The organism is Azospirillum isscasi (assembly GCF_030849505.1).
GTDB classification, from domain to species: domain Bacteria; phylum Pseudomonadota; class Alphaproteobacteria; order Azospirillales; family Azospirillaceae; genus Azospirillum; species Azospirillum isscasi.
In genome coordinates this window covers 1-55,767 of sequence record NZ_JAUJFI010000013.1, presented here as the reverse complement: position 1 = coordinate 55,767, position 55,767 = coordinate 1, and the positions used below count along the sequence as shown (strand labels likewise).

Here is a 55,767-nt window from a genome sequence, read left to right as displayed (position 1 = left end):
CCCGGTCTTGCGCACGCTGACGGTGGTCTGGCCGGCGGGATTCTTGAAGGCCACCCAGGCCGAGGAATCGAAATGGGTGGTGATCCCGTTGCTCAGCCGCACGCGGCCCTGGTTGTCCTTGAGCACCTGCACGCCCGTGTTGAAGGCCATGCCGCCGTTCGGCATCTCGGACGCCACGGCGAGGCCGTTCGTGCAGTTCACCCCATCCGGCTGCACCGCCACGCATTCATAAGGACGCGGCTGCGACGCGGTGAGCACCATGGCGTAGATCGCCACTTCCAGAACGTTCATGGGCATGCGGAATCTCCCGGCAATCCGCACAAGGGCGCAATCAAGCACCGTGTACAGAGTAATTCCGCCGTGGTTACGAAAAGTATAATGTCGCGGTCAAGGTTCTAGCCTTTCGCGGCCAGCGCTTTTTTCAGTTTCTCGCGCAGGCCGAGCGGGGTCAGCGGCTTCACCAAGTAGCCGGCGGCCCCGGACCGCAGGGCCGACAGAACCACGTCGGACCCGTCGTGCCTGGTCAGCATGATGACCGGCGCCCGCCCGTCCAGCGCCTCCAGAAAGGCGAGGCCGCCCATCGGCGTCATGTCCACGTCGCAGAGAATCGCGTCGAAATCGACCCGGTCGCAGCGGGCCAGCGCCTCCGCCCCGTCGGCGGCCTCGATCACCGTGCCGACGCCCAGTTGCCGCAGCAACCGCACCGAAACGCTGCGGGTCACCACCTCGTCCTCGACGACCAGCACCGTGCAGGAATCGAGCGACACGGACACCCCCGCGTTCCGCCAATTGAGTTACCTCAATATGGTATATCAGCGCGGAGGAAACTCAAATGCGTGCGATGAGAATTTTCACGTCGGCCAGAGCGCGGTCGAGGGCCGCGGTATCCCGGCGCGCCACCGCCATGTCGCCGTGCAGGGCCGCCTCCTCCACCGAGGCGAAGAGGCTGGCGACCCGTCCGGCCCCGGCGGTGCGGGCGGCCCCCGCCGCCGAATGGGCGGCCAGCCGGGCGCCGTCCAGGTCTCCGGCGGCGAGCCGGTCCTTCAGGCGGCGGGACAACTCGTCGGCGTTTTCCAGGAACAGGGCGTAGAGCATCGTGACGGTGGGGCCAAGGCCGCCGAAATTGCGCAGCATCGGCTCCACATCGAGGATGTCCCGATCGCCGGGGGCGGATTCGGGTGGACGCGGTTCGGCAAGGCTGGGCAACGGCTGGGGCACGGCACGGCTCCCGGCAGGACGCGGAATGACCGTAAGTTGCGTGTGGTCAAGCGGTGCGGTCAAGCGTGAGCGGGCGCGACGAATGGACGCTTCGGCGCCGCGTCGCCCGGCGAGGGAACCGGGCGGCGCGCCGTCCGTTCCCCCAGCGTCGTCAACGATGCCTGGAACGCCCGACCGATGACCGCCGCATCCGAAGCGCAGAACGGGGTGCCGCCGCGGCTGGACGCCCTGATCGTCGGCGGCGGCCCGGCGGGGCTGACCGCGGCGATCTATCTGGCGCGCTACCGCCGCCGCTTCCTGGTGGTGGATGCCGGGGCCAGCCGGGCCTCCTGGATTCCGCTGTCGCACAACCATGCGGGCTTTCCCGACGGGGTGACCGGCGACGAGCTGCTGGCCCGCATGCGCGCCCAGGCGGAACGCTACGGCGCCCGGATCGTGCCGGGAACGGTGTCGTCGGTGGAGCGGGCCGAAGGGGGATACCGCGTGCGGACCGGCGACGGGCGGGAATTCCACGCCCGCACCGTGCTGGCCGCGACCGGGGTGATCGACCAGGAACCGCAGCTTCCCAACCTCTATCAGGCGGTCCAGCGGGGGCTGATCCGCCATTGCCCGATCTGCGACGGGTTCGAAGTGACCGGCCACCGCATCGGCGTGATCGGCCACGGCACCGGAGCGCTGGGGGAGGCGCTGTTCCTGCGCACCTATTCGCGCGACATCACCCTGCTGACGCTGGGCGAGCCGATGACGCTGGAGGAGGCGGAGGAGCGCCGCATGGCCGAGGCCGGAATCCGCGCGGTGGAGGAACCGGTGGTGGAGGTCCACACCGAATCCGGGCGAATCGCCGCCCTGACCACGGCGTCCGGCGCGCGGCTGACCTTCGACACGCTCTACTCCGCCCTGGGTTGCCACCCGCGGACGGAGCCGGTGAAGGGCCTGGGCGTGCGCATGGGGCCAAGCGGGCGGCTGGTCGCCGACGGGCACCAGCAGACCGGGATCGAGGGGCTCTACGCCGCAGGCGACATCGTGGAGGGGCTGAACCAGATCTCGGTCGCCATGGGGCAGGCCGCGGTCGCCGCCACCGCCATTCACCGCCGGCTTCTGGCAGAGGATGGCGACCTGTAGCGCCTGCCACGCCGCCGCCGAACCGCCGCCGAACGGCTTGGCCACGGGCCAAAATGTCGCATTTGACATTTATTATTGGTATTACCAGACGGACGACTTAAGCTATGCCTTTGGATTGACGGGTTTTCTGAAAAAGCCATAAAGGACTATACCTTTCGGGCTCGGTCGGACGTTTACACCTGCTTAAGATTTTGCGCCGTAGGAGTCTCGCCATTGCGAAAGGCGGTCCGTGCGGCGGGGTGTGGCCCGGTGCACAGCGGGATGAGCGGAGGAGCGGCATCATGCCGCCATCGAGCAACCCGGCCAGCCAGCCAGAACGAACGGAACCTGCTTCAATGGCCCAATCCGTTACCCGCGCGCTCCAAGCCATCAAACGCCACAACGCCAAGCCGGAGCAGATCGACCACGCCATCCTCAGCGCCATCAACGTCACGCTGTGCATGCAGTCCGGCGGCGACGACCGTGTCGCGGAAGGTTTCAACCAGGACATCGCGCTGAGCGGACGGGCCTTCGCCGTCCGGACCTGATCTACTCCTCCTGTTCCTCCCGCTTCCGCAGTTCGTCCTGCAGGAGATAGCGGGCCTCCGGCGGCAGATCGCCGATGGCTTCGGCCAGGACGCGCAGGCGCCGCCGCAGCCCATAGACGGTGTCGAGCAGGGACAGAACCACCGGCATCGCCTCGTCGTCGAGCGCCAGATCCTCCCGAAGATCGCAGATCAGCTCCAGCCGGGCCACGTCGGCCTCGCTGAAGACGAAACCGTTCCCTTCGTGCCGCGGCCTCAGCCAGTGCCGTTCCACCCACACCGTCAGATCGGCGGAAGACACCCGCCGGCAGACGGACAGCACCTCTTCGGTTCTCCGCCCCGCGTTCCGCCGTCCTCCATCCATCTGGACCATGTCACGCAGCCTCCATGTCGCGCCTGGGGTTGTGGTCGGTCTTCCACTCCCGGACGAACGCCTCCAGCGCCGGGTCGGGCGCGTCGGGCAGGGCGATGCGCAGGGTCACATACTGGTCGCCGCGCGCCCCGTTCGCTCCGGGAAGGCCCTTGCCCTTCAACCGCAGGCGCGTGCCGTTGTTCGCCCCCTTCGGAACGGTCAGCATCACCGGCCCGTCGATGGTCGGGACGCGCACCTTGCCGCCCAGCACCGCTTCGGCCAGGGTCACCGGCAGGTCGAGCTGCACGTCGTCGCCGTCGCGCCGGAACCAGGGGTGGGGCGTGACCTTGACGGTGACCAGCGCGTCGCCGGGAGGACCGCCGTTCGTTCCCGGCAGGCCCTGGCCCTTCAGGCGGATGGTGCCCCCGTCCTCCAACCCCGCGGGCAGGTCGATGTCCAGCGTCCGCCCGTCCGGCATGGTGACCCGGCGCTTGCCGCCCTTGGCCGAGGCCAGGAAATCGACGGTCAGCGCCATGCTGAGGTTGCCGCCCTTCATCGGCATGGCGCCGCCGCGGGCGTGTCCGCGCCCGCCGAACAGGTCGGCGAAGATGTGTTCCAGGTCGTCCGACGCGAAGCCCTCGGCGTGGGCGTAGCGGGCGCCCGCGGGACCTTCGGCGAAGTCGCGGTAGTATTGGCGCTGCGGCCGTTCCTGGCCGGAGGAGTCGATCTCCCCGCGGTCGAAGCGGGCGCGCTTGTCGGGGTCGGACAGCAGGCTGTAGGCGGCGCTGATGTCCTTGAAGCGCTGCTCCGCCTCCGCCTTTCCGGGGTTGAGGTCGGGGTGGTGCTTCTTGGCCAGCTTCCGGTAGGCCTTGCGGATCTCGTCGTCGGAAGCGGAGGGGGAAACGCCCAGGATCTCGTAAGGATTGCTCATGGCGATGACCGTAATCGGAAATCGGGGGCCAGCGGCTGAATGGTGAGCGCCTTGGGCGTGTATGTGTTCAACGCCGCTCCGCAAATCAAGAGGGGTTCCCGTCCGTTCCGTGCACGGCGCCTGTGCTTGCGGTCGGGGTGACGCGGGAGGGGCGCGCACCAATATGTCGCGGTGCCGGACTTGGTTCCGGTTGAGTGTTCCCGGACGGAGACGGTCAAAGGAGGGAGCGCCCGTCATGCCGCACACGCCGATGTCCTTCGTGCCCACCGGCCCCGCGGCCGCCGAGCTGCGGCGGCGGCACAAGACCGCGAACGTCCTGCATTCCCTGCTCCTGCTCGGCGGCATGGTGCTACTGCTGGCGCTGTGCGGCTTCATCCTGGCCGGGGCGGAGGGGGTGCTGTGGGCCCTGCTCGGCGGCGGCATCAGCTTGCTGTTCAGCCCGCGCCTGTCGCCGCGGATGGTCCTGCGCATGTTCGGCGCCCGCCGCCTGTCCTACGCGGAGGCCCCGGCGCTGCTCGACGCGCTGGCCGCCATCGCCCGCCGGGCGGACCTGCCCGCGGTGCCGGAGCTGTGGTACGTCGCCAGCCCGGCGCTGAACGCCTTCGCCGTGGGCAGCCGCCGCCAGTCGGGCATCGCGGTGACCGACGGGCTGCTCCGCGCGCTCAGCCTGCGGGAGCTGGCCGGCGTGCTGGCCCACGAGGTCAGCCATGTGCGCAACAACGACCTGACGGTGATGGGGCTGGCCGACACGGTGACCAGCCTGACCCGGCTGATGTCCGTCTTCGGCATGGCCCTGCTGATTCTCAACCTGCCCCTGCTGATGATCCGGCAGGAGGGGGTTCCCTGGCTTCTGGTGCTGCTGCTTATCGCCGCACCCTGGATCGGCGTTCTTCTGCAACTCGCCCTGTCCCGCACGCGGGAGTTCGACGCCGACCTGGACGCCGCCCACCTGACCGGCGATCCGGAGGGGGTGGCCTCGGCGCTCGCCCGGATCGAGCGGTTGCAGCACGGCCCGTGGGAGGGCCTGCGCTTTCCGGGCCGCCGGCGGGCGCAGAGCGTGCCGTCCCTGCTGCGCACCCACCCGGAAACGGAGGAGCGCGTGCGCCGCCTGATGGCGCTCCGCACCCCGCCGCCGGTCCTGCCGGGGCTGGATGCCGGTGTCCTGCACGCCCCGCCACACCTCGCCATCCCGGCGGCGCTGCGGCGTCCGCGTTACCGGATCGGCGGCTACTGGTACTGAAGGTTACAGGCCGGGCGTCCTCCTCTCCTGGACTAAAGCGGCGCGGCTGGGTAGAACCGGCGGGCGCGGTCGGGCGATTTTCCCCGGGATCCCAGGCTCGTCCCGGGAGGGGAGGAAGCCCCGCGGCGGTCGGTTGGCTACAGAAGGCGGGTCCCCTCCATGACCTTTCAAGGGCGTTTGATCCTCCTGATCTCCGGTCTGGTGACGCTGGCGGTGGCGGCGGTCACGGTGCTGCTGGCCTGGACGACCCATTCGGCGATCCAGGCGCGGGTGGAGGCGGACGGCCGCATGGCGGCGACCCTGCTGGCCCGCAACGCCACCCTTGCGCGCGAGGTGCCGCGCGACGTGGAGGTGCTGCTCGGCGACCGGCTGCTGTCGGAGGCCACCCTCGCCGCCCACCTCGTCGCGGTGATGGAGGCAAGCAAGGCGCCGATCAAGGCGGTGACCGACCGGTTGAAATCCGTGGCGGACGGCGGCGGTCCGGACGAGATCTGGGTGACCGACAACCGGGGCCGCGCCTATCTGCACAACATTCCCGGCCCCGACATCACCTTCGGTCCCGACTCCAAGGCGCAGCCGCGCCAGGCTCCTTATTACGGCCTGCTGAACCGCGCGCCGGAGAGGGTGGTGACCGATGCCGCCACCGAAGGCGGCAAGCTGATGAAGTTCGCCGGCGTGGCCGGCGTGGACAAGCCGCGCATCGTCCAGGTCGGCGCCGACGTGCGCCGGCTGGGCGACATCGCCCGCAAGGCGGGGGTGGACGGGCTGATGGCCGCCCTGCTGGCCGGCGGCACCGTGGAAGGCGCGTGGCTGCTGGAGCGCGACGGGCGGCTTGCCGTGCACGCCACCGGCCCCAGCGCCGGGCCGCTGTCGGAGCGTGCGGTGGAGGCGGCGAAGGCCGCCGCCGCCGCGGGCGAGACCGGTTTTGTGCATGAGGGCGGCCGCCTGACCGCCTTCGCCCCGGTGCCGGCGGTGGCCGGGCAGGGAGCCGGAATCGCGGTGGTGCGCCTGCCGGCGGAGGATCTGTCGTCGGTGGTCGGGCGCCATGTGAAGATCGGCGTCCTGATGGGGGTGCTGGTCCTGGCGCTGGGAGTCTACGGCGCGGTCCGCTTCGCGCGCAGCCAGATGGCCCCGATCGAGCGGCTGGGCGAGGCCGTGGCGGCGGTGGAGGCCGGGCGCTTCAACCCCTTCACCCTGAACGAGGCGATGGAGCGCAACGACGAGATGGGCCGCCTCGCCCGCGTCTTCCGCAGCATGGCGCTGGAGGCGTCGTACCGCGAGGAGACGCTGGACGCCCAGCTTCTGATGCGCACGGCGGAGCTGGAGACCAGCACCGAAAAGCTGACCGCCGCCGAAAGCCTGATCGAGGAGGAGCAGCGCGCCGCCCGCGACGTGCAGGCGAACCTGCTGCCGCAGCAGCTTCCCGCCGGGCGCGACAGCCAGTTCTTCGGCCTTCTGGTTCCCGGCCCGGCGGTCAGCGGCGATTTCTACGACGTGATCGAGCTGGACGAGCGTCATTGCCTGCTGGTGGTGGCCGGGGTGTCCGGCTGCGGCGTGCCGGCGGCCTTCCTGATGCTGCTGGTGCGCGGCGCGATCCGCGAGGCCGCGGCCCGGCCCGGCACGACCCCCGCGGCCATCCTGACGGCGGCCAACGACCGGCTGTGCGGGCAGAGCCCGTTCGACGGCTTCGCCACCGCCTTCGTCGCCCTTTACGACCGGGAGACCGGGACGCTCAGCCACTCCAGCGCCGGCAACCGCGCGCCCTGCCGCATCCAGGCGGACGGCAGCGTCCTTACCCTGGCTGACGCGGGCGGCCCGGCCCTGGGCGTGCGCAAGGGCATTCCCTATGGCGAGGCGGTGACCCGGCTGGAGCAGGACGACACGCTGTTCCTGTGCACCGAAGGCGTCCTGCGGGCGGTGAGCGCGGCGCGCGAACCCTTCGGGGAGGAGCGTCTGGCCGCCGTCCTGCACCAGGGCCGCGGCCTGTCGGCGCGCGACCGCTCCGAACTGCTGCTGCGCGCGGTGGAGGCCCATGTCGGGCCGGGCGGGCAGACCGGCGACATCGTGTGCCTGACCGTCCGCCGCCTGCTGCCCGCCGCCGAATTGGCGCCGGAAACCGAAGCGGCGGTGTGACGAGCGATCGTGACGCGCCGTCCGGCGACGGCGGACAGGGGGAACGCTCCCGTCTGATCGGGGTGGCCCGACCGGTGTGCCGGGCCACCCTGGCGGTCACAACGCGGACCCGCCACGCGCGCCCCATCTCTGTCCCGGGGTCCGCCGTTCAGCTTCGGTTCAGTCGCCTCCGGGCAGGATCGGCAGGACTTGCACGTTTCTGCCGATGAGGGGGACTCCCGATGTCCAACGCCTTTTCCGGGGCCGCCGTCCAGCCGCCCGTGAAGACCCGCTACGACGGGGTGATGCTGTTCCTGCACTGGAGCGTCGCCCTGCTGATCCTGGTCGCCTTCGCCATCGCGCAGGGGCGCGGGCTGTTGCCCCGCGGGCCGGAGCGGACCGCGCTGATGGACCTTCACCGGTCGCTGGGTGTGCTCGTTCTGGCCCTGGTCGCGCTGCGCATGGTGTGGCGCGCCGTCAGCCCGCCGCCGCCCATGCCCGCCGGCACCGCGCCGCTGCTCCTGCTGGCCGCGAAGGGCGGGCATCTGGCGCTCTATGCCCTGATGATCGCCGTGCCGCTGGGCGGCGTGCTGATGACCCAGGCGAACGGCCATTCCGTCACCGTCTTCGGCCTGTTCACGCTGCCCACGCTGGTGGGTGAGGACAAGGCGTTCGGCCACACGCTGGAGGAGGCGCACGAGTTTCTCGGAACCCTCATCATCGTGGTCGCCGGCCTGCACGCCGTTGCCGCGCTGGTCCACCAATATGTGCTGAAGGACGGGACGCTTCGCCGCATGCTGCCCCAGGGCCGCCGTTAGGCGGAAAGGAGCGGGCGGCGTCCGCACCGGAAAGCCGGGGGACGCCGCCCGCCGAGTGGCGAGGTCCTGCCTCCTCCATGGGACGGACCCATGCATGGGTCCCCCATGGTCGGATGAACCCGTCCAGGCGGCTTCCCTTCCCGGCGCAAAGGCGGTACCGCCCCCCAATTCCACGCCATCCTCCTGTTTTCCCGGCATCCGGCGGCGAGGGGGAAGGGGCATGGTGGCGGGCAAGGCGATGGGTTTGGCGGCGGGGGCCGCGCTTCTGGTTTCCGCACCCGCCGGAGCGGTGCCGTTCGACCGGGTGTTCGTCTTCGGCGACAGCCTGTCCGACACGGGCCGCGTCTACGGGCTGACGCAAGGCGCCATTCCGCAGAGCCCGCCCTATTACGACGGGCGTTTCTCCAACGGCCCCGTGTGGGTGGAGCGGCTGGCCCCGCTGATCGGCAGCCAGCCCGACCAGAAGACCAACTTCGCCTATGGCGGGGCGGAGACCGGCACCCTGTCGCAGACCGGCGTTCCCGGCGTGCAGGGGCAGGTGGGCCAGTTCCTGCTCAGCCGGCCCGGCGGGACCGGCGGCGGGCTGTTCGCGGTCTGGGCGGGCGGCAACGACTACTTCAACCGCGTCTCCGCCGGGTCGGACCCCACGGGGCTCATCGGCCAGACGGTCGGCAACATCGTCTCGGCGGTGGAGCGGCTGGCGGCGCTCGGCGGGAAGACCTTCCTGGTGCCGAACCTGCCGGATCTCGGCACGATTCCCGACACCCGCAACTCCGACCGCGCCGCCCTGCTGAACACGGTCACCGCCTTCCACAACACGCTGCTGGCCCAGGCCATGGCCGACGTGGAGAAGCGGTTGGGAGTCACCGTGGTGGTGGCGGACGTGAACGCGCTGTACCACGCGGTGGCGGCCAACCCGGCGGCCTATGGCTTCGCCAACACCGTCACCCCCTGCCTGTCGGGCAACACGCCGACCGGCGCCTGCGCGACCGAGGCGCAGGCCGACCAGACCGTCTACTGGGACGAGATCCACCCGACCCGCGCCGCCCACCTGCTGATCGCCCAATACATGCAGGGTGCGCTGCTGGCGCTGAACGACGCGGCGGAGACGGTGGCGATGCAGCCGGAACTGGCCTTCGAGGCGGCGCGGAGCTGGCACCGCGCGCTGCTCGGCTCCATCGCCGGCCCCGCCGCAACGCGGGTGGAGGCGCCGCTCGGCTCCGGGGAGCTGACCGCATTCCTGATCGGCGACGCCTCGTGGGGCCGTCTGGGCGGCACGCCGGAGCGGCAGGGATTCCGGTTCAACGCCCAGTCGGGCGGCGTCGGCGCGGAACTGCCGGTCGGGCCGGCCTCCCGCGTCGGGCTGTCGGTCGGCGGGTCGCGCGGCCACGCCAAGCTGGACGAGGGGGCGGGGACGCTGGACATGACCAGCACCACCATCGGCCTGCACGCGGTGACGGAGGCGCGGGGCTTCCTCCTGGCCGTCGCGGGCAGCGTCTCCTTCGACCGTTACGGCGACATCGACCGGGCGACCGGCTTCGCCCCGTTTCCCAACGCTTCGGCGGAGACGGACGGGCGGACCTACGCCCTGTCGGTCGCCGGAGGCTACACGGCGCAGCTCGGCCCGGTGGCGCTGGGACCGCGGCTGGGCTTGCGCTACATCCACACGCGCATCGACGGCTATCAGGAGAACGGCGCCGGCCTGCTGTCGCTGGGCGTCGAGCGGCAGAGCGCCGAATCGCTGGAGAGCAGCGTCGGCGCCGAAGCCTCCACCATTGTGGAACTCGGGCGGACGGTGCTTCAGCCCAGCCTGGGAATCGCCTGGGAGCACCAGTTCGCCGAGGACGCGCGCACCGTCACCGTCCGCCTGCCCGGCGGGGCCGCCAACAGCGTCAGCCCCGGCGGCGATGCCCGCAATTCCCTGGTGATCGGCGCCGGGCTGTCCGCCCGGCTCTGGCAGGCGGTCAGCGCCGCCGTCGGCTACCGCGGCGAACTGTCGGGGGCGGATGGCCACAACCACGCCTTCACCGCCCGCCTGCGGATGCGGTTCTGACGGAGCGTCCGCACCGCTCATCCCGCTGGAAGTCCGGCTGAATTTTCCTGCTGGCGTTGCGGCGCGGCAAGAGGAACAATCGGAACCGGTGCGGAGCCAGACCGGCTCGCCCGTCCGAACAAAAACAACGGGAGGAACTTCGTGACCTACAAGCACATCCTCGTGCACCTCGATTCCGGTCCGCAGGTGGAAACGCGGCTCGACGCGGCCATCGCGCTGGCGAAGAACAACGGCGCGTTCCTGCGCGGCCTGTTCGCGCAGCCGGACCGCAGCGCCACCAGCATCATCGCCCGCCGCTCCAGCGACCATCTGGAGCAGGCCGCCGCCCGCAGCGAGGAGCTGTTCCGCGACAAGCTCCAGGCGTCGGGCCTGCAAGGCCAATGGCACGGGCTGACCCACGGCGAACACAACCACGTCATCCGCGAGACCATCATCTGGTCGCGCTTCGCCGACCTGACCGTGCTGGGCCAGTTCGACCGCAGCGCCGGAGACGGCGTGGCGCCGGAGGAGCTGAACGAGCAGGTGGTGCTGAATTCGGGGCGTCCGGTGCTGGTGCTGCCCTTTGCCGGCAGCGTTCCGACGATCGGCAAGCGCGTCGCCGTCGCCTGGAACGCCGAGCGGGAGGCCGCCCGCGCCCTGGCCGACGCCATGCCCTTCCTCCAGGCGGCCAGCGAGGTGACGGTCATCACCGTGCTGACCCAGGCCGCCGCGTCCGGCGGCGCGGAGCCGCAGCGCATCGGGCTGCTGGATCATCTGGCGCTGCACGGCGTGAAGGCGGAGCAGACGCACTTCACCGTCTCGGACATCGGCGCCATGGACGCCCTCCTGGCCCGCAGCGCGGACTCCGGGGCCGACCTGCTGGTGATGGGCGCGCACGGCCATTATGGATTCCCCTTCCTGCACCGGGGCGGCGGAACGCGCCATGTCCTGCGCACCTGCCCGGTGCCGCTTCTGCTGTCCCACTGACGGCCGGATCAAGGAACCGGGCGGCGGGCTTTCCTCCGCGGCGCCGGGCGGCCATGTAGAGGCTGTCCCGGCACCGCCTGGAGAGCGCGCATGTCCTGGCTCCGCATGTTTCTGATCGCCTGTCCCGTCCTGGTCCTGGCGGCGCTTCTCGCCGCCTGGGCGGCGACGGGGTTCGACCTGTTCGGCCTCAGCCTGCCGGGCCTGCTCGCCCTGGTCGGCGGGGCCGTTCTGACCAGCGCCGTCGCGATCGGGCTGATGGCTCTGGTCTTCCTCAGCAACCGCAGCGGCCATGACGAGGAGGCCGGGCGCCCCGGCCCGCCGGACGGGCCGGACCGGCTCTGAAGCCCCCTTCCTCCGTCTGCCCCATTCTTCCGTCTGCCCCATTCTTCCGTCTGATGTCCGCAAGGTCAGCGGAACGCCTGCGATTCCCCGCCGTTGCTGAAACGACGAATGAGCCCCGGCTCGTGCGGCCGGACGGGCCGTGCCTGCGAAGGGGCGGGAAGGAGGGGAGCGCCGCGATGCCCGAACATGCGACGGACGAACACCGCATCCGCCATCGTGCCTACGAAATCTGGGAGCGGGAGGGGCGCCCCGAAGGCCGCCGCGCCGAGCATTGGGAGCGCGCCTGCCGCGAACTCCGGGAGGAGGACGAGCGGGCGAGGGACGAAGCCCCCGACGAGCGCCGCGGCCTTGCCCCCGCCTCGGCGGATTCCGGCGCCGGCATTTGATCCCGCCACGCCCCTTGCCTCCGAGGAGACGCCATGCCGCCCCGCCGCGATCCCGCTTCCTTCATGTGGTCGGAAGCCGTCGAACTGCTGGACCGCGCCGAGCGGCTGCACCGCCAGTTCTTCCGCCCGGCCCCGCCCGGCCCCCGCCGCGCCTGCTGGACGCCGCCCATCGACGTCTACGAGACGGAGGACGCCGTGACCATGGTGGTGGCCCTGCCCGGCGTCGCTGCCGAGCAGCTTCACGTCGCCGTCGAGGACGGCGTTCTGGTGGTCGCGGGGGAGCGGACCTTGCCGCTGGGCTGCGACGGGATCATCCACCGGCTTGAGATTCCCCATGGCCGCTTCGAACGGCGGATCGAGTTGCCCGCCGGGGCCTTCCGCATGGGACGGCGCGAGCTGTCGGCGGGATGCCTCGTGCTGACGCTCGACAAGATGGGATGAAGGACAGTCGAATGACGGACGAGCACGCCGCCGAAGCCACGCCGAATCCCCGGACGCCGCCCGCCTCCGGGCTGCCGGAGGATGTGATCCCGGTCATCCCCGTGCGGAACCTCGTGCAGTTCCCGGGGGTGGTGCTGCCGGTCACGGTGGGGCGGGCGCGCTCCGTCGCCGCCGCGCAGGAGGCGGCGCGTACCGAACGCCCGGTCGGCATCCTGCTCCAGCGCGACGAGGCGGTGGAGGAGCCGACCGGCGCCGACATGCACCGCGTCGGCACGACCGCCAGCATCCTGCGTTACGTCACGACTCCCGACGGCTCCCACCATCTGGTGTGCCAGGGCCAGCAGCGTTTCCGCATCCTCGAATGGGTGCCGGGCCATCCCTTCATGGCCGCCCGGGTCGAGATGGTGGAGGAAAGCGACGCCGCCACGCCGGAGGTCATGGCCCGCTTCCTGAACCTGCGCAACGAGGCGGCGGAGGCGCTGCAACTGCTGCCCCAGGCCCCGCCGGAGCTTCTCGCCGCCGTGCAGGCCATCGAAAGCCCGGGCGAACTGGCCGACCTGACCGCCAGCTACATGGACCTGAAGCCCGCCGAGAAGCAGGAGGTGCTGGAGACCGTCGAATTGCCGGAGCGGCTGGACAAGGTGGGCGGCCTGCTGGCCCGGCGCATCGAGGTGCTGCGCCTGTCCCGCGACCTCCGCGAGCGCACCCGCGAGGCGATGGACGAGCGGCAGCGGGAATATCTCCTGCGCGAACAGCTCCGCGCCATCCAGAAGGAGCTGGGGGAGGCCGACGAGGGCCGTCAGGCCGAGATCGGGGAGCTTCAGGACGCCGTCGCCAAGGCCGGCATGCCGCCCGACGTGCGGGAGCACGCCGAGAAGGAGCTGCGCCGGCTGGAGCGCATGCCGGAAGCGGCGGCGGAATATTCGATGGTCCGCAGCTATCTGGACTGGCTGATCGAGATGCCGTGGGACCGCCGCTCGGAATCCCGCATCGACATCGCCGAGGCGCGCCGCATCCTGGACGAGGACCATTACGGTCTGGAGAAGGTCAAGCGCCGCATCCTGGAATTCCTGGCGGTGCGCAAGCTGAACCCGGAGGGGCGCAGCCCGATCCTCTGCTTCGTCGGGCCGCCGGGGGTGGGCAAGACCTCGCTCGGCCAGAGCATCGCGCGGGCGACCGGGCGGGCCTTCGCCCGCGTCTCGCTGGGCGGCGTCCATGACGAGAGCGAGATCCGCGGCCACCGCCGCACCTATGTCGGGGCGCTGCCCGGCACCATCGTGCAGGCCATCCGCAAGGCCGGGACGCGCGACTGCGTGCTGATGCTGGACGAGATGGACAAGCTGGGGCAGGGCTTCCACGGCGATCCCTCCGCCGCCCTGCTGGAGGTGCTGGACCCGGAGCAGAACGCCACCTTCCGCGACCATTACCTGGGCGTGCCCTTCGACCTGTCGAAGGTGATGTTCATCGCCACGGCCAACGTGCTGGACACCATCCCCGGCCCGCTGCGCGACCGCATGGAGGTGATCGAGCTGTCCGGCTACACCGAGGACGAGAAGCTGGAAATCGCCAAACGCTACCTTTTGGCCCGCCAGCGTGCCGCCAACGGGCTGAAGCCGGACCAGCTCGACCTTCCCGACGACACGCTGCGGGCGATCATCCGCGATTACACGCGGGAGGCCGGGAACCGCAATCTGGAACGGCTGATCGGCGCGGTCGGGCGCCACGCCGCGGTGCGCATCGCCGAGGGCGAGGTGGAGCGGCTGCGGGTGGAGCCGGCGGATCTGACGGCGATCCTCGGCCCGCCGCGATTCGAGAACGACGTGGCGATGCGCACCAGCGTGCCCGGCGTGGCGACCGGCCTCGCCTGGACCCCGGCCGGCGGCGACATCCTGTTCATCGAGGCCAGCCGCTTCCCCGGCTCGGGCCGGCTGATCCTGACCGGCCAGTTGGGCGAGGTGATGAAGGAGAGCGCGCAGGCGGCGCTGAGCCTCGTCAAGTCGCGGGTGAAGGATCTCGGCCTCGACCCGGAGGGGCTGGACCGTTTCGACATCCACATCCACGTCCCGGCGGGCGCCATCCCGAAGGACGGGCCGTCCGCCGGGGTGGCGATCTTCACCGCGCTGGTCTCGCTTCTGTCCGGGCGCTGCATCCGCTCCGACACGGCGATGACCGGGGAAATCAGCCTGCGCGGGCTGGTCCTGCCGGTCGGCGGCATCCGGGAAAAGGTGGTCGCGGCCCAGCGCGCCGGCCTGAAGACGGTCATGCTGCCCGCCCGCAACCGCAAGGACTTCGACGACATCCCCGCCGCGGTGCGCGAACGGCTGAGCTTCGTCTGGCTGGAGCGGGTGGACGACGCCGTCCGCGCCGCGCTGGTGTCGGAAGCCGCCCCGGCGGAGGCGGAGCGCAAGGCCGGGTAGCGTCTCCGCCGGGGCCGGGACCCTTGCGCACCGGGGGTGCGGTGCGCCACATGAAAGGCGCGCCCGCTTGGAGCGCGCACAGGAGACGATCATGACGCCCGAGGAACGCACCCTCCTTTCCGACCTGTTCACGCATCTGCGCGAGGTGGAGACCCAGCCCCGCGACCCGGAGGCGGAACGCTTCATCCAGCAGACGATCCAGGGCCAGCCCGCCGCCCCCTACTACATGGCGCAGGCGGTCCTGGTGCAGCAGCAGGCGCTGACCGCCGCCCAGCAGCGCATCGAGGAGCTGGAACGGCAGGTGAAGGAGGCGCAGGCCCGCGCCCAGCAGACCCAGCCGCCGCCTTCCGGCGGGGGCGGCAGTTTCCTGTCCAACGCGCTGGGGCTGGGGCGCAGCCCGTGGGGCGGTGGTGGAGGCAGCCGTCCGGCGGAGCCGCGGCCCGCTCCGGCGCCTCAGGCTTCCCAGGGACCGGCCTACAACCCGATGCAGCCGCCCGCCGGTCCGTCCCGCAGCCCGTGGGGGGCCGCTCCGCAAGCCGGACTCGGCCAGCCGCCCGGCTATGGCCAGCCTGGCTATGGTCAGCCCGGCTATCCGCCGCAGCCCGGATTCGGACCGCAAGCCTACGCGCCGCGCGGCGGTGGGTTCCTGAGCGGGGCGGCCCAGACCGCGGCGGGCGTGGCCGGCGGCATGCTGGCCGCCAGCGCCATTTCGTCCATGCTCAGCCATTCGCCGGGGCCGTTCGGCGACGCCGCCTCCGCCGCGGGGCAGACGGCCAGCCACGGCGACACGACCATCAACAACTACTACGGCGACTCCGCGGACCAGGGCGGGACCCAGGGACTCCCGCCGGACGGCAACAACCTCCAGACCGTCGATTACCAGACCGACGATTCGTCCTTCGATGACGGCGGCGACGGCGGCGGGGACGACAGCTGGATCTGACCGCATCCCGTCCCCGCGGGAAATGGCGCGCCGGGCCGTCGGGCAGGCCCGGTGCGCCTTCACGTCGTCATCACAGTTAATATAAATTAAACAGTTGGGTCCCTACCGTGCGTTGGGTAAGGAAGGCCGCACCCCCCGCTCCCCCACGCAGAACCGAGGCCCATGACGACGCTCGTCCAGCCCCAGCCGACCGAAGACGCCGCGCCCAAGGACGGCGAGCGCAAGGACAGGGCGTCCGCCACCCAGATGTATCATGAGGTGGCGCGCATCATCGAACGGATGCACCGCCGGTTCCTCGACGTTCTGCGAATCGAGCTGGCCCGCATCGGCATCGACGACATCAGCCCGGTGCAGGTCATGATGCTGCTGAACATCTCCAACGGGGAAATCAGCGTGCGCGACCTGATCGAGCGCGGCTACTACCTCGGCTCCAACGCCTCCTACAACCTGAAGCAGCTGGTGGACAGCGGCTATGTGGACCGCTCCGCCTCGCCGCGGGACAAGCGGGCCGCCCGGCTGAAGCTGTCGCCCAGGGGGCTGGAGCTGTGCGAGCGGCTGCGCCACATGGCGTCGGTCCATTCCGAGGGGCTGATCCGCACCGACGGCGACAGCCAGGATTTCGAGGTGACCTACCGCACGCTGCGCCGGCTGGAGCGCAAGTGGACGGACGTCATCCGCTCCGACGAAACGGAAATCCTGTAACGCGCATTGACCTCCCTCAGTGTGCGCCGCGGTATGCCGTGCCACGGTGGCGCCGCTGAGCCGTGAGGGAGATGTGGGATGAAGTTCGCCGTCGGCACCCAGGATTACCGCAGCATCGCCACCCACGGCGGCCGCACCCGCCGCTTCCTGGTCTTCGAGGCCGAGGCGGGCGGCGACCCCGTCGAGGTGAAGCGGATCGAGCTGGCCGAGGACGAGGTGCTCCACCTCGCCGGCGATGGCCGCCCGCATCCCATCGACGAGGTGCGGGTCGTCATCACGGGCACCTCCGGCCAGGGCTTCGTCAATCACATGAAGCGCCGCGGCATCGAGCCGGTGACCACGCTGGAGACCGACCCGGTGCAGGCGATCCGCGATTACTTCGCAGGCACGGTCAAAACCGCGGCCCCGCCCGAATACCCGCACGAACACCACGACCACGGCCCGGACGAGGCCCCGCACGAGTGCCACGAAGCCCCGGCCTGATGGCTTGTTTCCGTCCGCCGTCAGACCGGAAACGACACGCTGGCCGTCGTGCCGGCGGCGTCGCTTTCGGTGTTCAGCGTGTCGCCCAGCTGGGAGGCCAGCGCCTCGGCCAGCATCAGCCCGTCCTCCGCCGTCGTGTCGAAGCCGGCGGGCAGGGCGCGCCCGTTGTCCTCCACGATCAGCCGGGCGCGCCCGTTGTTCTCCTGGGTCACCGACACGCGGATCCAGCCCTGCTCCGGATAGGCGTGGTGCAGGCTGTTGGTGATCAGCTCCGCGGTGATCAGGCCCAGCGGCATGGCCTCGTACAGGCCGATCTGGATGGGATCGCTCTTCACCTCGATGGGCACGTTGGCGAGCCCGCCGGGCGTGCCGTGCTTCACCGCGTCCGCCAGCGCCTCGATGTAGCGGCCCAGGTTCACATGGGTGCCGGTGCCCGATTCATGGAGCTGCCGGTAGAGGATCGCCAGCGCCTCGATGCGGACGAGCGTCTGCTCGTAGGCGGCGCGGGCGTCCGGATCGCGGATGCGCCCGGTTTGCAGCTTCAGCAGGCTGATGACGAGCTGCAGGCTGTTCTTGGCCCGGTGCTGAAGCTCGCGCAGTTCGGCCTCCAGCTCGCGGATGCGCGCCGCGATTGGGTCCTCCGGCGCCCCCGGACCGGTGGCGGGGCGATCAGCAGGCAGGCAGACCGGCTGGAACCGGAGGGGATTGAGCATCACGCGATTCTCGGTTGAGGCTGGGTAATGTTTTACTTAGGTACAGAACAATTTATGCGCTTGAACCCACTCCCGAATTGGTTCTGAGGAAGTACCCCGCTGCGCCTATCCACTTCGTTCGTTCACGTTCGGATGGATGGGCAGGGCTTATGAGCCCCCAGACCAGAAGGGCGGAGAAGGGGCGGGGCGCGGGCAGGAGGGGCAAGCCGGAAAAAGCGTTTCCCCGATCGTCCCGCCGTGGTTGAGTGGCGCCCATGCGTTTGAGAACCTTGATGATTCCCTTCTGCGCCCTGCTGGCCGTGGCCGGCGGCTGCGCCGCGGTGGCCGGAAACGACGGACCATCCGCATCCTCCGTTCCGGTTGCCCTCGACCCGGACCGCCCGGCTCTTGCCGAAGCCGGCGCCCTGCGATTCCGCGGCGCGCTCCACCTGCCCGACGGCGCCGGCGTTGGGGGGCTGTCGGGCCTGTGGATCAGCGACTCGGGCGACCGCTTCGTCGCCGTTGCCGACAACGGCAAGAGTGTGACGGGGCGGCTGTCCTACGACGCGCAAGGCCGTCTCGCCGGGGCCGGGAGCTACGCCGTCCACCCGCTGGTCATCGACAAGGACCCGGCCTACCGCGGGCGGCGCAACGATTCGGAGGATCTCGCCCGCCTGCCGGACGGCGGCTGGCTGGTGCCCTTCGAGCGCAACCACCGCATCCTGCGCTACGGCGGCGCGGGCCGTCCGGAGGGCGCGCCGCAGCGGCTTCCGGCTCCTCCAGGGTTGGAGAGGGCTCCATCGAACGGTGGGATCGAGGCGTTGGCGGCTCTGCCGGACGGGCGCATCCTGGCCATCGAGGAAGGGGACGACGACGGCGCGCGGGAACGCCACGCCTGGATCGCCCCCGCCGACCTGAAGGAGCGTGGCGACTGGCAGCCGCTGACCTACCGGGCGGCGCCGCGTTTCCGCCCCACGGCGGCGGCGGCCCTGCCGGACGGCGGCGTGCTGGTGTTGGAGCGGCGGGTGTCGCTGCTGGGCGGCTGGGCGGCGCGCCTCGTCCATGTGCCGGCGGAGTCGCTGCGCGGCGGCGCCACGATGGACGGGATCGAACTGGCGCGGCTGGAGCCGCCGCTGTTGATCGACAATTTCGAAGGAATGGCGGTGCGGCCCGGCCCGGACGGCGACACGCTGGTCTACATCGTCTCCGACGACAACCGCAGCCCGCTTCAGCGGACCTATCTGGCGATGTTCGCCCTTCCGGCCGGTGCCCTGAAACCCGCCGTCGCGGGGCGCTGACCGGAAAGCGCGCCCCGCGGCGGGCTGTGCCGGTCAGAAGTTGGCGTAGGGGCCGCCCTGGCCGGGCATGTCCGTCCCGCCGGGGCTCCCGACGTTGCCCATCGGCTCGCGGTGGTGATGGACGCGGGCGATGCTGGGGGCGAGATCCTGAAGCTCGATGAAGTTGTCGGCCTGACGGCGCAGCTCGTCCGCGACCATCGGCGGCTGGGACCGCACGGTGCTGATGACGCTGACCCGCACGCCCTTGCGCTGCACCGCCTCCACCAGCCGGCGGAAGTCGCCGTCGCCGGAGAACAGCAGGATGTGGTCCACCCGCTCGGCCATCTCCATCACGTCGATGGCCAGCTCTATGTCCATGTTGCCCTTGATCTTGCGGCGGCCCGAGGCGTCCGTGAACTCCTTGGTCGGCTTGGTCACCATCGTGTAGCCGTTGTAGTCCAGCCAGTCGACCAGCGGGCGGATCGGCGAATATTCCTGATCCTCGACAAGCGCGGTGTAATAGAAGGCGCGCACCAGCCGCCCTTCGGAGGCGAAGCCGTCGCGAAGACGCTTATAGTCGATGTCGAAACCCAAAGATCGGGCAGCCGCGTACAAATTGGCGCCGTCGATGAACATCGCCAGCCGTTCTTCCTTATAAAACAGCTTCGTAACATCTTTCGGCAAAGTCGTATTCCGATCCAACTCCGTAATCCTTCCACGATGGATTGAATTATATGTCAGGCATACGCGAAATTGCGATTCACCAGATAAGTAAAGTAGGGGCTCGACTACGCGCGAGCAAGGGGGAGCGCTGGCAGGGGGCCGCCGCGGGCGGGGTACGGCGGGCGGATCCGGACCCGGCTCGAAGCGCTTGCGCAGGCGCGAACGCATCAATATATTCGGTTGCCTTCGCAGATCCCGGAGTTGGTTTGGTATGGCCCGCGTTACCGTCGAAGATTGCGTCCTCAAGGTTCCGAACCGGTTTGAACTGGTCATGATGGCGGCCCAGCGCGCGCGAGAGATCGCGTCCGGCGCTCCGCTGTCGATCGAGCGCGACAACGACAAGAATCCGGTCGTTGCCCTGCGCGAGATCGCCGACGAGACGGTGCTGCTGGAGCATCTCAAGAACGCCCTGATCAAGGGCCACCAGAAGCATGTCGAACCGGACGAGCCGGAAGAGGAGATCGTCGAGCTGATGGCCGGCGAACACGACTGGGCCGCCCGCGGCGACACGTCGCTGGAGGACGAGGACGGGATGAGCGAAGCGGAAGAGGTCGGCGAAGGCGACGATCTCCTGTCCGACATGGATGGCGACCCGGCTGGGGCCTTCGGCGCGACGGAGGATGACCTGGGCCGCGATGCGGACGGGGATCTCTGACGCTGGCCGTCAGTGACCGGGTGCGGGGGCCGGTAGGCCCCCTTTTCGTCTACAAACCAACTGGGCGCACGCTGCGCCGGGTCGGGTGGCATGATCCGGCAATATGAGCTTGTCGAACGCGTCAAGGCGTACGACCCCTCGGCGGACGAGGAGTTGCTCAACCGCGCCTACGTCTTCTCGATGAAGGCGCACGGCTCGCAGACCCGCGCCTCGGGCGACCCCTACTTCCTCCACCCGTTGGAGGTCGCCGGCATCCTGACCCAGCTCAAGCTGGACGCCGGGACCATCGCGACGGCCTTGCTGCACGACACGGTCGAAGACACGGTCGCCACGCTGGAGGACATCGAAAAGCACTTCGGCAAGGAGATCGCCCGTCTGGTCGACGGCGTCACCAAGCTGTCGCGCCTGGAGCTGCACAGCGAACAGGCCAAGCAGGCCGAGAATTTCCGCAAGCTGGTGCTGGCCATGTCGGAGGACATCCGCGTCCTCCTGGTCAAGCTGGCCGACCGGCTGCACAACATGCGCACGCTGTTCCACCTGAAGAACCCGGACAAGCGCAAGCGCATCGCCCGCGAAACCATCGAGATCTACGCGCCGCTGGCCGAGCGCATCGGCATGCATCAGGTCAAGGACGAACTGGAGGATCTCTCCTTCGCGGAGCTGAACCCCGACGCCCGCGACAGCATCCTGGCCCAGCTTTCCCGCCTGCGCTCCGAAGGGGAGAACCGCGTCCAGCGGATCATCCAGGAACTGCGCGGCACGCTGGCGGAGGAGGGGCTGCCCAACGCCGGGGTCACCGGGCGCGAGAAGACCGCCTATTCGATCTGGCGCAAGCTGCAGCGCAAGAACGTCAGCTTCGAGCAGCTGTCCGACATCATGGCCTTCCGGATCATGGTCGACACGGTGCCGGAATGCTATCAGGCGCTGGGCGTCATCCACGCCCACTACCCGGTCGTTCCGGGGCGCTTCAAGGACTACATCTCCACGCCCAAGCCCAACGGCTACCGCTCGCTGCACACCGGCGTGATCGGCCCGGAGCGCAACCGGATCGAGGTGCAGATCCGCACCAGCGACATGCACGAGATCTGCGAACTCGGCGTCGCCGCCCACTGGGCCTACAAGCAGGGCGAACAGCGCACCCAGCAGGGGCGCGAGTACCGCTGGCTGCGCGAACTGCTGGACATCCTGGAGCACGCCCAGAAGCCCGAGGAGTTCCTGGAGCACACCAAGCTGGAGCTGTTCCAGGACCAGGTGTTCTGCTTCACGCCCAAGGGCGACCTGATCGCGCTGCCGCGCGGGGCGACTCCGGTGGACTTCGCCTACGCCGTCCATTCGGAGGTCGGCGACCACTGCGTCGGCGCCAAGATCAACGGGCGGATGCTGCCGCTGCGCACGCAGCTCCAGAACGGCGATCAGGTCGACATCATCACGTCCAAGGCGCAGTCCCCGGTTCCGGGCTGGGAGCGCTTCGTCGTCACCGGCAAGGCGCGGGCGCGCATCCGCAAGTTCCTGCGCACGCAGCAGCGCACCCAGTACATCGAGCTGGGCCGCGCGATCCTGCAGCGCCAGTTCAAGTCGGAAGGCTACGAGTTTTCGGAAAAGGCGCTGGAAGGCGTCGTCAAGATCTTCCAGCAGCCGAGCGCCGACGACCTGCTGGCCAGCGTCGGGTCCGGCCTGCATTCGGGCCGCGAGGTCTTCCACGCCGTCTTCCCCGGCCACAAGCCGCAGGTGGCGACGCCGAAGGAAGGCGACGACAAGAACGCCATCACGCTTCCGAAGCCCAAGCCGAAGGCGAAGGGCAACAACGCGCCGCTGCCGATCCGCGGCCTGATCCCCGGCATGGCGGTGCACTACGCCCGCTGCTGCCACCCGCTGCCGGGCGACCGCATCGTCGGCATCGTGACGACCGGCAAGGGCGTCACCATCCACACCATCGACTGCGAGACGCTGGAAAGCTTCCACGAGTCGCCGGAGCGCTGGATCGACGTCGCCTGGGACATCGGGCCGGACAGCCCGGAGGAGCATGTCGGGCGCATCTCGCTGGTGGTCAACAACGAGCCGGGGTCGCTCGGCACGCTGTCCACGGTGATCGGCAAGAACGGCGGCAACATCACGAATCTGAAGATCACCAGCCGCAACACCGACTTCTTCGAGCTGCTGATCGACATCGACGTGAAGGACGCCAAGCACCTGACCAACATCATGGCGGCCCTGCGCGCGACCCCCGCCATCAACGCGGTGGAGCGCGCCCGCGGGCGGTGAGGGCACCCGCGCGTCCGCGCCCACCATCAGCGAGGGAAGCATGTCCTCCACCCCGACCATCTTCAGCCGCCTGATCGCCGGAGAGCTGCCCTGTGCCGTGGTGCATGAGGATGAGCAGACCTTCGCCTTCATGGACGCCGGGCAGGTCAATCCCGGCCATGTGCTGGTCGCGCTGAAGCGCCCGGCCCCGACGATCCTCGACGTGACGGAGGACGAGGCCGCGGCGCTGTTCCGCACCGTCCACAAGGTCGCCCGCGCGGTCCAGGCGGCCTTTTCGCCGGAGGGGATCACGCTGCTCCAGGCCAACAAGCCCGCGGGCTGGCAGACCGTGCCGCACATCCACATCCATGTGGTGCCGCGCTATGAGAATGACGGCGCGGATCTGGTCTGGCCGCGCCACGACCCGTCCATCGAGGAGTTGAAGGCGCTCGCCGCGCGGATCGCCGTCGAATGACGGCGTGACGCGACGCCGCACCGCCGCTATATAGCAGGGAGAACCGGTGCCCGCCGGATGCATGATGCGGGGCCGGCGCGACACCGGAGTTTCCAGCCTATGCCCCGTCCTTTGCGCCTCGGCGTGAACATCGACCATGTGGCGACCGTCCGCAACGCGCGGGGCGGGCGTCACCCCGATCCCGTGCGCGCGGCGAAGCTCGCCGCCGAGGCCGGGGCCGACGGCATCACCGCCCATCTGCGCGAAGACCGCCGCCACATCGTCGATTCCGACATCGACCGGCTGATGGCGGATATCCGGCTGCCGCTGAACCTGGAAATGGCGGCGACGGACGAGATGCTGGCCATCGCGCTGCGCCACAAGCCGCACGCCTGCTGCCTCGTCCCGGAAAAGCGGACGGAGGTCACCACCGAAGGCGGGCTGGACGTTGCCGGGCAGATGGAGAACCTGAAACGCTATGTCGGCGACCTCGGCGCCGCGGGCATCCGGGTTTCCCTGTTCATCGATCCGGAACCGGCGCAGCTCGACGCGGCGAAGGCGCTGGGCGCCCCGGTGGTCGAACTGCACACCGGCGCCTATTGCGACGCGCCCGCCGGGACGGAGCGCGCGGCGGAGCTGGAGCGGATCGTCCGCGCGGCGGCCCATGCGGAGGCCATCGGCCTGGAATGCCACGCCGGCCACGGGCTGAACTACGAGACGGTCGGGGCGGTCGCGGCCATCCCGACCATCGTTGAGCTGAACATCGGCCATTTCCTGGTCGGCGAGGCGATCTTCGTCGGGCTGGGCAACACGCTCCAGCGCATGCGCGCCGTCATGAAGGACGCCCGGGCCGCGGCGGGGAGCGCCTCATGATCCTCGGCATCGGCAACGACCTGATCGACATCCGCCGGATCGAGCAGTCGCTGGACCGCTTCGGGGACCGCTTCATCGCCCGCGTCTTCACCGACGTGGAGCGCGCCAAGTCGGAGCGCCGCGCCGGGGCCGCCGGACGGCACAGCGCGCGGGCCGCCACCTACGCCAAGCGCTTCGCCGCCAAGGAGGCTTGCTCCAAGGCGCTGGGCACCGGCTTCCGCGACGGCGTGTTCTGGCGCGACATGGGGGTGGTGAACCTGCCCTCCGGCCAGCCGACCATGCGCCTGACCGGCGGGGCGCTGGACCGGCTGAAGGCGATCACGCCCGCGGGCATGCAGGCGCGCATCCACGTCACGCTGACCGACGAGTATCCGATGGCCGAGGCCTTCGTCATCATCAGCGCCGAACCGGCCGATACCTCCGTCTGCACCCCCATCACCACCTCCACGGCGTCCCCCGCATGACCATGAACAAAGAGACCGCCTTGACCGGCAAAACCAAAGAGACAGGCGGCTTTGCCGAGACGGTGAAGACGGTCTTCTACGCGGTCATCATCGCCTTCGGCGTGCGGACCTTCGCGTTCGAACCGTTCAACATCCCGTCAGGGTCGATGATCCCGACGCTGCTGATCGGCGACTACCTGTTCGTGTCCAAATTCTCCTACGGATACAGCAAATACACGGTCGGCTTCGGCCTGCCGCTGTTCGAGGGCCGCCTCCTGGGCCACGCGCCGGAGCGCGGCGACGTCGCCGTGTTCAAGCTGCCGCGCGACAACAAGACCGACTACATCAAGCGCGTGATCGGCCTGCCGGGCGACACCGTGCAGGTCACCGGCGGCGTGCTGCACATCAACGGCCAGCCGGTGAAGCGCGAGAGGATCGAGGACTACGTGTCCCGCGACGCGCTGGGCCGCGAGGTGCGCATCGCGCAGTACATCGAAACGCTGCCGGGCGGGCGCAGCCACCGCATCATCGAGGAGACGGACAACGGTCCGCTCGACAACACCCCGGCCTTCAAGGTGCCGGCGAACCACCTGTTCATGATGGGCGACAACCGCGACAACTCGCTGGACAGCCGCGTCCCGTCGCAGGTGGGGTACGTCCCGATGGAGAACCTGGTCGGGCGCGCCGAATTCCTGTTCTTCTCGCTGGAGGACGGGACGCGCTTCTTCGAGGTGTGGCGCTGGCCGGTGGACCTGCGGTTCAGCCGCCTGTTCAACGCCGTGAAGTGAGCCCCATAGAGCATTGGGGCACGGAGACCGATTATTGTGAGCCCTGAAGAACGGGGGACCCCCATGGCGTCCGCTTCGGACGTGAGCGCCGATTCCGCCGATCTCGCGGAGCTGGCCGACGCGCTCGGCCACCGCTTCGCCGACCCGCAACGGCTGGCCGACGCGGTCACTCACCCCAGCCTGATGGGGCTGGAGCGCAACGCCCGCGGCGGACGGCCCGAACAGGGGCCGGGGCTGGCCTACGAGCGGCTGGAGTTCCTGGGCGACCGGGTGCTCGGCCTCGTCGTCGCGGAATGGCTGCTGGAGCGCTTCCCCAACGAACGCGAGGGCGCGCTCGCCAAGCGGCACGTGTCGTTGGTTCGCCGCGAGGCGCTGGGCCGCGTCGCCGACACGCTCAGGCTGGGGCGGTACCTGCGCCTGTCCCCGTCGGAGGCGCAGGGCGGCGGGCGCAGCAACCGCACCATCCTGGCCGACGCCTGCGAGGCGGTGATCGGGGCGCTCTATCTGGACGGCGGCATGGACAAGGCGCGGGCCTTCATCCGTTCCGCCTGGGCCGGGCAGATCGACCGGGCGGAGCCGCCGCCGCTGGATTCCAAGACGGCGTTGCAGGAATGGGCGCAGGGCAACGGGCGGCCCCTTCCCACCTACGAACTGATCGAACAGAGCGGCCCGGCGCACGAGCCGGTGTTCCGCATCGCGGTCCGGCTGAAGGGCATGGAACCGGTGACCGCCACCGGCCCGTCCAAGCGGGTCGCCGAACGCAAAGCGGCCAGCACATTGCTGCGCCAATTGGGAGTGCAGGTCGATGACTGACGGCCGCGACAAGTTTGAAGACGACGATTTCGACGATAAGGACGACGGCGTGGAAGACGGCCTGGAAGAGGACGGCGCGGAGGAGGGCAGCTATGTGCCCGAGAACCCGCGCTGCGGTTTCGTCGCCCTGGTCGGCGCGCCGAACGCCGGGAAGTCCACCCTGCTGAACGCCATGGTCGGCTCCAAGGTGTCGATCGTCAGCTCCAAGGTGCAGACCACCCGCACGCGCGTGCTGGGCATCACCATCGCCGGCGACAGCCAGATCATCTTCGTGGACACCCCCGGCATCTTCAAGCCCAAGCGCCGGCTGGACCGCGCCATGGTGGCGGCGGCCTGGCAGGGGGCGGAGGACGCCGATCTGGTCGGCCTGCTGTACGACGTGTCGCGCCGCGGCATCGACGATGACACGCGCGGCATCATCGCCCGCCTGAAGGAGCAGGGGCGCAAGGCGATCCTGATCCTGAACAAGATCGACCTCGTGCCGCGGGAAAAGCTGCTGGGCCTCGCCGACAGCTTCAACCAGGAAGGCATCTTCACCGACATCTTCATGCTGTCCGCCTCGACCGGCGACGGGGTGGAGCATCTGCGCGGTTTCCTGGCCGCCCGCATGCCGGAAGGCCCCTGGCACTATCCGGAGGACCAGATCTCCGACATGCCGATGCGCCTCCTGGCGGCGGAGATCACCCGCGAGAAGCTGTTCCAGCAGCTTCACCAGGAGCTTCCCTACGCCGCGACGGTCGAGACCGAGCAGTGGGAGGAGTTCGAGAACGGGTCGGTCAAAATCTCCCAGGTCGTGTATGTCCAGCGCGACAGCCAGAAGGCCATCGTGCTCGGCAAGCAGGGCAGCCGCATCAAGGCGCTGGGGCAGGCCGCCCGCACCGAGCTGGAGGAGATGCTGGAGCAGCGCGTCCACCTGATGCTGTTCGTCAAGGTGCGCGAGGACTGGGAGAACGACCCCGAGCGCTACGAAGCCTGGAACCTCGACTTCGGCGCGTCCTAAAGCACCGGTCAGGGTATAGGCGTGGGCAATTGCTCTCCCATATAGAGGGGCGATCGTCCACTCCACAGACCGGCTGACCGTGCGCGTGCCTCTTTTCAACGACCTGTACGATGCCGGTTCGCGCCTGTTGGGGCGGGCCGGCGATCTCGTTTCCGGCGGCATCCTGGAACAGGATGTCCGGCTGGGTGTCACCGGGCTGCGGCGGTCCGGCAAGACCGTCTTCGTCACCTCGCTGGTGGACAACCTGCTGAAGGCCGGGCGGCTTCCCTTCCTCGACGTCGTGTCGTCCGGGCGCTTCCAGGCGTCGCGCCTGCGCCCCCAGCCCGACGCCCAGGTCCCCCGTTTCGAGGTGGAGCAGCGGCTGGCCGAGCTGACCGGCCCGGCGCCCCATTGGCCGACCGAGACGCGGGGCATCAGCCAGCTCCGCCTGTCCATGCGCTACCGCCCGAACGCGGTGCTGAAGCGCACGGTGCAGCCGGTGGCGACGCTGAATCTGGACATCGTGGACTATCCCGGCGAATGGCTGCTCGACCTGCCGCTGCTGCATCTGTCCTTCGCGGAATGGAGCGCGCTGACGCTGGAACTGGCCGGGCGGGCGCCGCGCGACGAGCTGTCCGTGTCCTGGCGCGGCTGGCTCGCCACCATCGACCCGGTGGCCCCGGCGGAGGAGGAGCAGGCACGGCGCGGGGCGGACCTTTACACGAAGTATCTGCACGCCTGCCGCCGCTCCGACAATCTGCTGAGCCTGATCCAGCCGGGCCGCTTCGTCGAGCCGGGCGACATGGCGAACGCGCCGCTGCTGACCTTCTGCCCGCTGCCGGGGGAGCGGCCCCGCGTGCGCGGCAGCCTGTGGGCGCTGATGGAGGAGCGGTACGAGGCGTACAAGTCCAACGTCGTCCGCCGCTTCTTTGCCGACCATTTCGCCAAGCTGGACCGGCAGATCGTCCTGATCGACGTGCTGGGGGCGCTGAACTCCGGCCCGGCGGGCATGGCGGACATGAAGCGCGCCCTGGAGCTGAGCCTGGAGCCCTTCCGTCACGGCGCCAGCAGTTGGCTGGACTGGCTGCTGGGTCGGAAGATCGACCGCGTGCTGTTCGCCGCGACCAAGGCCGACCATGTGGCCTCGCACCAGCACAACAGCCTGCGGCACCTGCTGGACCGCCTGGTCTCCGACGCCCGCGCCGGCATCCGGTTCGAAGGGGCGCAGGTGGAGACCATGGCCATCGCCGCCCTGAAATCCACCGAAACGGTGGTGACCGAGCATGAGGGGCGGCAACTGCGCTGCGTGCGCGGCGTGCCTCTCGGGCGCGACCGTCCGACCATGCTGTTCCCCGGCGAAATTCCTGAGGATGCGGACTTTCCGCCGGGGCGGGAGCGGCCTTACAACTTCATGGCGTTCCAGCCGCCCGCCGACCTCGCCCGCGAATCGCGTGGCCTGCCGCACATCCGGCTGGATCAGGCGATGCAGTTCCTGCTGGGGGATTATCTGGAATGAGCGAGCGCACCCGCGACCGCCGGTGGGTCCCGCCGATGGAACTGGACCCGGACCGTGGCGCCGTCGTCCCCGCGGCGGAGGAGGAGGCGATCATCGCCGGCACCGCCGCCGAGCGCCTGCCCGCCCTGCTGGTGGAGGACCGTCCGAAAAGCCGCCTCGGCCGCTGGCTTGCCGGATCGGTCGCCGCTCTGGTGCTGATTGCGCTGGGTTTCGACACCTGGGATCTGTTCACCCGCGCCTTCGCCACCAGCGCCGCGCTGGGCGTTCTGGTCGCCGCCGCGGTGACGGTGGCGGGCGGCGCGGCGCTCGCGATGCTGCTGCGCGAGCTGAACGCGCTGCGCCGCCTGCGCAAAATCGAGGAGCTGCGCGGCGAGGCCGGGCGCCTGTCCGCGGAGATCGTGACGGAAGCCGGGGAGCCGGGCCACGCCGAGCGCTTCGCCGGATCGCTGACCCGCCTCTATGAAGGGCGCGCCGATCTGGCGCCCGCGCTGGAGCGGGTGCGCGACCATGTGACCGACGCCCATGGCGACGCGGAAATCCTGCGGCTGCTCGACCGCGAGGTGATGGGGCCGCTGGACCGCCGCGCCTACCAGACCGTCCTGCGCGCCTCGCGCGACACGGCGGTGGCGACGGCGCTCAGCCCGGCGGCTGTCGTGGACCTCGCCGTCGTGCTGTGGCGGAACCTGAAGCTGGTGCGGGAGATCGCGGCACTCTACGGCGCCCGGCCCGGCTATGTGGGGTCGCTGCGGCTGCTGCGGCGGATGCTCGCCAACCTCGCCGTGGCCGGGGTGGCGGAAAGCGCCCACCATGTCGCGGTGGAGGCGCTGGGCGGGTCCATCGCCGCGGCGATTTCCACCCGCATGGGGCAGGGGGTCATCAACGGGCTGCTGACCGCGCGGGTCGGGCTGACCGCCATGCATCTGTGCCGCCCCATCGCCTTCGGGCCGGACAACCGCCCCAGCATGGGCCAGATCCGCAAGGAACTGCTGTCCCTGCCGAAACAGGTTCTGTAGCCGCTCACGCCTCGGGAAAGGGGAAGCCGTGCCTGGGGTGGCTGCGGTCGTGGACCAGCGCGCGGTTGCGGATCATCGGCCAGACAATGCGGCGCAGAAAGCGGTGGTCCCGCAGCCGGTCCGCCTCGGCGGCGGCGTGGCGTTCGGCCAGCGGCATCAGGTCGGGCAGCAGCCCGGCGATTCCGCCCCAATGGCCGCCGGACATCACCTCCGTGTGGAGCACCCCGTCGCGCATGACGTGGAAGGGCAATCCGGAGGCGATCCAGGCATCGACCGCCGCCTTTTCCACCATGGTCGGGGGGCTGTCCCAATCCCGGCAAAGGAAGCGCAGCACCATGGGATCGTCGGCGGCGGCCAGACGCCAATAGGGCGCGCCCGTCTGCACCGCGGAGTCCATCGTCACGAGATCGGCGCCGGCCGCGACCAATCCGGCCAACCGCTCCGCGGAGAGCGAACCGTCGTGATGCACCCGGCAGGTCCAGCCCGGATACAGCGCCGCGGTTTGACGCAGGATGTCCGCCGGGTCGTGGGTGCCGGTGGGCTGGCCGCTCCACAGGCTGAAGGCTATGACGTTGCGCTGCCGCCGCTCCGCCCCCCGCGGCTGGGCGGGCAGCGTAGGCAGGGCGGGCGCGGTCTCCACCGCCGTGCGGTCTTTCAGATCCAGCGCCCGTTCGCCCCAGAAGCCCGCCTCCGCCTCCCGCCCCAGAAGGGCCAGGGCGACGACCAGCCGGTCGATGGCGTCGAGGTGGCGGACGTCCAGCCGGGCCGCCTGCTCCAGCGCGCGGGCGGACTCCGCCAGCCGGTCCACCACCCCCAGCGCGACGCCCAAATTGAAGGCGGCGGACGGGAAATCCGGCGTGATGGCCAGCGCGTTGCGGTAGGCCGCGGTGGAATCCTCGCGCAGCCCCATCGCGAACAGGGCGTTTCCGTAGAGAAAGGCAATGTCGGCGTCCAGCGGCAGCAGCTCCGCCGCGCGGGCCAGCGGGCGCAGGGATTCGACGCCGAGCCCCTGTTCCACCAGGATGCGGCCCCGCTCGTGCAGCAGCGCCCCCAGCCGTTCGACGGCGATGGTCAGCGTGGGGGTGGAGGCGACGGCGCGCTCCAGGGCGGCGATGGACCCGGCGGATTGGCCCTGGCTGCGCAGTGCGTTCGCCATGTCGGTCCAGGCTTCCGCGAAATCGGGCTGGAGCGCCACGGCGCGGCGGTAGTCGGCCACCGCCGCCGCCGGTTGCCCGGCGGAACGGCGGATGTTGCCGCTGTTGGCGTGCATGTCCGCCGCCTCGGGCCGCTGGGCGATGGCGCGGGCGATCAGTTGCAGGCCCAACGCCTGCTCCCCCACCTGTCCGGCTAGCACGCCCAGGAAATGCAGCGCGTCCGGCTGGTCCGGCTCCACATCCAGGATCCGGTTGTAGAGCTGCTGGGCCTCGGCCAGGCGGCCGGCCAGATGGTGGTCAAGGGCGAGCGCCAGCGCTTCCGCGATCGTAGCCATGCCCACAGGCTTAAGCGCCCGGGCCGATGTCCGCAAGCGTCACGGCTGTGAGAAGGGTGGGGAGCGCCGTCAATGGTCCTAGGATGCGAATCTTTGGCCCTAGAATCAGCCCACAAGACGCCACCCTTTAGCATAGCCCGAAAAAGGGTGAACAAACCCTTTACAATGCACGAACGCGGCTGCAATATATGATCTGGATTGTCCAATCATCGGTGTAATGTCATGAATGTGGCCACCGCCACCGCAACGGCCTTCAAGCCGTTGACCTTCATGACGGCCCGCAGCAGCGACGCTGTTGAAACCGGGGCCGGCACCGGGACTCCGTCCACGAAGGACGCGGGCACCGGACAATCCGGCACTCTTCCCGATCCCCTTTCCGGGCGTTACACCAAGACCGCCTACCGTTACGACGCGGATGCGTCGCGGCTGGTGCTTCTGTTCCGCAACCCGGAGGACGGTGCGACCCTCGACCAGATTCCGACCGAAGCGGCGCTGCGGCAATACCGCGAGGCGCAGAAGGACCGGAAGAGCGGCAAGGCGTCGTTGGAATTGGTGGTCGGCGGGTCGGACGGGCAGGATCAGCAGAACAGTGCCGGCCAGAGCGGTGTGGGCCAGAACGGAACCTCCCAGACCGGCGCGGCCGTGAGTCGGGGAGAATCGGGCCAGACCGGAACCGGCGGGAACCGCGCCGGCGTGCCGCAGGGCACTTCCGCGCCCACCCCGTCGGTGGTAGTCTCCACCCCGGTGACGGCCCCGGCCGCACCCGCCGCCTCGTCGGGGACGGGGCACGTCAACGTCGTCATCTGACGGGCGCGGACCGGACCGCGGTCCGATGTCCGATTGCTTCTGAAGGCACCCCCGATGGCTCTCGACATCTCATCCTCCACCCTGGGTGCGGCGATCGGCCTGCGGCAGGCGCAGGGGCAGGTCGATTTCGGCGTGAAGACGCTGAACCAGACCGCGCAACAGCAGGATCAGGCCCTCGCCACGCTGCTTCAGGGCAGCACGGGCGCTTCCCCGTCCGGTGGCGGGAACGTCACGGCCACCCGCGGGCAGAATCTGAACATCGTCGTGTAAGCGGCTGATCCGTCGATTTTTTTCGACGGCGTGAGCCAGGAAGCGGGCATGAAAAAAGCCCCTCTCGCCGGAGAGGGGCTTTGTGCGTTCCGACGGTCCGCTTACTTCAGCTCGTCGAAGGACCCGATGATGTGGCTGACGATGCCGTATTCACGGGCTTCGTCGGCCAGCATCCAATAGTTCCGGTCGGTGTCCTTGGCGACCTTCTCGACCGGCTGGCCGGTCTCACGCGCGATGATGCGGTTCAGCCGCTCGCGCATGCGGATGATTTCCTTCGCCTCGATGGCGATGTCCGTCGCCCGGCCACCGGTGCCGCCCAGCGGCTGGTGGATCAGGAAGCGGGTGTTCGGCAGGCAGTAGCGGTCTTCCTTCTTCGCGGCCAGGAAGATGTGGCAGCCGGCGCTGGCAACCCAGCCGGTGCCCAGCATCTTCACGCGCGGCTTCACGAAGCGGATCATGTCGTGAATGGTGTCGCCCGCCTCGACGTGGCCGCCGGGGGAGTTCACCACGACCGTGATGTCGTCGTCGCTCTCATGGGCCAGCGCCAGCAGTTGGGCCGACACGGCCTGGGCCAGCTTCATGTCGATCTGGCCGAAGATCAGCACCGTGCGCGCCTTGAACAGGTTCGTCTGCACGGCAGCGAACGGCGGCGGGGCGCTTTCCTTCGACTTCTCATCCGGCTCCTGCTCGGGTTCGTCGTCGAAGCGGGTGTATCCGTCTTGCGCCATCGTTTTTGAACTCCCTGAGGTCGGCGTGTCTACCGGGGGGCTTTGGCTTGCGGGGGCCTGGGATGTCGGATGGGGACCGAACCACGCCACTCGTGTCTCCACATAGCCCGTATCGGTTCCTTGTTCAACGGGCCGCGACGCCAAATCCCGCCCCGGCGCCGTCATAGTCACGCCCAGGCTAGCCTTCAAGGCGTGGATGGCCGCTTGCGGACCACCGGGAAGGAGCGGCACACTGCCCCTTGCACAATCGGAGGGCGGTCCATGGGTGAGGGCAGCGGGGATGGCGTCTCGGTCATCATTCCGGCCTACCGGGCGCAGGACACCATCGCCCGCGCCGTGTCCAGCCTTCTGGCGCAGAGCTTTCCCCGCTGGGAGGCGGTCGTGGTCAGCGACGACGGCACCGACTACCGCGCGGTTCTGGAGGCCCGGGGCATCGCCGACTCGCGCCTGACCTTCACCGGAACGGGCCGTGTCGGGTCCGGCGCCCCGGCGGCGCGCAACGCCGGGCTGCGGGCCGCATCCATGCCCCTGGTCGCCCCGCTGGACGCCGACGACCGGTTCGAGCCCGACCGGCTGGCCCGGCTGGCCCCGCTGGCGGCGGAGCAGGGGGCCGCGGCGGACAATGTGGCGGTGGTGCGCGACGGCGACGGGTCCCTGCTCTCCACCCTGTTCCCGCCCGACGCCGGGGTCGCGGCGCTGGACGCCGCGGCCTTTCTGGAAACCTCCGTCCCGATGTTCCTCGTGGTCCGCCGCGATGTCGTCCCCGGCTGGGAGGAGTGTGTCAATTTCTGCGACGATGTGGTCTTCAACGTCCAGGTGCTGGACCGGGTGGGGCGCCTGCCGCTGGTGCTGGAACCGCTGTACGAATACCGGCAGCGGGACGGGTCGATCACCTGTTCCGCCGACAGCGGGGCGCGGGCGGACCTCTGCTACCGCCACGTCCTGAAGCGGCTGGACGGCGACGGGCTGAGGATCGCGGACGACTCGCTGCGCCGCCGCTTCGCCGCCGCCCTGGAGGCCAAGCGCGCGTTGAACGCCGCCTACATGGCCGCCCACGAGGCCGGGCGCTGCGCCAATTTTCAGGAGTTTCTGGCCTTGCGGGAAAATTCCCTGCCGGGGTAGTCGCCGATCGCGCTCAGATGCGTCACAACCCCGCCGTCCGGGCGGAACAGGTGCAGGGCGAGGGCGGAAGGCTCCTCCGTCCAGCGGTAGGGCGGCTCCGGCGCCAGATCCAGCGCGATCTGATAGGCGACCGACGGGGCGACGAAGCCATGCGCGCCGTTCCAGGCCACCGCGGTCTGGCGGTGGGTGTGGCCGCACAGGACCGCCCGCACGTTCGGGTGGCTCCGCACCAGCCGCCCCAGCTCCTCCGCCCCCTCCAGGCAGCGCAGCGTGTCCAGGAAGGCCAGACCGGTGTCGAAGGGCGGATGGTGCAGCGCCAGCACGGTCGGGCGCTCCGGCTGTTCGGCCAGCCGCTCCGCCAGCCAGGACAGCCGGTCGGCGCACAATTCGCCGACGGCCTTTCCGGGGACGACCGAGTCGAGCACCAGGATGCGGACCGGAAACTCCTCCACCGCGTAGTGGATGAAGGCGCCCTCCATCGGCATCCAGCCGCTGCCGGCAAAAGTGCGGCGCAGGCCCTCGCGGTCGTCATGGTTGCCCGCCACCACGCGGAACGGAAGGGCGAGCGGCTCCAGCAGGGCGGACAGCGCCTCGTACTCGCCGGGTTTCGGCCCGTTGACGAGGTCGCCCGTGATCAGGAGGAGGTCGGGGCGCGGCGTCATCGCGTTGAGATGGGCCACCGCGGCGGCCAGCCGGGCGTTCGTGTCGTAGTCCGTGGTGGGGGCGGTGCCGGGTGCCGTCACATGCAGGTCGGACATCTGGGCGATCAGCATCGGGCACCCCTGGGAACGGCGAGCGTCGGTGGACCAAGGAGTGTCACATCGCCGATTTTTCGGACTTCTTCAAGGCTCCAACCGGTGCAAAACTTCCTTTACGCTTCCATGACAGAATCGGCCACCGGCTGAACGGCAGTCTTGTCTCCATAGCATCGGATCGGGGAATGAGCGCGTCCACCTCCTGCCTGCTTGCGCGGTTGCTGGCGTCCGGGAAGTTCTGGTTGAAGCGCGCCCGCATCGAATCCCCGGACCTCGGCGAGGGCACCCCGCCGCCCGGCGCGGATGGCGCGCTGCTGGCCGATCTGCGCATCGAAGGCGACCGGATTCGCGCGGTTCTACCTGCGGGTGAGGCGCCCTGCTGCGCGCCGGGCCTCTGCCTGGACGGCGGGCCGGTCCGCCCGCGTGGCGGCTGTTGCGCGGTCGGCCCCGGGCAACCCGCTGATCTGACGGTGTTTCTTCCCGATGGCCTGCGGCTGGACATGGAAAAGGGCCGGGTTGTGGAACCCGATCCTCCGCCCTCCATCGGCTGAGCGCGCGCAACCGTCTCGACTTCGGAACTGAACTGAACGATATAGTTCAGTTCACCGCCCGCCCTTCGAGAGCGGCCCGGTTGACACGAAACGCCCCGCGCGCCCGTCCGGCGGGCCGGCGGGCCTGTGCGGGTTCCGTATCCATGCGCCACACGCTTCGCATCGTCGCCCTTCTGGTTCTGGTCGCTCTCGGCGGCGGCGCCTACTGGTATTTCGTCAAGCAGGGCGGGACCATCAACACGCTGCTCGCCGGCAAGGTTCCGTCCCCCGGCGGCGCCTCCACCGGCGCTCCGGCGGCGGGCGGCCCGCCGGGCGGCGCCCCGCCGATGCCGGTGGAAGCCTCGCCGGTCAAGACCGGCACCGTCTCGCGCACGGTCACCGCGGTCGGTTCGCTGCTGTCCAGCGAATCGGTGGTCATCCGGCCCGAGGTGGCAGGCAAGGTCTCCGAGATCGCCTTCCACGAAGGGCAGGCGGTGAAGAAGGGGGCGGTGCTGATCCGCCTGGACGACTCCATCGCCCGCGCCACGCTGGCCCAGGCGCAGGCGAGCATCGCCTTCTCCCGCGCCGAGCTGGCCCGCGCCGACGAGCTGTTCCGCCAGCGCACCGGCCCCGCCCGCAACCGCGAGCAGGCGCTCGCCAAGCTCCAGTCCGACGAGGCCGCGGTGCAGCTCGCCAGGGCGCAGCTGGAGAAGCTGACCCTGACGGCGCCCTTCGACGGCGTGCTGGGCCTGCGCAAGGTCTCGGTGGGCGACGTGGTGGCCGCCGGCAAGGACATCGTGAACCTGGAGGCCATCGACACCCTGAAGCTCGATTTCCGGGTGCCGGAGCTGTATCTGCCGACCGTCCGCACTGGCCAGACCCTGAAGGTCGCCGTGGATTCCTTCGGCGGACGGACCTTCGACGGCACGGTCTTCGCCATCGACCCGCTGGTGGACGTGAACGGGCGCGCGGTGGTGATCCGCGCCCGCGTCCCCAACACCGACGGCGCCCTGCGCCCCGGCCTGTTCGCGCGGGTGGTGCTGACGCTGGACCAGACCCCGAACGCCGTTCTGGTGCCGGAGCAGGCGGTCAGCGCCTTCGGCAACAAGCAGTTCGTCTTCAAGGTGGTGGACGGCAAGGCGGTGCAGACCCCTGTCACGCTGGGCGAACGCCGCAACGCCGAGGTGGAGATCACCGCCGGCCTACAGCCCGGCGACGTGGTGGTGACCGCCGGGCAGTTGAAGATCCGCGACGGCGCCCCGGTGATGGTGATCAACAACAAGCCCGCGGGGAGCTGAGCCCATGGTCCTCTCCGACATCTCCATCCGCCGGCCCGTCCTGGCGACGGTCATGAGCCTCGCGCTCATGCTGATCGGCATCGTGTCGTACCAGCGCCTGTCGGTGCGCGAGTACCCGAAGATCGACGAACCCGTCGTCACGGTGGAAACCACCTACAAGGGCGCCTCCGCCGAGATCATCGAAAGCCAGGTCACCCAGATCCTGGAGGACTCGCTGTCGGGCATCGAGGGCATCGACGTGATGTCCTCGATCAGCCGCGCGGAGAAGAGCCAGATCACCCTGCGCTTCCGTCTGGACCGCAACGTGGACACGGCGGCCAGCGACGTGCGCGACCGTGTGGGCCGCGTGCGCGCCCAGCTTCCCAACGAGATCGACGAGCCGGTCATCGCGAAGGTGGAGGCCGACGCGCAGCCGATCATCTATCTGGCCTTCTCCTCCGACCGCCATTCGCCGCTGGACGTGACGGACTTCGCCGACCGCTACGTGAAGGACCGGTTGCAGAACCTGCCCGGCGTGGCCCAGGTGCGCATCTTCGGCGAGCGGCGCTTCGCCATGCGGCTGTGGCTGGACCCGCAGCGCATGGCCGCCTACCGCGTCACCCCGCAGGACGTGGAGAACGCGCTGCGCAAGCAGAACGTCGAGATCCCGGCGGGCCGCGTGGAGAGCAAGGCGCGGGAGTTCACCGTCGTTTCCGAGACCGACCTGCGCACGCCGGAGGAGTTCGACCGCATCATCCTGCGCGACGACGGCGGCTATCTCGTCCGGCTGAAGGACGTGGGCCGGGCCGAGCTGGGGGCGCGGGACGAGCGGGTCAGCGCCCGCTTCAACGGGCGCGGCGCCGTCGCCATCGGCGTGGTGAAGCAGTCCACCGCCAACCCGCTGGACGTGTCCAAGGCGGTGAACGAGGCGCTGCCGAAGATCCGCGCCGCCCTGCCGGAGGGCATGGGGGTGGATGTCGGCTACGACAGTTCCGTCTTCATCGCCAAGTCGATCGACGCGGTGTTCAGCACGATCTTCGAGGCCATCGTCCTGGTCGTGCTGGTCATCTTCGTGTTCCTGCGCAGCTTCCGCGCCACGCTGGTGCCGCTGGTGACGATCCCGGTGTCGCTGATCGGCGGTTTCGCGCTGATGTACGCCTTCGGCTTCTCGGTCAACACCCTGACGCTGCTGTCCATGGTGCTGGCCATCGGCCTCGTCGTGGACGACGCCATCGTGATGCTGGAGAACATCTACCGCCACATCGAGGAGGGCGTGCCGCCCTTCCAGGCGGCCTTGCAGGGGTCGAAGGAGATCGGCTTCGCGGTCATCGCGATGACCATCACGCTGGCCGCGGTCTACGCGCCCATCGGCTTCATGACCGGGCGCACGGGCCGTCTCTTCTCCGAATTCGCCCTGACGCTGGCGGGGGCGGTGATCGTGTCGGGCTTCGTCGCCCTGACCCTGTCGCCGATGATGTGCTCCAAGCTGCTGAAGCACCAGACCAAGCACAACGCGCTCTACAACGCCATCGAAGGGCTGCTGAACGGGCTGACCAACGGCTACCGGTCGCTGCTCCGCCTGTCGCTGAAGGCGCGCCCGCTGGTGCTGCTGGTCGGCGCGGTGGTGGCGGGGCTCAGCTACACGCTGTTCACCGGCCTGAAGTCGGAGCTGGCGCCGGTCGAGGACCGCGGCACCATCGTCGGCATCGCCATCGCGCCGGAGGGCTCCACGCTCGACTATACGGAGAGCTACGCCAAGCGCATGGAGGACCTGTTCCGCCAGATTCCGATTGTTGAAAAGTTCTTCGTGGTGGTTGGCTTCCCGGTGGTGAACCAGGGCATCTCCTTCGTCCGCCTGATCGATTGGGACCAGCGCGACGTGAAGCAGCAGGCGATCACCGCGCAGCTCTTCCCCAAGATGTTCGGCATCCCCGGCATCCTGGCCTTCGTCACCAACCCGCCGTCGCTGGGCCAGAGCCCGGTGGACAAGCCGGTCAACTTCGTCATCCAAAGCTCGCTGCCCTACAACGAGCTTCAGAAGATGGTGGACGGGCTGATGGCGGAGGCGCGGAAGTTCCCCGGCCTGACCAACCTCGACACCGACCTGAAGCTGAACAAGCCGGAACTGCGCATCACCATCGACCGCGACAAGGCCGCCGACCTCGGCGTGGACGTGGAGACGGTGGGGCGCACCCTGGAAACCCTGCTGGGCGGGCGGCAGGTCACCCGCTTCAAGAAGGAGGGCAAGCAGTACGACGTGGTGGTCCAGGTGGGCGACGTGGACCGCCGCAACCCGGACGACATCGCCTCCATCTACGTCCGCGGCACGCCCACCGCGGCGGCGGAGGCCGGCGTCGCCACCAGCGCCGGGGCGATGATCTCGCTCGCCAACCTCGTCCACATCGAGGAGCGGGTGGCGCCCAAGGAGCTGAACCACTTCAACAAGCTGCGCTCCGTCACCATCACCGCCACGCTGGCGCCGGGCACCTCGCTGGGCGAAGCGCTGGGCTACCTCCAGGAGGCGGCGAACCGCGTCCTGCCGGTCACCGCCCAGACCGACTATGCCGGGCAGAGCCGCGAGTTCCGGGAGTCGGCGACGGGTCTCTACTTCGTCTTCGTGCTGGCGCTGGCCTTCATCTATCTGGTGCTGGCGGCGCAGTTCGAGAGCTTCATCGACCCCTTCGTGATCATGCTGACGGTGCCGCTGTCGATGACCGGCGCGCTGGCCGCCCTGCATTTCACGGGCGGGACGATGAACGTGTACAGCCAGATCGGCCTCGTCACGCTCGTCGGCCTGATCACCAAGCACGGCATCCTGATCGTGGAGTTCGCCAACCAGCTCCAGCGCGAGGGGGTGGACATCCGCAAGGCGGTGGAGGAGGCCGCCGTGCTGCGCCTGCGCCCGATCCTGATGACCACGGGCGCCATGGTGCTGGGCGCGGTGCCGCTCGCCAACGCCCACGGGGCCGGCGCGGAGAGCCGGCAGGCCATCGGCGCGGTCATCGTCGGCGGCATGATGCTGGGCACCTTCCTGACGCTGTTCGTGGTGCCGACGGTCTACAGCTACATCGCGAAGAAGAAGCCCCTCCCGGCGGTGGACGATGCCACCCACCGTCCCACGGGCGCGCAGCCGCAGCCGGCGGAATGACCGGAGGGGAATGAGAAGAGACGTGTGGCGGGTGGTTGCGTCGGGGCACCACCCTAACCCTCTCCCACCTTTGGCGGGGGAGGGAACTCCGCCGCGCGCCCTTCAATCCCCTCCCCCGCGAAGTGGGGGAGAGCCAGGGTGGGGGCCCAATGCGAGGGCTTATGTCCTGCTAACGGAAACGGGGCGCCCGGATCAGGACGCCCCGAACTCATTCAGCGGCTCGACATCGACGCTGACCGACAGCGCGTGGCCGGCGGCGCCCATCAGAACGCCGCGGGCCGGGCTGACGTCGTCGTAATCGCGGCCCCAGGCGATGGTGATGAAATCCTGGTCGGCGCGGCGCGCGTTGGTCGGGCAGACGTCGATCCAGCCGGCCTCGGCACCGCACCAGACGGAGGCCCAGGCGTGGCTGACGTCGGCGCCGATCAGGCGCGGGCGGCCCGGCGGCGGCAGGGTGCGCAGATAGCCGGAGACGTAGCGGGCGGGCAGACCCATCGCGCGGACGCAGCCGACCACGATGTGGGCGAAGTCCTGGCAGACGCCGCGGCGGTGCCGCATCACCTCGGCCAGCGGGGTCGCGATCGTCGTCGCGGTGGGGTCGAAGGTGAAGTCGCGATGGATGCGGTGCATCAGGTCCAGCGCGGCCTCCGCCGCCGGACGGCCCGGCGTGAAGGACTGCGCGGCGTAGTCCTGGAGCGTCGGGCCGGCCGAGACGAGCGTGCTGTCGAAGCGGTACTGGACCACCTCCGCCCCGTCCTCCGGCCCGGTCAGGCCGCCCAGCGAATCCCGGACGCTCTCCCAGGACGGGGTGGCCGCGGCGTCCAGCGGCGGCGGCGGTCCGACCTCCACCTCGCTCTCCGCCGTCAGGACCAGTTGCCGGTGCGGCTCCTGCATCGCGACGTAGGTGACGGTGTTGCCGAAATAGTCGGTGTGGTCCGACTGCACCGCCGGGCCCGGCAGGATGGTCAGCGTGCTGTGGTGGACACGCTGGCGCGGGTGCGGGCGGGCGGTCAGGTGCAGCAGGTGGTGCGACACCGACACGTCCTCGCCATAGTCGTAGCGGGTCGTGTGGCGCACGCGGAAGCGCACGCCGAAACAGTCACGATTCAGGGCCTCGCCGGCCATGGTCGGGGGGAGGTCAGGCCGGTCGGGCAAAGGCATGGCTGAAATAGGCGTGGGTCAGGAGGTTGGAGATCTCGGGCAGCGACAGGGCGAGCGAGTCGAGCAGCGTGTGCAGGGCCGTTCCCGAGTCCAGCGCGTCCGGCGCGCGCAGCGAGGCGCGGGCGGCCTTGAGGATCGACCGCGCCGATGCCGCGGTTTCCCCCGGCAGCGCCTGCGAGCCGCCGGGCAGGGCGGAGACATGCCGTTCCAGCGCCGCCAACTGGAAATCCAGGGCGCGCGGGTTCGACTCGTCGGCCAGCAGAAGCTCCAGCACGGGGCGCCGCCGCACGCTGGTCAGGTAGCGGGACCGGTAGGTCATCACGCTCTCCCCCAGCTCCAGCAGCACGCTCAGGGTCGCCACCTGGACCGGCTCGTCCTGCCGGTCGAGCGCGTGGACCTGGATGCCCCGCATCACCGAAATGATGTGGAGCGCCCGTTCGATGCGCCGCCCGATGTCGAGGAAGCGCCAGCCCTGGCCGCGCGTCATGCTCTCCTGCTCCAGCCCGGCGATGGCGGCGAGGCAGGTCATCAGGTCGTCCAGACGCAGCAGCATGGCCGCGGCGTCGAGCTTGTGCGCCGGGGGCTGGCTCTGCCGCTCCAGCATCGTAACCACCCGCCACATGTCGAGCGACAGGCGGTCGCGCACCGAATAGGCCGTGCGGTGCACGCGCTGGACCTGGGCGCGCAGGCTGTTGGGATGGTCCGGGTCCACGACGGAGCTGTAGAGCGCCGCCCGCAACGCCCGTCCGCCGCCATGCGCGGTCACGCGCGTCAGGTCCCAGGGGATCATACCCTCCCAGGCCATCAGGTGGAGCAGCGGGCGGAGCTGCAACGGCGCGCCCGGCAGGTTGCCGTCGGTCAGGCGGGAATGGGTGGAGCGCAGCAGCCGCACCGTGCCCTCCGACCGCTCCGCATAGCGGCCCAGCCAGTAGAGGCTGTCGGCCACCCGGCTGGGCAGGTCGGCGGAGGCCGCCTTCGGCACCGGCTGGGGTTCCGGGGCGGGCTGCGGGCGCGGCGTCGCCGGGGTGGTGTCGGCCCGGCGCCCGGACAGGATCCAGGTGTCCTTGCTGCCGCCGCCCCGTTGCATGGAGACGACCAGCTTCCCGGACTCGGTGGACACGCGGGTCAGGCCGCCGGGCATGACGGTGTAGCTGCCGTCCGGGCGGGCGCACAGGAAGACGCGGAGAACCAGCGGGCGCGGCTGGAGCCGTCCGCCCTGCCAGACCGGCGCCGTGGACAGGGCCAGCCGTTCCTGCGCGACGTAGCACCAGGGGCGGGCCTTGATGCGCTCCACCAGCGCGGCGCGCTCCGCCACCGACAGGTCGGCGCCGAAGATCGGCTCGAAGGACAGGGAGGGGAAGGCCGGCTTCACCACCAGCCCGTCGAGATGCTCGATGACGTAGGCGCGTTCGTCGTCGTTGCCGCACCACCAGACGGCGACGCCCGGCATCTTCAGCTCCTCGCCCAGCAAATGGCGGCAGAGCATGGGCAGCGACGGCTTGACCGCCATGGATTCCAGGAAGCCGGAGCCGAGCGAGTTGGCCACCACGACGTTCCCGGCGCGCACCGCCTCGATCAGCCCCGCCACGCCCAGCGAGCTGTCGGCGCGCAGCTCCAGCGGATCGGCGAAATCGGCGTCCAGGCGGCGCAGGATCACGTCCACCGGCTCCAGACCCGACAGGGTCTTCAGGTAGACCTGACGGTCGCGCACGGTCAGGTCGCCGCCTTCCACCAGCGTGATGCCGAGGTAGCGGGCCAGATAGACGTGCTCGAAATAGGTTTCGTTGTAGGGGCCGGGCGTCAGCAGCACGATCCGCGGCTGGTCGCGGCGCGGGCTCAGCGACAGCAGCGTTTCCTTGTACGCCTCGAAGAAGGGGGCGAGATGCTCCACCTGGCAATGGCGGAAGCTGTCCGGCAGGACCTTCGCCAGCACCGCCCGGTTCTCCAGCGCGTAGCCGCTGCCGCTCGGCGCCTGTGTGCGGTCGGACAGCACCCACCAGCGCCCGTCCGGCGCGCGGGCGAGATCCGCCGCATAGAAATGCAGATGGATGTCGTTGGGCACCGGAATGCCGTGCACGGCGCGGCGGAATCCGGGATCGGCGTGGATGACCGCCGGGGACAGCCGCCCGCTGCGCGTCAGGGTCTGCGGGCCGTAGATGTCGGCCAGCACCGCGTTCAGCAGGGTGGCGCGCTGGATCAGCCCCGATTCGACCGCTTTCCACTCGTGGGCGGGAAGCAGCAGCGGCACCATGTCGAGCGGCCAGGGCCGCTCCATCCCCTTGGGGTCGCCGTAGATGTTGTAGGTGACGCCGTTCTGGTGCAGCAGGCGCCGCGCCTCCTCCCACCGCTCGGCCATCAGTTCCGGGTCGAGGGGACCCAGCGTGCCCATGAAGGTCTGCCAGTGCGGGCGCAGGCGGCCCTGGCCGGTGACCATCTCGTCATAGACCTCGCCGCGGCCATAGCCCATCGCGTCGGCCTCGCCGAACAGCGATCCCTGAAGGAACGGCACCGGACGCAGCCCCGCAAGGGTGGGCGTGCTGGGGTCGAGGAAAGGAGATTCGCGGTCGGCCAAGGTCGGATCGTACGTTCACAGCGGTGCAATGCGCAGGGAGTGTGAACGCCCGGTCCCGCCGATGCAAGCGGCGCATCGGCGCGCCCCTGGCAGAGCGCACGTCGCCCCTTACCCTGACCCTCTCCCCAGGGGGGAAAGGGAAATAAAGGTGCCGCTTCAGCCCCGCCGCAGGTCCAAGGTCATCGGGAACTGCGGATTGCGCTCCTCCGCCGGGGCGTCCATCGGGCCGGGTGTGTGGCCGAAGGGGAAGAAACGGGCCAGACGCCGCCCCTCCGCCTCGTTGGCGTTGACCGGGAAGGTGTCGTAGTTGCGCCCGCCCGGATGCATGACGTGGTAGGTGCAGCCGCCGATGGAGCGGCCCGCCCACAGGTCCAGGATGTCGAAGACCAGCGGCGTGTGCACCGGGATCGTCGGGTGCAGGCAGGAGGGCGGCTGCCACGCCCGGTACCGCACGCCGGCCACGAATTCGCCCTCCGTCCCCGTGGGGATCAGCGGCACGCGGCGCCCGTTGCAGGTGATGGCGTAGCGCGCGTCGGTCAGACCGGTGACCCGCACCTGCACCCGCTCGACCGAGCTGTCCACGTAGCGCACCGTGCCGCCGCCGCCCGGCTCCTCGCCCAGGACGTGCCAGGGCTCCAGCGCCATGCGCAGTTCCAGCGAGATGCCGCGCTGGTTGACGTGGCCGTAGACCGGGAAGCGGAAGTTCATGTGCGGGTCGAACCAGCGCTCCTCGATGGGATAGCCGTGGTCGCGCAGGTCGGCGATCACGTCCGCCAGATCCTGCTGCACGAAATAGGGCAGCATGAAGCGGTCGTGCAGCTCCGTCCCCCAGCGCACCAGCTTGCCCTTGTAGGGGGCCTTCCAGAAACGCGCGACCAGGGCGCGCAGCAGAAGCTGCTGGGTCAGGCTCATCTCCGCGTGGGGTGGCATCTCGAAGGCACGGAACTCGACCAGCCCCAGACGCCCGGTCGCGCTGTCCGGGGAATAGAGCTTGTCGATGCAGAACTCCGCCCGGTGGGTGTTGCCCTGCACGTCGGTCAACAGGTTGCGCAACACGCGGTCCACCATCCAGGGCGGGCAATTGCCCGCCGCCGCGGCCTTGTCGATCTGGTTGAAGGCGATCTCCAGCTCATAGAGCGCGTCGTCGCGGGCCTCGTCCACGCGCGGCGCTTGGCTGGTCGGGCCGATGAACAGGCCGGAGAAGGCGTAGGACAGGGACGGGTGGTTCTGCCAGAAGGTGATCAGGCTGCGCAGCATGTCGGGCCGCCGCAGGAAGGGGCTGTCCGCCGCCGTGGCGCCGCCCATCACCACATGGTTGCCGCCGCCGGTGCCGCAGTGGCGCCCGTCGATCATGAACTTCTCCGCACCCAGCCGCGACTGGCGGGCGTCCTCGTAAAGGTCCAGCGTGTTGCGGACCAGCTCGTCCCAAGTGTGCGAGGGGTGGATGTTCACCTCGATCACGCCGGGGTCGGGGGTGACGGCCAGCGAGTTCAGGCGCGGGTCCTTGGGGGGCTGGTAGCCTTCGATGACCACCGGCATGTCCAGTTCGACCGCCGTCGCCTCGATCTCCGCCAGCATCGCCAGATAATCCTCCAGCGTGTTCATCGGCGGCATGAAGAGGTGGATCCGGCCGTTCCGCGCCTCGCAGGTCAGGGCGGTGCGGACCACCCACCAGGCGGACTTGCCTTCCGCCGGGATCTCGCTGCGCACCTCGGCCATGGCGCGCTGGACGCGCTCGTTCCGCTTGGCGGCGTCCTGGCGCTCCGCCGTCTCGCGGACCGCGCGCTGGCGCAGCGGCACCCGGTTCGGCGGCAGCGGCGCCCGCTCCTCGAAGGGGTCGGTTTCCCAGGAGTAGGGATAGTCCTGCGGCGCCACCCAGGGCAGGGAGCCCAGCGGCAGGCGGTAGCCGACCGGGCTGTCGCCCGGCATCAGCAGCAGCCGTTCCTGGCGCAGCGGCCAGGCGCTGGACAGCCACACCGGCCCCTGCTGGGTCATCTTGCGGTTGATCGGCAGGGCGAAGCCGACCGGCTCGTTCAGGCCGCGGGTGAAGACGTGGGCGAGGCGCGCACGCTCCTCCTTGTCCTCCAGCTTGCTGTCCAGCGGATCGACGTTGACCGGCAGCAACGATTCGCGGCGCAGGTAATGCCATGGGTCCTCGTAGGCGGCCAGCACCAGCGCCGGGTCCAGCCCCAGCTTTTTCGCCAGCGTGACCAGGAAGGCGCCGGCGTCCTCCGCCGTGTGGCCGTAGTCGGTGTCCTCGCGCGCCAGAAGGTCGCCGTTCGCCCACAGCGCCTCGCCGTCGCGGCGCCAGTAGACGGTCATCGCCCAGCGCGGCAGCGATTCGCCCGGATACCACTTGCCCTGGCCGAAATGCAGCAGCCCGCCCGGCGCGAAGCGGTTGGCCAACCGGTGCACGAGGTCGGCGGCGAGCTTGCGCTTGTTGGGGCCGAGCGCGGTGGTGTTCCACTCCGCCCCGTCCATGTCGTCGATGGACACGAAGGTCGGTTCGCCGCCCATGGTCAGGCGGACGTCCCCGGCGTCCAGCTCCTCGTCGATGCGGTGGCCCAGCGCCTCGATGCCCGCCCACTGCTGCGGGCTGTAGGGCTTGGTAACGCGCGGCGCCTCATAGATGCGGGTGACCGACATCTCGTGGCCGAACTCCACCTCGCACTCGTCGATGAGGCCGGAGATGGGGGCGGCGGAGGAGGCGTCGGGCGTGCAGGCCAGCGGGATGTGCCCCTCGCCGGCCAGCAGGCCGGAAGTGGGATCGAGCCCGACCCAGCCGGCGCCGGGCAGGAACACCTCGGTCCAGGCGTGCAGGTCGGTGAAGTCGGCCTCCGGTCCGGACGGGCCGTCCAGCGCCTTCTGGTCGGCGGTGAGCTGGATCAGGTAACCGGAGACGAAGCGCGCGGCCAGACCCAGGTTGCGCAGGATCTGCACCAGCAGCCACGCCGAATCGCGGCAGGAGCCGGTGCGCTTGCCCAGCGTCTCCTCACAGGTCTGGATGCCCGGCTCCAGGCGGATGACGTAGCCGATGTCCTTCTGAAGGCGCTGGTTGATGTCCACCAGGAAGTTGATGGACGCCGCCGGCTCCCGCGAAATGCCGGTCAGATAGCCGGCCAGCAGCGGCCCCGGCTCCTCCACCTCCAGATAGGGGCGAAGCTCGCGCTCCAGCCAGGGTTCGTAGGCGAAGGGGATGGTCTGGGCCTTCTCCTCCAGAAAGAAGTCGAAGGGGTTGATCGCCGCGATCTCCGCGACGAGATCGACCTCCACCACGAACTCGCGGGTCTTTTCCGGGAAGACGAAGCGGGCCTGATAGTTGGACTGCGGGTCCTGCTGCCAGTTCAGGAAATGATGCTTCGGAGTGACCCGCAGCGAGTAGCTGAGGATCGGCGTGCGGCAATGGGGGGCGGGGCGGAGCCGGACGATCTGTGGTCCCAGATTGACCAGACGGTCATAACGATAGACGGTTTTGTGGTTGAGAGCGACGTGGATCGCCATGAAGTTCCACCCGTTTGCTGCGCTGGCCGGTCCGCCGCGGACACTCCGCTGCACGGATGAGGCATAGTACCATCGAAGAGTTCGCGCAGACCAGAGCGCCTTCGCAAACGCGGCACGAGATGGTTGCACAAAAAACGTGCAGAGGTATGCGGTGCCGGTTGCCGCTTTCATCGCCGCGCGGACGGCCCTATAAAGACTTATCCCTGTCCGCCGGACGGGAATGACGCAGGCTTAGAGTGTGTACTGGAAATGGCGATGCTGGCGGGCCTGTCCATGAGCGGCGGATCCCCGGCGGGCGACGCGGCGCCCGGCGGTGCCACGCGCGGCGTCGTCACCGGCAAGTACTTCAATTTCAACCCTCTGCCGCCACCGTCGGACGTGCTCGGCAACCCGCTGGTCATCGGCAACCTGCCGACCCACAAGGCGCCGAAGGAGACATGGCGCAGCCGGTTGCAGCGTCGGCTGGCGCGGTTCCACATCGGCAAGCAATCCACGCAGGTGAAGCGGCGCTGGAAGATCCAGGACACCATTTCCTCCGTGGTCGCCTCGGTCTCGCCGTCGGCGACCCTGCTGGGGGAACGGCGGGGATCGGAGAAAGGCCCGAAATCCAGCGTTCCGGTCATCGTGGTGCGGCACCCCTATCATCTCCGCCATGTGTTCGAACTGATCCAGCAGCCACCGGACGAACTTGCGGCGGAGCGCCGGTTCCTTGAACTGCTGATGGGGCGCGTCCTGCGCAAATATGGGGAACAACTGTCGCAAATCCGCGGCTCCGCCTTCTCCTTCGAGAACGAGGCGCGGGAGTATTTCTACGCCGGCTTCAAACTGGAGCGGCAGATCAAGAAATTCACCAGCCCCGACGAGCGCTTTGCTGTGCTACAGGCGATCTACATCAATTATTTCCATGGGCGGAATTATTACCTCTACGCCCTGCTGCGCCGGGAAAAACTGGCGCCGGACAACAAGCTGTTCATGCTGAACTCCCGCGCCGTCTACTTCATGGCGCGCATCGGCTGGAACGGGGAGTTGCTGGACAAGCCCAACCCGCGTTCCCTGCCCAGCCGGGAGGACATCTTTTTCCTCCTTCAGCGTGACAAGACGGTCCTGACGCGCTATCGCAGCGACCAGGATTTCCAGCGGCAGGTGAAAGCCGTTCTGGAAGCGTTTCCGGCGTAAGGGATTTCGTGCGATGCGGGCAGCGATTCTTCTGACGGGCATGCTGATGGCCGGCACCGCCATGGCGGCGGACACCGGCGGGGAGACCGCCAAGCCCATGGACAAGCCCGCGGCCATGCCCATGGAGTGCGCGGGGGAGACGCCGGCCGCCCAGTTGATCTGCCGGGACGTGTCGCTGGTTGCCGCTTCCGGGAAACTCGACTCGGCCCTCCAGGCGCTGGCCGACGAGGCCGGCAAGCCCGGAGCGGAGGCTGTCGCCGCCGGCCAGCGCGCGTGGCTGCAACGGCGGGACGCCGCCTGCCCGGTCGCCGATGCCGATCTGGCGGACCCGAAGAAGGGCAAGGACCGGGCGGCCTGTCTGGCGCGCCAGATGGCGGATCGCACCAGGGCGCTGGACTCCGAACTGGCGGCCCGCCGCGCTCCGGTCGCCGACGAACCGCTGACGGTTTCGGCCTCGGCCCCGCCGCGTCCCGCCCCGGCTCCGGCGAAGGCGGGTCCGGCGAAGCGGGCGGCGGGATTGCCGGACCTGACCGGGCGCTGGGCCAAGGCCGACCCGGCCACCCGGGCGCCCATCGACGATTGCCGGACCTCCTATCTGGAGATCGCCGGCGACGGCGCCTTCAGCCTGCACGACCCGCGCATCCCCGGCTTCCCGCTGGAAGGCCCGCTGGCGCCCGGCGAGGGCGATCCGGCGGAAGGGCTGTCCTTCGGCGGGGAAGAGGGGCTGCCGGAGGGCACGTTGCGCCTGGACGCCGCCGAGGCGCCGCGGCTGGACCGCCTGTTCCTGAAACTGGCGCAGCCGGCCTTCGGCGCCACCTTCGTGCGCTGCCGGTAAGTCACCGCACGGGGGGCGTTACCGGACGAGCGGTTCCAGGCGCAGGCGCAGGGTGCCGCTCAGTTCCTCCCCCGGTTCGAGGCGGCGCAGTCCGGCGTCCGGCTCCTCCGGGTGGTTGATCGCGTCGGTCATGTGGGACGCCGGCTCGACGCACAGATAATCCTCGCCGGACGGGGCGTAGACGATGAGATGGCCGAACGGCCCGTCCGCCTCGATCGACAGCCGCAGGCCCAGCGTCGGCCAATCCAGAGCCGCCAGCCCGTCCCAGCCCGTGAAGCCGTTGTCCAGCACCGTGCCGTCCATGACGACCCCGTCCGCGAAGGCCCAGCGGGGCGGCACCGCGGCGCGCCGGGCCGGAAGGATGGTCGGGCCGTTCAGCCAGACGCTGCCGACCCGCGCGGTCAGGCGGGTTCCCGGCGGCTTCGGGAAATAGGGGTGCAACCCGATCCCGGCGGGCATGGGCGTGTCGTCCTCGTTGACGAGGGAGAGGGTCAGGCTGAAACCCTCCTCGTCCAGCGCCACGGTCTGCGTCGCGCGGTAGCGCCAGGGCCAGCCGCCGCCGCGGTGCCGGAACGTCATGCGCAGGGCCGACTCGCCGATATCCTCCACCGTCCAGGCGGCGCGCCAGCCATGGCCGTGGATGACGTGCGGGTTGCCGTCCCCGTCCAGCGGAAGCTGCACCCGCTGTCCGTCGAAGGTGAACAGCCCCCCGGCGATGCGGTTGGAGAAGGGCACCAGGGGAAAACAGCCCATGTCGATGGCCGAACCGTGGCGCAGCGCCCAGTCCGAGGCCGGGCGCAGCAGGTCGACGGTGCCGTCCGGGCCATGCCAGGCGAGGCGGGCCACGCCGCCGCCGCGCTGCGGGCACAGGGTGCATTCCAGGGAGCCGTTCATGGCGCGGCGATGCAGCGCAAGGGTGTGGGCGCCGATTCCCTGGTCCAACTCGACCTGCTCCATCTGGGCCTCCTGCCGGCGGTGGTTGGGCGCCGGTATCGGTCCGGGTATCGCACAGCCCGCAGGGGAAGGGAAGACCGGCGCTGCGCGCAAAAGTGTGCCCCGGATCAAGCCCGATGGCCCCTTGCAACACCTTTGCGCAAACAGCCCGGCCACCTGCGCAACCGTACCGTTTAGCCAATTCGCCGCACGTATACCGGCTGTTTACCGGAGTGCGTGGACTATGACAGACCGTCCCCATCGTCCGCCGCCGCGCCGATCCCGCCCATAGGCCGCCCGTGTCATTGCCCGCATCCAGGACGCCCGCCTCCGCAGGGGCACCCGGCCCCGCCGGCACGCTCGACGAGGCGGTGCTGTGCCAGACGCTCGCCGACCATCACGGCGGGCCGGCGCGGATGGTCATCGGCATCGCGTTGCGCCAGCATCTCGACGGCCTCGCGCTGACCCCGACGGAACTGATCCACAACGCCCGGCACCTGAAGGCGCTCCAGGCCAAGACCTCGCTGATGGAAGCCGCCCTGGGCAAGGTCGCCACGGTGCAGGCCCGGCTTCCCGGCCAGGAGGCGAAAGCCCGGCGCCGCGCGCTGGACAACGCGGTCTCCGAAACCTCGGCGAAGGCCCGCGCCGCCCAGGTCGCCTTCACCGGACTGGCGCGGGGGCGCACCCTCATCGAGTCCATCCTGCGCAGCGCGCCGGGCAAGTCACCGACCGGGGACGTTGCGTTCGACCTGCGCGTGGCGGTCTGCCTGGAACTGGAAGACTGCCGGACCTGGGCGGCCAAGCTCGACGCGCTGATCCAGCTTTTCCCGGCGGAGCGGGAGGACGCGCTGTCCGCCGCGCTGGACGAGGTGATCGGCGACGTGCTGGCCTCTCCCGCCGCGACCCAGGACCTGCTTGGAAGCACCCCGGCCGGCGGGTCGCCGCTGGTGGCGCTGTGCGACCTGCTGTTCGGACGGGTGCCGGTGGAGGCGTTCGGACCGAACCGGCTGGGCGTGCTGAACGGCCTGTTCCGCCAGGGCCGCCTGCCCGCCGCCCGCGCCATGGTGCTGGAGCGCATCCGTCGCCATCTCCGCGCCCCCCAGACGCTCGGGCGCGGCACGGCGGAACAGGAAGCCGACCTGCTGCGCACGCTGACCGGCCATCTGCTGACCCCCGCGGGGCTGACCGGCGGGGCCGCCATGGCCGACGCGCTGACCGTCCGCTATTCGCGCCGGCTGGAGCAGGGCGGGGCCAGCGCCTACCGCCGCTCCATCGTCGGGCTCAGCGAGACGCAGCCGGACCTGATCTGCCGGATCCATTATCTGGCCGCCGTCTCCGCCGTGGCCGCCGCGGAGCGGCATCTGGGCGAGATCGTGGACGCGCTGGACGCCGCGCTGAAGAACGAGCTGCTGGTGGAGAACATGGTGCTCCAGACGCCGGACACGGCGCTGGTCCGGCAGTCCCTGACCGGCGCGGTGAAGGCCATCCGCGGATCGGGCCTGCGGGAGGACGACCGGGAACGGATCGCCGCGCGCGCGGCCTCCGTGGTGGACGAGTTCGCACGGCGGGGGAGGCTCATCCAGCGGCTGCGCCAGATCGAGCCCCTGCCGCGCCGCCGCACCATCCGCCTGGCGGAACTGGCCTGTTCCGGTCTGGTCGGCGACGACGGCGCGCTGTCGATCCTGCGCCAGCATATCCTCGACACCGCCCGCCAGCCGCAGTTCCAGGCCGAGTTGGCCGCCGCCCAGGGCGACGACATCGCCCAGGCGGAGGTCCGCCGCCTGTACGAGCTGTTGGACCGGCTCCGCCAAATGCCGCTGACCCCGGCCAAGGCGCCGCCGCAGGCCATCCGGCCGGAGCCGGCCTCCACCTTCGAGCCCTGCGGCGCGACGGCGCTGCCGACCGTCCTGGCGCCGCCCGTCCGCAGCATCGCCCTTCCGATGAGCATGGCCGCGGTGACGGTTCCGATGCCGGTGGCGGGGGCCGCCGCGTCCGGCCTGTGCCCGGGCTGCTTCGCTCCGAAGGCGCCGCGCGAGGTCTGCCGGGATTGCGGCTATCCGGTCCGCGTGCAGAACCGCAACGGCATCCACCTGCTGCCGGGAACGCGGCTGCTGGGCCGCTATCTCGTGGGCCGCGTCCTGGGGCAGGGGGGCTTCGGCGCCACCTATCTCGGCTGGGACGAACGGCTTCAGATCAAGGTCGCGGTGAAGGAGTTCTACCCGGCCAATCTGGTGTCCCGCGCCGCCGGATCGCCGGGCGTCGTTCCCTTCTCCGACGAGCATGCCCAAAGCTTCTCCGCCGGGCTGACCAAGTTCCTGGAGGAAGCGCGGATGCTCGCCCGCCTGCGGGAGGTGAAGGAGATCGTCAGCGTCCAGGACTTCTTCGAGGAGAACGAGACCGCCTACATCGTCATGGAGCTTCTCGACGGACGGACCTTGAAGCGGCATGTGGCCGAAAGCGGCGGGCGGATCGACGCGCGCAAGGCGTTGACCCTGCTGTCGCCGATCATGAAGGCGCTGCAATTCGTGCACGACCAGGGGATGATCCACCGCGACATCAGCCCGGACAACATCTTCCTGACCAGCGGCGGTGAGCGCAAATTGCTGGATTTCGGCGCCGCGCGCCAAGCCGCGGGGAAGAGCGCCGACCTGACGGTGATCCTGAAGCCGGGCTACGCGCCGCCCGAACAATACGCGCCGGACGGGAAGCAGGGGCCCTGGACGGACGTCTACGCGCTGTGCGCCACCGCGTATTACGCCCTGACCGGAAAGACGCCGCCCGATGCGACCAGCCGCTTCATGAGCGACCGGGTGCCGAGGCTGGCGGACGGCGGCGCCACGGTGCCGCCGGGATTCGAGAAGGTGCTGTTGAGCGGCCTGTCCATGCGCTGGCAGGAGCGTCCCCGCAGCATGCGGGATCTGCTGGTGGCGCTGAACGGGGCGCTGAACGGGGCTTGACCGTCGCCGGGGGCGAAACGGGGCGGCTTGCGGTTTCGCCGCCCCGATCGCGGGTGTCGGGCCGCCTTACTTGGCGTCCGCGGCAACCTGCATCTTGACGATCTTGTCCGGGTCGCTGACCTGACCGTTGCGGGACTGGCTGCCCTTCTTGATCTTGTCCACGAACTCCATGCCTTCGACGACCTTGCCCCAGACCGTGTACTGCTTGTCCAGGAACGAGGCCGGCGCGAAGCAGATGAAGAACTGGCTGTCGGCGCTGTCCGGGTCCGGCGTGCGGGCCATTGACAGCGTGCCGCGGACGTGCGGCTCGTTGCTGAACTCCGCCTTCAGCTTCTTGCCGGAACCGCCGGTGCCGGTGCCGGTCGGGTCGCCGGTCTGGGCCATGAAGCCGTCGATCACGCGGTGGAACACCACCCCGTTGTAGAAGCCCTGACGGGTCAGCTCCTTGATGCGGGCGACATGGTTCGGTGCCAGGTCGGGGCGCAGTTCGATGACCACGCGGCCGTCCTTGAGGTCGAGATAGAGGGTGTTTTCCGGATCCAAGGCCTTGGCCTCCCCCTGAGCGAAAAAGAAAGTGGCGAACAGTGCCGCCATGAGAATGCGCGTCCACCGCAACATGCGAAACTCTCCGATGTGCCGATTCCGCGGAGGCGACCATAGGGGAATCCGGCGCCGATGCAAAGACGCGCTGCGGGGCTGCCGCCATCCGACCGCCGTCCCACCGATATCGCAGGTCTGCAAGGTCGCGCCCGGCCCGTCATGGACGATACATTGCCTTTCGGGTGTTCATGCCCGAAGGGCGACGGTGGGGAGGAGCAAGGCGTGCGGCGGCAGGGCATGCGGAGATTGAGGCGATGGCTGGTGCTGGCGAAGGTGGCGCTGCTGGGCGGCGCCGTCGCCCTGCTCGTCCTGCACCGGACCGATCTGGCCGGAGCCGCCGCCACCCAGGCGTTGCGCCGCTCCGGATTTCCGGACGCCGCCGTGACCGTGACGGAGCTGTCCGCGGAGCGGACCCGCGCCATTTTGCGGCTGGACCGGGACGGGGCGGTCGGCGGGACCCTCGCCATCCTTCACCCGCTGGAAACCCTTCTGGAGGGCCGAATCGCCCGGCTGGAGATCGTGGACGCCCGCCTCAGGCTGGACGTGGCCAAGGACGGCAGCCTGCGCCTCGCCGGCCATCCCCTGGCGGGTTCCGCCAAGACCGGCGGCGGAGAGGCTGACGATGCGACCTTCACGCTCCCCATCGACTCCATCCAGCTCGCGGACGCCGGCGTGACGCTGGCGACTCCGCGGGGAACGGCGGACGGGACGCTGCGTCTGACCATGACCCGCGACGGGGCGCTTCACCGCGGGCAGGCGACCCTGACCGCCCCGGCCAAGGGGCTGCCGGCCCTGACTCACTGGACCGGCGCCGGCACCATCGCGGAGACGGTGGGCACCCTGACGGCCAAGGCCCGCCTCACCTGGGACGGAACGGCGCTGCGGGCGCAGGGCGACCTGCTGCTGGCCGACGTCGCCGGGCGGTTCGGGCCGGTGTCGGCCAGCGGGGTCAACGGGGTTCTCTCCTTCCCCAGCGTCGTTCCCCCGGTGGTGGCGCCGGGCCAGACTCTGGCGGTGAAGCTGCTGGACATCGGCTTGCCGCTGACCGACGGCACCCTCCGCTTCGGCTATGGGGCGAAGGGCCGGCTGAGCGTGGAGCGCGCCGAATGGCACTGGGCCGGCGGGGTGCTGCGGGCGGAGCCCTTCGCCATCGATCCGGTGGCGCCGCGCGGCACGGTGACGCTGCGGGCGGAGGGTGTCCATCTCGGCCCCATGCTGGCGATGGTCGCGGTGGACGGGCTGGACGCGACCGGAACGGTCAGCGGGAGCCTGCCGGTGCGCATCGAGGCCGATTCCGTTCATCTGGACGGCGGGCGGCTGGAGGCGGACGCCCCCGGCACGCTGCGCTACGACCCCGAGAACCCGCCCGGCTTCCTGAACGGCGAGGAGGGCAGCCCGACCGCCCTGCTGATGGGAGCGCTGACCGACTTCCGCTACGACACGCTGAGCGCCACGGTGGACGGTCAGGCCGGCGGAGAACTGGCGATCGGCATCGCCATACGCGGCTCCAACCCGGCATTCTACGATGGCTATCCGGTCGCGCTTAATCTTAAGGTGAGCGGCGCGCTCGACCGGATTCTGCGGCAGAGCTTGGACACCTACCGCATTCCCGAGACGGTGCGCGACCGCATGACGGAGTTCCAACGAAGGAATCCATGAGACACACGGTTCGAAGCCGGCGCGCCCTGACCGCCGCGATGATCGCCGGGCTGGGCGTCGGATTGGGCGCCTGCACCCCGACCGTCAAGGTCGAGGCGCCGGACAAGCCCATCGAGATCAACCTGAACATCCGGATCGAGCAGGAAGTCCGGGTGAAGGTCGAACGCGACCTGGAAAAGGCCATCGCGGACGACCCGGCCCTGTTCGGCCTGCCGCCGGCCCAGGGCACCGCGAAGGGAGGAAAGACGCCATGAAGCGCATGTTTGCCGCCGCCGGGCTGGTGCTGGCGCTCGCCCTGTCGGCTCCCGCCCCGGTGCCGGCCCAGGACGCGCTGGGGGCGGCCAAAGCCGCCGGACAGATCGGCGAGCGTCCGGACGGGCTGGTCGGCGCGGTCCCCGGCGCACCGGCCTCCGCGGCCCAGCTTGCCGAGCAGGTCAACGCCCAGCGCGTCGCCCGCTACCGCGAGATCGCCGGCAGCAACGGCACCTCGCTGGATCAGGTCCAGGCCCTGGCCGGAAAGCAGCTGATCGAGCGGACCCCCGCCGGCCAGTATGTGCTGTCGGGCGGGCGTTGGGTCCGCAAATAGGCCGCCGCCGGGCATGACCGCCGACCTCCGTGCCCGGCTCCGGCAATGCCGTGCGGCCTGCGCCGCCGCGCCGGGCGATTCCGCGGCCCAGGCCGGGCTGTTCGGCGCGCTCGACGCGCTGGGCGAGCCCGGCACGCCGGAGGA

At 69.9% G+C, this 55,767-nt stretch carries 52 protein-coding genes (1 of these 52 only partly in view); 37 read left to right on the top strand and 15 right to left on the bottom strand.

Going from position 1 to position 55,767, the window contains the following annotated elements:
* From QSG27_RS05055 to QSG27_RS05045, 3 genes are all read right to left on the bottom strand, one after another.
* A protein-coding gene (locus QSG27_RS05055; protein ID WP_306704046.1) for a hypothetical protein crosses the window boundary here: on the bottom strand, nt 1–297 show its 5' portion. Its footprint begins 84 nt before the window's first position; the window shows 297 of its 381 coding nt (coding positions 1–297); it begins with the start codon at nt 295–297; the stop codon falls past the left edge of the window.
* A gap of 98 nt (nt 298–395) precedes the next feature.
* Nucleotides 396–767, bottom strand: a complete 372-nt coding sequence (locus tag QSG27_RS05050) for a response regulator (RefSeq protein WP_306704045.1) — start codon at nt 765–767, stop codon at nt 396–398.
* Nucleotides 768–828: 61 nt separating this feature from the next.
* The gene (locus QSG27_RS05045; protein ID WP_306704044.1) at nt 829–1,218 is read right to left on the bottom strand and encodes an Hpt domain-containing protein; all 390 of its coding nucleotides are present in this window, start codon (nt 1,216–1,218) and stop codon (nt 829–831) included.
* Between the two features lie 177 nt (nt 1,219–1,395).
* Here QSG27_RS05045 and QSG27_RS05040 point away from each other — a divergent pair, with 177 nt between their 5' ends.
* A complete protein-coding gene (locus QSG27_RS05040) occupies nt 1,396–2,340 on the top strand; it encodes an NAD(P)/FAD-dependent oxidoreductase (protein WP_306704043.1) in 945 nt (314 codons plus the stop codon).
* Nucleotides 2,341–2,675: 335 nt separating this feature from the next.
* A complete protein-coding gene (locus QSG27_RS05035; protein ID WP_306704042.1) occupies nt 2,676–2,867 on the top strand; it encodes a hypothetical protein in 192 nt (63 codons plus the stop codon).
* A gap of 1 nt (nt 2,868) precedes the next feature.
* Here QSG27_RS05035 and QSG27_RS05030 read toward each other — a convergent pair whose 3' ends face one another.
* Nucleotides 2,869–3,237, bottom strand: coding sequence for a chaperone modulator CbpM (locus tag QSG27_RS05030; protein WP_306704041.1), 369 nt, complete (start codon nt 3,235–3,237; stop codon nt 2,869–2,871).
* Nucleotide 3,238: 1 nt separating this feature from the next.
* On the bottom strand, nt 3,239–4,147 hold the full coding sequence (locus tag QSG27_RS05025; RefSeq protein WP_306704040.1) for a J domain-containing protein: 909 nt from the start codon (nt 4,145–4,147) through the stop codon (nt 3,239–3,241).
* 235 nt (nt 4,148–4,382) lie between these two features.
* Between QSG27_RS05025 and QSG27_RS05020 the strand changes: the two genes are divergently transcribed.
* The 12 genes from QSG27_RS05020 (at nt 4,383) to QSG27_RS04965 (ending at nt 17,050) form a co-directional block, all read left to right on the top strand.
* Nucleotides 4,383–5,387, top strand: a complete 1,005-nt coding sequence (locus QSG27_RS05020) for a zinc metalloprotease HtpX (RefSeq protein ID WP_306704039.1) — start codon at nt 4,383–4,385, stop codon at nt 5,385–5,387.
* Nucleotides 5,388–5,546: 159 nt separating this feature from the next.
* Nucleotides 5,547–7,520 (top strand): PP2C family protein-serine/threonine phosphatase, encoded by a 1,974-nt coding sequence (locus tag QSG27_RS05015; protein WP_306704038.1) that lies wholly within the window; start codon nt 5,547–5,549, stop codon nt 7,518–7,520.
* Between the two features lie 221 nt (nt 7,521–7,741).
* Nucleotides 7,742–8,317: a cytochrome b gene (locus tag QSG27_RS05010; protein ID WP_306704037.1), complete on the top strand. Its 576-nt coding sequence runs from the start codon at nt 7,742–7,744 to the stop codon at nt 8,315–8,317.
* A gap of 220 nt (nt 8,318–8,537) precedes the next feature.
* On the top strand, nt 8,538–10,370 hold the full coding sequence (locus QSG27_RS05005; RefSeq protein WP_306704036.1) for an autotransporter domain-containing protein: 1,833 nt from the start codon (nt 8,538–8,540) through the stop codon (nt 10,368–10,370).
* 141 nt (nt 10,371–10,511) lie between these two features.
* A complete protein-coding gene (locus QSG27_RS05000; protein ID WP_306704035.1) occupies nt 10,512–11,336 on the top strand; it encodes a universal stress protein in 825 nt (274 codons plus the stop codon).
* A gap of 90 nt (nt 11,337–11,426) precedes the next feature.
* Nucleotides 11,427–11,678: a hypothetical protein gene (locus QSG27_RS04995; protein ID WP_306704034.1), complete on the top strand. Its 252-nt coding sequence runs from the start codon at nt 11,427–11,429 to the stop codon at nt 11,676–11,678.
* Between the two features lie 176 nt (nt 11,679–11,854).
* Nucleotides 11,855–12,064, top strand: coding sequence for a DUF2934 domain-containing protein (locus QSG27_RS04990; RefSeq protein WP_306704033.1), 210 nt, complete (start codon nt 11,855–11,857; stop codon nt 12,062–12,064).
* A gap of 33 nt (nt 12,065–12,097) precedes the next feature.
* Nucleotides 12,098–12,505 (top strand): Hsp20/alpha crystallin family protein, encoded by a 408-nt coding sequence (locus QSG27_RS04985; RefSeq protein WP_306704032.1) that lies wholly within the window; start codon nt 12,098–12,100, stop codon nt 12,503–12,505.
* 11 nt (nt 12,506–12,516) lie between these two features.
* Nucleotides 12,517–14,922, top strand: coding sequence for an endopeptidase La (gene lon, locus QSG27_RS04980; protein ID WP_306704031.1), 2,406 nt, complete (start codon nt 12,517–12,519; stop codon nt 14,920–14,922).
* A 91-nt stretch (nt 14,923–15,013) separates the two neighbouring features.
* The gene (locus QSG27_RS04975) at nt 15,014–15,865 is read left to right on the top strand and encodes a DUF2076 domain-containing protein (protein ID WP_306704030.1); all 852 of its coding nucleotides are present in this window, start codon (nt 15,014–15,016) and stop codon (nt 15,863–15,865) included.
* Nucleotides 15,866–16,027: 162 nt separating this feature from the next.
* Nucleotides 16,028–16,567 carry a MarR family transcriptional regulator gene (locus tag QSG27_RS04970; RefSeq protein ID WP_306704029.1) on the top strand — a complete coding sequence of 180 codons (540 nt, stop codon included), beginning with the start codon at nt 16,028–16,030 and terminating at the stop codon, nt 16,565–16,567.
* 78 nt (nt 16,568–16,645) lie between these two features.
* Entirely contained in the window at nt 16,646–17,050 is a 405-nt protein-coding gene (locus tag QSG27_RS04965) for a NifB/NifX family molybdenum-iron cluster-binding protein (protein WP_306704028.1), read from the top strand.
* Nucleotides 17,051–17,070: 20 nt separating this feature from the next.
* Here the strand turns inward: QSG27_RS04965 and QSG27_RS04960 are convergent, their stop codons facing one another.
* The gene (locus QSG27_RS04960) at nt 17,071–17,763 is read right to left on the bottom strand and encodes a sensor histidine kinase (RefSeq protein WP_306704027.1); all 693 of its coding nucleotides are present in this window, start codon (nt 17,761–17,763) and stop codon (nt 17,071–17,073) included.
* A gap of 254 nt (nt 17,764–18,017) precedes the next feature.
* Between QSG27_RS04960 and QSG27_RS04955 the strand changes: the two genes are divergently transcribed.
* Nucleotides 18,018–19,040: an esterase-like activity of phytase family protein gene (locus tag QSG27_RS04955; protein ID WP_306704026.1), complete on the top strand. Its 1,023-nt coding sequence runs from the start codon at nt 18,018–18,020 to the stop codon at nt 19,038–19,040.
* A gap of 33 nt (nt 19,041–19,073) precedes the next feature.
* Here the strand turns inward: QSG27_RS04955 and QSG27_RS04950 are convergent, their stop codons facing one another.
* Nucleotides 19,074–19,655, bottom strand: a complete 582-nt coding sequence (locus QSG27_RS04950) for a LabA-like NYN domain-containing protein (RefSeq protein ID WP_306704025.1) — start codon at nt 19,653–19,655, stop codon at nt 19,074–19,076.
* Between the two features lie 298 nt (nt 19,656–19,953).
* Here QSG27_RS04950 and rpoZ point away from each other — a divergent pair, with 298 nt between their 5' ends.
* The 10 genes from rpoZ (at nt 19,954) to QSG27_RS04900 (ending at nt 29,517) form a co-directional block, all read left to right on the top strand.
* Complete coding sequence (gene rpoZ / locus QSG27_RS04945) at nt 19,954–20,397, top strand: DNA-directed RNA polymerase subunit omega (RefSeq protein ID WP_306704024.1); 444 nt, start codon at nt 19,954–19,956, stop codon at nt 20,395–20,397.
* Between the two features lie 90 nt (nt 20,398–20,487).
* Entirely contained in the window at nt 20,488–22,659 is a 2,172-nt protein-coding gene (locus tag QSG27_RS04940) for a RelA/SpoT family protein (RefSeq protein WP_306704023.1), read from the top strand.
* Between the two features lie 40 nt (nt 22,660–22,699).
* The gene (locus QSG27_RS04935; RefSeq protein ID WP_306704022.1) at nt 22,700–23,113 is read left to right on the top strand and encodes an HIT family protein; all 414 of its coding nucleotides are present in this window, start codon (nt 22,700–22,702) and stop codon (nt 23,111–23,113) included.
* A gap of 99 nt (nt 23,114–23,212) precedes the next feature.
* Complete coding sequence (locus QSG27_RS04930; protein ID WP_306704021.1) at nt 23,213–23,965, top strand: pyridoxine 5'-phosphate synthase; 753 nt, start codon at nt 23,213–23,215, stop codon at nt 23,963–23,965.
* Nucleotides 23,962–24,429, top strand: coding sequence for a holo-ACP synthase (gene acpS / locus QSG27_RS04925; protein ID WP_306704020.1), 468 nt, complete (start codon nt 23,962–23,964; stop codon nt 24,427–24,429). The genes QSG27_RS04930 and acpS overlap by 4 nt, the downstream gene beginning before the upstream one ends.
* Nucleotides 24,426–25,196 (top strand): signal peptidase I, encoded by a 771-nt coding sequence (gene lepB, locus QSG27_RS04920; protein WP_306704019.1) that lies wholly within the window; start codon nt 24,426–24,428, stop codon nt 25,194–25,196. Before acpS ends, lepB begins: the two co-directional genes overlap by 4 nt.
* A gap of 63 nt (nt 25,197–25,259) precedes the next feature.
* Complete coding sequence (gene rnc / locus QSG27_RS04915) at nt 25,260–26,009, top strand: ribonuclease III (protein WP_306704018.1); 750 nt, start codon at nt 25,260–25,262, stop codon at nt 26,007–26,009.
* Nucleotides 26,002–27,009 (top strand): GTPase Era, encoded by a 1,008-nt coding sequence (gene era, locus QSG27_RS04910; RefSeq protein ID WP_306704017.1) that lies wholly within the window; start codon nt 26,002–26,004, stop codon nt 27,007–27,009. Before rnc ends, era begins: the two co-directional genes overlap by 8 nt.
* Nucleotides 27,010–27,088: 79 nt before the next feature.
* Nucleotides 27,089–28,504, top strand: a complete 1,416-nt coding sequence (locus QSG27_RS04905; RefSeq protein WP_306704016.1) for a YcjX family GTP-binding protein — start codon at nt 27,089–27,091, stop codon at nt 28,502–28,504.
* Entirely contained in the window at nt 28,501–29,517 is a 1,017-nt protein-coding gene (locus QSG27_RS04900) for a YcjF family protein (RefSeq protein ID WP_306704015.1), read from the top strand. Before QSG27_RS04905 ends, QSG27_RS04900 begins: the two co-directional genes overlap by 4 nt.
* 4 nt (nt 29,518–29,521) lie before the next feature.
* On the opposite strand, the gene QSG27_RS04895 is transcribed toward QSG27_RS04900, so the two are convergent.
* Complete coding sequence (locus tag QSG27_RS04895; RefSeq protein WP_306704014.1) at nt 29,522–31,006, bottom strand: tetratricopeptide repeat protein; 1,485 nt, start codon at nt 31,004–31,006, stop codon at nt 29,522–29,524.
* A gap of 222 nt (nt 31,007–31,228) precedes the next feature.
* On the opposite strand from QSG27_RS04895, the gene QSG27_RS04890 reads away from it, so the two are divergent.
* Nucleotides 31,229–31,813 (top strand): hypothetical protein, encoded by a 585-nt coding sequence (locus QSG27_RS04890; protein ID WP_306704013.1) that lies wholly within the window; start codon nt 31,229–31,231, stop codon nt 31,811–31,813.
* A gap of 54 nt (nt 31,814–31,867) precedes the next feature.
* Complete coding sequence (locus QSG27_RS04885; RefSeq protein ID WP_306704012.1) at nt 31,868–32,083, top strand: hypothetical protein; 216 nt, start codon at nt 31,868–31,870, stop codon at nt 32,081–32,083.
* A 101-nt stretch (nt 32,084–32,184) separates the two neighbouring features.
* Here the strand turns inward: QSG27_RS04885 and QSG27_RS04880 are convergent, their stop codons facing one another.
* A complete protein-coding gene (locus tag QSG27_RS04880; protein WP_306704011.1) occupies nt 32,185–32,811 on the bottom strand; it encodes an ATP-dependent Clp protease proteolytic subunit in 627 nt (208 codons plus the stop codon).
* A gap of 261 nt (nt 32,812–33,072) precedes the next feature.
* Between QSG27_RS04880 and QSG27_RS04875 the strand changes: the two genes are divergently transcribed.
* The gene (locus tag QSG27_RS04875) at nt 33,073–33,933 is read left to right on the top strand and encodes a glycosyltransferase family 2 protein (RefSeq protein WP_306704010.1); all 861 of its coding nucleotides are present in this window, start codon (nt 33,073–33,075) and stop codon (nt 33,931–33,933) included.
* On the opposite strand, the gene QSG27_RS04870 is transcribed toward QSG27_RS04875, so the two are convergent.
* The gene (locus QSG27_RS04870; RefSeq protein WP_306704009.1) at nt 33,891–34,706 is read right to left on the bottom strand and encodes a phosphodiesterase; all 816 of its coding nucleotides are present in this window, start codon (nt 34,704–34,706) and stop codon (nt 33,891–33,893) included. The two genes, QSG27_RS04875 and QSG27_RS04870, sit on opposite strands and share 43 nt — an antisense overlap.
* Nucleotides 34,707–34,873: 167 nt before the next feature.
* Between QSG27_RS04870 and QSG27_RS04865 the strand changes: the two genes are divergently transcribed.
* From QSG27_RS04865 to QSG27_RS04855, 3 genes are all read left to right on the top strand, one after another.
* Nucleotides 34,874–35,239, top strand: a complete 366-nt coding sequence (locus tag QSG27_RS04865; protein ID WP_306704008.1) for a hypothetical protein — start codon at nt 34,874–34,876, stop codon at nt 35,237–35,239.
* Between the two features lie 143 nt (nt 35,240–35,382).
* On the top strand, nt 35,383–36,516 hold the full coding sequence (locus QSG27_RS04860; protein ID WP_306704007.1) for an efflux RND transporter periplasmic adaptor subunit: 1,134 nt from the start codon (nt 35,383–35,385) through the stop codon (nt 36,514–36,516).
* Between the two features lie 4 nt (nt 36,517–36,520).
* The gene (locus QSG27_RS04855; RefSeq protein WP_306704006.1) at nt 36,521–39,643 is read left to right on the top strand and encodes an efflux RND transporter permease subunit; all 3,123 of its coding nucleotides are present in this window, start codon (nt 36,521–36,523) and stop codon (nt 39,641–39,643) included.
* Between the two features lie 192 nt (nt 39,644–39,835).
* Here the strand turns inward: QSG27_RS04855 and QSG27_RS04850 are convergent, their stop codons facing one another.
* From QSG27_RS04850 to QSG27_RS04840, 3 genes are all read right to left on the bottom strand, one after another.
* Nucleotides 39,836–40,768: a transglutaminase family protein gene (locus QSG27_RS04850; RefSeq protein WP_306704005.1), complete on the bottom strand. Its 933-nt coding sequence runs from the start codon at nt 40,766–40,768 to the stop codon at nt 39,836–39,838.
* 13 nt (nt 40,769–40,781) lie between these two features.
* On the bottom strand, nt 40,782–43,376 hold the full coding sequence (locus QSG27_RS04845) for a circularly permuted type 2 ATP-grasp protein (protein WP_306704004.1): 2,595 nt from the start codon (nt 43,374–43,376) through the stop codon (nt 40,782–40,784).
* Between the two features lie 156 nt (nt 43,377–43,532).
* Complete coding sequence (locus QSG27_RS04840) at nt 43,533–46,877, bottom strand: transglutaminase family protein (RefSeq protein ID WP_306704003.1); 3,345 nt, start codon at nt 46,875–46,877, stop codon at nt 43,533–43,535.
* Between the two features lie 273 nt (nt 46,878–47,150).
* Here QSG27_RS04840 and QSG27_RS04835 point away from each other — a divergent pair, with 273 nt between their 5' ends.
* Both QSG27_RS04835 and QSG27_RS04830 read left to right on the top strand, forming a co-directional pair.
* Nucleotides 47,151–48,053: a hypothetical protein gene (locus QSG27_RS04835; protein WP_306704002.1), complete on the top strand. Its 903-nt coding sequence runs from the start codon at nt 47,151–47,153 to the stop codon at nt 48,051–48,053.
* Nucleotides 48,054–48,066: 13 nt separating this feature from the next.
* On the top strand, nt 48,067–48,888 hold the full coding sequence (locus tag QSG27_RS04830; protein ID WP_306704001.1) for a lysozyme inhibitor LprI family protein: 822 nt from the start codon (nt 48,067–48,069) through the stop codon (nt 48,886–48,888).
* Nucleotides 48,889–48,906: 18 nt separating this feature from the next.
* On the opposite strand, the gene QSG27_RS04825 is transcribed toward QSG27_RS04830, so the two are convergent.
* Nucleotides 48,907–49,845, bottom strand: a complete 939-nt coding sequence (locus QSG27_RS04825) for an aldose 1-epimerase (RefSeq protein WP_306704000.1) — start codon at nt 49,843–49,845, stop codon at nt 48,907–48,909.
* A 281-nt stretch (nt 49,846–50,126) separates the two neighbouring features.
* On the opposite strand from QSG27_RS04825, the gene QSG27_RS04820 reads away from it, so the two are divergent.
* Nucleotides 50,127–52,778: a serine/threonine-protein kinase gene (locus tag QSG27_RS04820; protein WP_306703999.1), complete on the top strand. Its 2,652-nt coding sequence runs from the start codon at nt 50,127–50,129 to the stop codon at nt 52,776–52,778.
* Between the two features lie 66 nt (nt 52,779–52,844).
* Here QSG27_RS04820 and QSG27_RS04815 read toward each other — a convergent pair whose 3' ends face one another.
* A complete protein-coding gene (locus QSG27_RS04815) occupies nt 52,845–53,396 on the bottom strand; it encodes a peptidylprolyl isomerase (protein WP_407653177.1) in 552 nt (183 codons plus the stop codon).
* 204 nt (nt 53,397–53,600) lie between these two features.
* Here QSG27_RS04815 and QSG27_RS04810 point away from each other — a divergent pair, with 204 nt between their 5' ends.
* The 3 genes from QSG27_RS04810 to QSG27_RS04800 are packed head-to-tail and all read left to right on the top strand — an operon-like array spanning nt 53,601 to nt 55,623.
* Complete coding sequence (locus QSG27_RS04810; protein WP_306703997.1) at nt 53,601–55,037, top strand: YdbH domain-containing protein; 1,437 nt, start codon at nt 53,601–53,603, stop codon at nt 55,035–55,037.
* Nucleotides 55,034–55,291: a YnbE family lipoprotein gene (locus QSG27_RS04805; protein ID WP_306703996.1), complete on the top strand. Its 258-nt coding sequence runs from the start codon at nt 55,034–55,036 to the stop codon at nt 55,289–55,291. Before QSG27_RS04810 ends, QSG27_RS04805 begins: the two co-directional genes overlap by 4 nt.
* A complete protein-coding gene (locus tag QSG27_RS04800) occupies nt 55,288–55,623 on the top strand; it encodes a YdbL family protein (protein ID WP_306703995.1) in 336 nt (111 codons plus the stop codon). Before QSG27_RS04805 ends, QSG27_RS04800 begins: the two co-directional genes overlap by 4 nt.
* The last annotated feature ends 144 nt before the right edge of the window (nt 55,624–55,767 follow it).

Excerpts from the sequence above, each read along its gene's own strand:
- QSG27_RS05015 (WP_306704038.1), top strand. The coding sequence starts at position 5,547 with ATGACCTTTCAAGGGCGTTTGATCCTCCTGATCTCCGGTCTGGTGACG.
- QSG27_RS04930 (WP_306704021.1), top strand. The coding sequence starts at position 23,213 with ATGCCCCGTCCTTTGCGCCTCGGCGTGAACATCGACCATGTGGCGACC.
- lon (WP_306704031.1), top strand. The coding sequence starts at position 12,517 with ATGACGGACGAGCACGCCGCCGAAGCCACGCCGAATCCCCGGACGCCG.
- QSG27_RS04850 (WP_306704005.1), bottom strand. The coding sequence starts at position 40,768 with ATGGCCGGCGAGGCCCTGAATCGTGACTGTTTCGGCGTGCGCTTCCGC.
- QSG27_RS04935 (WP_306704022.1), top strand. The coding sequence starts at position 22,700 with ATGTCCTCCACCCCGACCATCTTCAGCCGCCTGATCGCCGGAGAGCTG.
- QSG27_RS04995 (WP_306704034.1), top strand. The coding sequence starts at position 11,427 with ATGTCCTGGCTCCGCATGTTTCTGATCGCCTGTCCCGTCCTGGTCCTG.
- QSG27_RS04835 (WP_306704002.1), top strand. The coding sequence starts at position 47,151 with ATGAGCGGCGGATCCCCGGCGGGCGACGCGGCGCCCGGCGGTGCCACG.
- QSG27_RS04990 (WP_306704033.1), top strand. The coding sequence starts at position 11,855 with ATGCCCGAACATGCGACGGACGAACACCGCATCCGCCATCGTGCCTAC.
- rnc (WP_306704018.1), top strand. The coding sequence starts at position 25,260 with ATGGCGTCCGCTTCGGACGTGAGCGCCGATTCCGCCGATCTCGCGGAG.
- QSG27_RS04975 (WP_306704030.1), top strand. The coding sequence starts at position 15,014 with ATGACGCCCGAGGAACGCACCCTCCTTTCCGACCTGTTCACGCATCTG.
- lepB (WP_306704019.1), top strand. The coding sequence starts at position 24,426 with ATGACCATGAACAAAGAGACCGCCTTGACCGGCAAAACCAAAGAGACA.
- QSG27_RS04955 (WP_306704026.1), top strand. The coding sequence starts at position 18,018 with ATGCGTTTGAGAACCTTGATGATTCCCTTCTGCGCCCTGCTGGCCGTG.
- QSG27_RS04900 (WP_306704015.1), top strand. The coding sequence starts at position 28,501 with ATGAGCGAGCGCACCCGCGACCGCCGGTGGGTCCCGCCGATGGAACTG.
- QSG27_RS04800 (WP_306703995.1), top strand. The coding sequence starts at position 55,288 with ATGAAGCGCATGTTTGCCGCCGCCGGGCTGGTGCTGGCGCTCGCCCTG.
- QSG27_RS04825 (WP_306704000.1), bottom strand. The coding sequence starts at position 49,845 with ATGGAGCAGGTCGAGTTGGACCAGGGAATCGGCGCCCACACCCTTGCG.
- QSG27_RS05020 (WP_306704039.1), top strand. The coding sequence starts at position 4,383 with ATGCCGCACACGCCGATGTCCTTCGTGCCCACCGGCCCCGCGGCCGCC.
- QSG27_RS05005 (WP_306704036.1), top strand. The coding sequence starts at position 8,538 with ATGGTGGCGGGCAAGGCGATGGGTTTGGCGGCGGGGGCCGCGCTTCTG.
- QSG27_RS04885 (WP_306704012.1), top strand. The coding sequence starts at position 31,868 with ATGGCTCTCGACATCTCATCCTCCACCCTGGGTGCGGCGATCGGCCTG.
- QSG27_RS05035 (WP_306704042.1), top strand. The coding sequence starts at position 2,676 with ATGGCCCAATCCGTTACCCGCGCGCTCCAAGCCATCAAACGCCACAAC.
- QSG27_RS04815 (WP_407653177.1), bottom strand. The coding sequence starts at position 53,396 with ATGTTGCGGTGGACGCGCATTCTCATGGCGGCACTGTTCGCCACTTTC.
- QSG27_RS04950 (WP_306704025.1), bottom strand. The coding sequence starts at position 19,655 with ATGTTCATCGACGGCGCCAATTTGTACGCGGCTGCCCGATCTTTGGGT.
- QSG27_RS05025 (WP_306704040.1), bottom strand. The coding sequence starts at position 4,147 with ATGAGCAATCCTTACGAGATCCTGGGCGTTTCCCCCTCCGCTTCCGAC.
- QSG27_RS04840 (WP_306704003.1), bottom strand. The coding sequence starts at position 46,877 with ATGGCGATCCACGTCGCTCTCAACCACAAAACCGTCTATCGTTATGAC.
- QSG27_RS04960 (WP_306704027.1), bottom strand. The coding sequence starts at position 17,763 with ATGCTCAATCCCCTCCGGTTCCAGCCGGTCTGCCTGCCTGCTGATCGC.
- QSG27_RS04875 (WP_306704010.1), top strand. The coding sequence starts at position 33,073 with ATGGGTGAGGGCAGCGGGGATGGCGTCTCGGTCATCATTCCGGCCTAC.
- QSG27_RS04895 (WP_306704014.1), bottom strand. The coding sequence starts at position 31,006 with ATGGCTACGATCGCGGAAGCGCTGGCGCTCGCCCTTGACCACCATCTG.
- QSG27_RS05040 (WP_306704043.1), top strand. The coding sequence starts at position 1,396 with ATGACCGCCGCATCCGAAGCGCAGAACGGGGTGCCGCCGCGGCTGGAC.
- QSG27_RS04970 (WP_306704029.1), top strand. The coding sequence starts at position 16,028 with ATGACGACGCTCGTCCAGCCCCAGCCGACCGAAGACGCCGCGCCCAAG.
- acpS (WP_306704020.1), top strand. The coding sequence starts at position 23,962 with ATGATCCTCGGCATCGGCAACGACCTGATCGACATCCGCCGGATCGAG.
- QSG27_RS04830 (WP_306704001.1), top strand. The coding sequence starts at position 48,067 with ATGCGGGCAGCGATTCTTCTGACGGGCATGCTGATGGCCGGCACCGCC.
- QSG27_RS04870 (WP_306704009.1), bottom strand. The coding sequence starts at position 34,706 with ATGCTGATCGCCCAGATGTCCGACCTGCATGTGACGGCACCCGGCACC.
- QSG27_RS04880 (WP_306704011.1), bottom strand. The coding sequence starts at position 32,811 with ATGGCGCAAGACGGATACACCCGCTTCGACGACGAACCCGAGCAGGAG.
- QSG27_RS04890 (WP_306704013.1), top strand. The coding sequence starts at position 31,229 with ATGAATGTGGCCACCGCCACCGCAACGGCCTTCAAGCCGTTGACCTTC.
- QSG27_RS04860 (WP_306704007.1), top strand. The coding sequence starts at position 35,383 with ATGCGCCACACGCTTCGCATCGTCGCCCTTCTGGTTCTGGTCGCTCTC.
- QSG27_RS04965 (WP_306704028.1), top strand. The coding sequence starts at position 16,646 with ATGAAGTTCGCCGTCGGCACCCAGGATTACCGCAGCATCGCCACCCAC.
- QSG27_RS04985 (WP_306704032.1), top strand. The coding sequence starts at position 12,098 with ATGCCGCCCCGCCGCGATCCCGCTTCCTTCATGTGGTCGGAAGCCGTC.
- QSG27_RS04865 (WP_306704008.1), top strand. The coding sequence starts at position 34,874 with ATGAGCGCGTCCACCTCCTGCCTGCTTGCGCGGTTGCTGGCGTCCGGG.
- QSG27_RS05030 (WP_306704041.1), bottom strand. The coding sequence starts at position 3,237 with ATGGTCCAGATGGATGGAGGACGGCGGAACGCGGGGCGGAGAACCGAA.
- QSG27_RS04805 (WP_306703996.1), top strand. The coding sequence starts at position 55,034 with ATGAGACACACGGTTCGAAGCCGGCGCGCCCTGACCGCCGCGATGATC.
- QSG27_RS04855 (WP_306704006.1), top strand. The coding sequence starts at position 36,521 with ATGGTCCTCTCCGACATCTCCATCCGCCGGCCCGTCCTGGCGACGGTC.
- era (WP_306704017.1), top strand. The coding sequence starts at position 26,002 with ATGACTGACGGCCGCGACAAGTTTGAAGACGACGATTTCGACGATAAG.
- QSG27_RS04940 (WP_306704023.1), top strand. The coding sequence starts at position 20,488 with ATGATCCGGCAATATGAGCTTGTCGAACGCGTCAAGGCGTACGACCCC.
- QSG27_RS05010 (WP_306704037.1), top strand. The coding sequence starts at position 7,742 with ATGTCCAACGCCTTTTCCGGGGCCGCCGTCCAGCCGCCCGTGAAGACC.
- rpoZ (WP_306704024.1), top strand. The coding sequence starts at position 19,954 with ATGGCCCGCGTTACCGTCGAAGATTGCGTCCTCAAGGTTCCGAACCGG.